Origin of the sequence: Nocardia neocaledoniensis, from assembly GCF_003182135.1 — a bacterium.
In the GTDB taxonomy this organism is placed as follows: Bacteria; Actinomycetota; Actinomycetes; order Mycobacteriales; family Mycobacteriaceae; genus Nocardia; species Nocardia neocaledoniensis.
In genome coordinates this window covers 55,497-111,592 of record NZ_QGTL01000004.1, presented here as the reverse complement: position 1 = coordinate 111,592, position 56,096 = coordinate 55,497, and the positions used below count along the sequence as shown (strand labels likewise).

General features: G+C 69.0%; 53 protein-coding genes and 1 tRNA gene (1 of these 54 only partly in view). 25 read left to right on the top strand and 29 right to left on the bottom strand.

All coding sequences use genetic code 11. The annotated features are described in order from the left end of the window. Positions 1-161 precede the first annotated feature (161 nt). A complete protein-coding gene (locus tag DFR69_RS12475) occupies positions 162-410 on the bottom strand; it encodes a type II toxin-antitoxin system Phd/YefM family antitoxin (RefSeq protein ID WP_110037693.1) in 249 nt (82 codons plus the stop codon). Positions 411-442: 32 nt separating this feature from the next. Beyond that, positions 443-1,024 carry a cysteine hydrolase family protein gene (locus DFR69_RS12470; protein WP_110037692.1) on the bottom strand — a complete coding sequence of 194 codons (582 nt, stop codon included), beginning with the start codon at positions 1,022-1,024 and terminating at the stop codon, positions 443-445. Between the two features lie 71 nt (positions 1,025-1,095). On the opposite strand from DFR69_RS12470, the gene DFR69_RS12465 reads away from it, so the two are divergent. Then, positions 1,096-2,085 (top strand): GlxA family transcriptional regulator, encoded by a 990-nt coding sequence (locus DFR69_RS12465; RefSeq protein WP_425271599.1) that lies wholly within the window; start codon positions 1,096-1,098, stop codon positions 2,083-2,085. A gap of 225 nt (positions 2,086-2,310) precedes the next feature. On the opposite strand, the gene DFR69_RS12460 is transcribed toward DFR69_RS12465, so the two are convergent. Together DFR69_RS12460 and DFR69_RS12455 are read right to left on the bottom strand one after the other, a co-directional pair. Continuing rightward, positions 2,311-3,024, bottom strand: a complete 714-nt coding sequence (locus DFR69_RS12460) for an MmyB family transcriptional regulator (protein ID WP_110037691.1) — start codon at positions 3,022-3,024, stop codon at positions 2,311-2,313. 170 nt (positions 3,025-3,194) lie between these two features. Beyond that, positions 3,195-5,030 (bottom strand): acyl-CoA dehydrogenase, encoded by a 1,836-nt coding sequence (locus tag DFR69_RS12455; protein ID WP_110037690.1) that lies wholly within the window; start codon positions 5,028-5,030, stop codon positions 3,195-3,197. Between the two features lie 201 nt (positions 5,031-5,231). Between DFR69_RS12455 and DFR69_RS12450 the strand changes: the two genes are divergently transcribed. Together DFR69_RS12450 and DFR69_RS12445 are read left to right on the top strand one after the other, a co-directional pair. Beyond that, complete coding sequence (locus DFR69_RS12450; RefSeq protein ID WP_110037689.1) at positions 5,232-5,825, top strand: alpha/beta hydrolase family protein; 594 nt, start codon at positions 5,232-5,234, stop codon at positions 5,823-5,825. Between the two features lie 35 nt (positions 5,826-5,860). Further along, positions 5,861-6,325 (top strand): flavodoxin family protein, encoded by a 465-nt coding sequence (locus DFR69_RS12445; RefSeq protein WP_110037688.1) that lies wholly within the window; start codon positions 5,861-5,863, stop codon positions 6,323-6,325. Here DFR69_RS12445 and DFR69_RS12440 read toward each other — a convergent pair. From DFR69_RS12440 to DFR69_RS12430, 3 genes are all read right to left on the bottom strand, one after another. Next, positions 6,305-6,994, bottom strand: a complete 690-nt coding sequence (locus DFR69_RS12440) for a class I SAM-dependent methyltransferase (RefSeq protein ID WP_110037687.1) — start codon at positions 6,992-6,994, stop codon at positions 6,305-6,307. The two genes, DFR69_RS12445 and DFR69_RS12440, sit on opposite strands and share 21 nt — an antisense overlap. A 23-nt stretch (positions 6,995-7,017) precedes the next feature. Then, the gene (locus DFR69_RS12435; protein WP_110037686.1) at positions 7,018-8,124 is read right to left on the bottom strand and encodes a DUF4185 domain-containing protein; all 1,107 of its coding nucleotides are present in this window, start codon (positions 8,122-8,124) and stop codon (positions 7,018-7,020) included. 167 nt (positions 8,125-8,291) lie between these two features. Then, entirely contained in the window at positions 8,292-9,041 is a 750-nt protein-coding gene (locus tag DFR69_RS12430) for a crotonase/enoyl-CoA hydratase family protein (protein ID WP_244198224.1), read from the bottom strand. A 126-nt stretch (positions 9,042-9,167) separates the two neighbouring features. Between DFR69_RS12430 and DFR69_RS12425 the strand changes: the two genes are divergently transcribed. From DFR69_RS12425 to DFR69_RS12405, 5 genes are all read left to right on the top strand, one after another. Next, positions 9,168-9,485: a hypothetical protein gene (locus DFR69_RS12425; RefSeq protein WP_110037685.1), complete on the top strand. Its 318-nt coding sequence runs from the start codon at positions 9,168-9,170 to the stop codon at positions 9,483-9,485. A gap of 92 nt (positions 9,486-9,577) precedes the next feature. Then, positions 9,578-10,693: a dimethylsulfone monooxygenase SfnG gene (gene sfnG / locus DFR69_RS12420; protein WP_110037684.1), complete on the top strand. Its 1,116-nt coding sequence runs from the start codon at positions 9,578-9,580 to the stop codon at positions 10,691-10,693. Beyond that, a complete protein-coding gene (locus DFR69_RS12415) occupies positions 10,693-12,090 on the top strand; it encodes an acyl-CoA dehydrogenase family protein (RefSeq protein ID WP_110037683.1) in 1,398 nt (465 codons plus the stop codon). The genes sfnG and DFR69_RS12415 overlap by 1 nt, the downstream gene beginning before the upstream one ends. Positions 12,091-12,106: 16 nt before the next feature. Continuing rightward, on the top strand, positions 12,107-12,622 hold the full coding sequence (locus DFR69_RS12410; protein WP_110037682.1) for an NADPH-dependent FMN reductase: 516 nt from the start codon (positions 12,107-12,109) through the stop codon (positions 12,620-12,622). Beyond that, complete coding sequence (locus tag DFR69_RS12405) at positions 12,615-13,112, top strand: flavin reductase family protein (RefSeq protein WP_110037681.1); 498 nt, start codon at positions 12,615-12,617, stop codon at positions 13,110-13,112. The genes DFR69_RS12410 and DFR69_RS12405 overlap by 8 nt, the downstream gene beginning before the upstream one ends. Before the next feature lie 5 nt (positions 13,113-13,117). On the opposite strand, the gene DFR69_RS12400 is transcribed toward DFR69_RS12405, so the two are convergent. Next, positions 13,118-13,570: a hypothetical protein gene (locus DFR69_RS12400; RefSeq protein ID WP_110037680.1), complete on the bottom strand. Its 453-nt coding sequence runs from the start codon at positions 13,568-13,570 to the stop codon at positions 13,118-13,120. 63 nt (positions 13,571-13,633) lie between these two features. Here DFR69_RS12400 and DFR69_RS12395 point away from each other — a divergent pair, with 63 nt between their 5' ends. Then, positions 13,634-13,837, top strand: coding sequence for a hypothetical protein (locus tag DFR69_RS12395; protein WP_146229261.1), 204 nt, complete (start codon positions 13,634-13,636; stop codon positions 13,835-13,837). Positions 13,838-13,850: 13 nt separating this feature from the next. Here the strand turns inward: DFR69_RS12395 and DFR69_RS12390 are convergent, their stop codons facing one another. The 3 genes from DFR69_RS12390 to DFR69_RS12380 form a co-directional block, all read right to left on the bottom strand. Next, positions 13,851-14,879 (bottom strand): hypothetical protein, encoded by a 1,029-nt coding sequence (locus DFR69_RS12390; protein ID WP_110037678.1) that lies wholly within the window; start codon positions 14,877-14,879, stop codon positions 13,851-13,853. Between the two features lie 150 nt (positions 14,880-15,029). Next, on the bottom strand, positions 15,030-15,581 hold the full coding sequence (locus DFR69_RS12385) for a TetR/AcrR family transcriptional regulator (protein ID WP_110038246.1): 552 nt from the start codon (positions 15,579-15,581) through the stop codon (positions 15,030-15,032). Between the two features lie 56 nt (positions 15,582-15,637). Continuing rightward, on the bottom strand, positions 15,638-16,156 hold the full coding sequence (locus tag DFR69_RS12380) for a hypothetical protein (protein ID WP_110037677.1): 519 nt from the start codon (positions 16,154-16,156) through the stop codon (positions 15,638-15,640). Between the two features lie 71 nt (positions 16,157-16,227). Between DFR69_RS12380 and DFR69_RS12375 the strand changes: the two genes are divergently transcribed. Further along, on the top strand, positions 16,228-16,620 hold the full coding sequence (locus tag DFR69_RS12375; protein WP_110037676.1) for a PPOX class F420-dependent oxidoreductase: 393 nt from the start codon (positions 16,228-16,230) through the stop codon (positions 16,618-16,620). 409 nt (positions 16,621-17,029) lie between these two features. Here the strand turns inward: DFR69_RS12375 and DFR69_RS12370 are convergent, their stop codons facing one another. Then, entirely contained in the window at positions 17,030-17,458 is a 429-nt protein-coding gene (locus tag DFR69_RS12370; RefSeq protein ID WP_110037675.1) for an SPRY domain-containing protein, read from the bottom strand. A gap of 50 nt (positions 17,459-17,508) precedes the next feature. Between DFR69_RS12370 and DFR69_RS12365 the strand changes: the two genes are divergently transcribed. Continuing rightward, entirely contained in the window at positions 17,509-18,552 is a 1,044-nt protein-coding gene (locus DFR69_RS12365) for an ADP-ribosylglycohydrolase family protein (protein WP_222596488.1), read from the top strand. A 503-nt stretch (positions 18,553-19,055) separates the two neighbouring features. Here DFR69_RS12365 and DFR69_RS12360 read toward each other — a convergent pair. The 4 genes from DFR69_RS12360 to DFR69_RS12345 form a co-directional block, all read right to left on the bottom strand. Then, positions 19,056-19,619: a hypothetical protein gene (locus DFR69_RS12360; protein WP_110037674.1), complete on the bottom strand. Its 564-nt coding sequence runs from the start codon at positions 19,617-19,619 to the stop codon at positions 19,056-19,058. 969 nt (positions 19,620-20,588) lie between these two features. Then, positions 20,589-20,659, bottom strand: a tRNA-Gly gene (locus tag DFR69_RS12355). Positions 20,660-20,731: 72 nt separating this feature from the next. Next, a complete protein-coding gene (locus tag DFR69_RS12350; RefSeq protein ID WP_110037673.1) occupies positions 20,732-21,085 on the bottom strand; it encodes a DoxX family protein in 354 nt (117 codons plus the stop codon). An 18-nt stretch (positions 21,086-21,103) separates the two neighbouring features. After that, positions 21,104-21,454: a DoxX family protein gene (locus DFR69_RS12345; protein WP_110037672.1), complete on the bottom strand. Its 351-nt coding sequence runs from the start codon at positions 21,452-21,454 to the stop codon at positions 21,104-21,106. A 54-nt stretch (positions 21,455-21,508) separates the two neighbouring features. On the opposite strand from DFR69_RS12345, the gene DFR69_RS12340 reads away from it, so the two are divergent. The 3 genes from DFR69_RS12340 to dcd all read left to right on the top strand — a co-directional run bounded on the left by DFR69_RS12340 (position 21,509) and on the right by dcd (position 23,594). Further along, positions 21,509-22,186 (top strand): helix-turn-helix domain-containing protein, encoded by a 678-nt coding sequence (locus DFR69_RS12340; RefSeq protein WP_244198223.1) that lies wholly within the window; start codon positions 21,509-21,511, stop codon positions 22,184-22,186. Between the two features lie 185 nt (positions 22,187-22,371). Next, the gene (locus DFR69_RS12335) at positions 22,372-22,824 is read left to right on the top strand and encodes a hypothetical protein (protein WP_110037670.1); all 453 of its coding nucleotides are present in this window, start codon (positions 22,372-22,374) and stop codon (positions 22,822-22,824) included. Between the two features lie 170 nt (positions 22,825-22,994). Further along, a complete protein-coding gene (dcd, locus tag DFR69_RS12330) occupies positions 22,995-23,594 on the top strand; it encodes a dCTP deaminase (protein ID WP_110037669.1) in 600 nt (199 codons plus the stop codon). Here the strand turns inward: dcd and DFR69_RS12325 are convergent. Then, positions 23,507-24,019: a hypothetical protein gene (locus tag DFR69_RS12325; protein WP_244198222.1), complete on the bottom strand. Its 513-nt coding sequence runs from the start codon at positions 24,017-24,019 to the stop codon at positions 23,507-23,509. The two genes, dcd and DFR69_RS12325, sit on opposite strands and share 88 nt — an antisense overlap. Before the next feature lie 204 nt (positions 24,020-24,223). On the opposite strand from DFR69_RS12325, the gene DFR69_RS12320 reads away from it, so the two are divergent. From DFR69_RS12320 to DFR69_RS12310, 3 genes are all read left to right on the top strand, one after another. Next, positions 24,224-25,483 (top strand): helix-turn-helix domain-containing protein, encoded by a 1,260-nt coding sequence (locus DFR69_RS12320; protein WP_110037668.1) that lies wholly within the window; start codon positions 24,224-24,226, stop codon positions 25,481-25,483. Positions 25,484-25,525: 42 nt separating this feature from the next. Then, a complete protein-coding gene (locus DFR69_RS12315) occupies positions 25,526-26,773 on the top strand; it encodes a pyridoxal phosphate-dependent aminotransferase (RefSeq protein ID WP_110037667.1) in 1,248 nt (415 codons plus the stop codon). Between the two features lie 276 nt (positions 26,774-27,049). Then, the gene (locus DFR69_RS12310) at positions 27,050-28,324 is read left to right on the top strand and encodes a YibE/F family protein (RefSeq protein WP_110037666.1); all 1,275 of its coding nucleotides are present in this window, start codon (positions 27,050-27,052) and stop codon (positions 28,322-28,324) included. 1 nt (position 28,325) lies between these two features. Here the strand turns inward: DFR69_RS12310 and DFR69_RS12305 are convergent, their stop codons facing one another. After that, positions 28,326-29,684 (bottom strand): DUF7159 family protein, encoded by a 1,359-nt coding sequence (locus tag DFR69_RS12305; RefSeq protein ID WP_244198221.1) that lies wholly within the window; start codon positions 29,682-29,684, stop codon positions 28,326-28,328. Between the two features lie 88 nt (positions 29,685-29,772). Beyond that, complete coding sequence (locus tag DFR69_RS12300; protein ID WP_110037664.1) at positions 29,773-31,095, bottom strand: UDP-glucose dehydrogenase family protein; 1,323 nt, start codon at positions 31,093-31,095, stop codon at positions 29,773-29,775. Between the two features lie 265 nt (positions 31,096-31,360). Here DFR69_RS12300 and DFR69_RS12295 point away from each other — a divergent pair, with 265 nt between their 5' ends. Further along, complete coding sequence (locus DFR69_RS12295) at positions 31,361-31,885, top strand: YdcF family protein (RefSeq protein WP_110037663.1); 525 nt, start codon at positions 31,361-31,363, stop codon at positions 31,883-31,885. Positions 31,886-31,898: 13 nt separating this feature from the next. Here the strand turns inward: DFR69_RS12295 and DFR69_RS12290 are convergent, their stop codons facing one another. The 3 genes from DFR69_RS12290 to DFR69_RS12280 form a co-directional block, all read right to left on the bottom strand. Then, a complete protein-coding gene (locus tag DFR69_RS12290) occupies positions 31,899-32,297 on the bottom strand; it encodes a PIN domain nuclease (RefSeq protein ID WP_110038243.1) in 399 nt (132 codons plus the stop codon). A gap of 11 nt (positions 32,298-32,308) precedes the next feature. Beyond that, complete coding sequence (locus tag DFR69_RS12285) at positions 32,309-32,509, bottom strand: type II toxin-antitoxin system VapB family antitoxin (protein ID WP_110037662.1); 201 nt, start codon at positions 32,507-32,509, stop codon at positions 32,309-32,311. A gap of 130 nt (positions 32,510-32,639) precedes the next feature. After that, positions 32,640-35,900: a (Fe-S)-binding protein gene (locus DFR69_RS12280; RefSeq protein ID WP_110037661.1), complete on the bottom strand. Its 3,261-nt coding sequence runs from the start codon at positions 35,898-35,900 to the stop codon at positions 32,640-32,642. Positions 35,901-36,405: 505 nt separating this feature from the next. Between DFR69_RS12280 and DFR69_RS12275 the strand changes: the two genes are divergently transcribed. Continuing rightward, complete coding sequence (locus tag DFR69_RS12275; protein WP_110037660.1) at positions 36,406-37,101, top strand: DUF8020 domain-containing protein; 696 nt, start codon at positions 36,406-36,408, stop codon at positions 37,099-37,101. 51 nt (positions 37,102-37,152) lie between these two features. On the opposite strand, the gene DFR69_RS12270 is transcribed toward DFR69_RS12275, so the two are convergent. From DFR69_RS12270 to DFR69_RS35535, 6 genes are all read right to left on the bottom strand, one after another. Beyond that, complete coding sequence (locus tag DFR69_RS12270; protein ID WP_110038242.1) at positions 37,153-37,989, bottom strand: NRDE family protein; 837 nt, start codon at positions 37,987-37,989, stop codon at positions 37,153-37,155. Positions 37,990-38,077: 88 nt separating this feature from the next. After that, positions 38,078-39,340, bottom strand: coding sequence for a S1 family peptidase (locus DFR69_RS12265; protein WP_244198220.1), 1,263 nt, complete (start codon positions 39,338-39,340; stop codon positions 38,078-38,080). Positions 39,341-39,484: 144 nt separating this feature from the next. Then, complete coding sequence (locus tag DFR69_RS12260) at positions 39,485-40,846, bottom strand: S1 family peptidase (RefSeq protein WP_110037658.1); 1,362 nt, start codon at positions 40,844-40,846, stop codon at positions 39,485-39,487. Between the two features lie 117 nt (positions 40,847-40,963). Further along, the gene (locus DFR69_RS12255) at positions 40,964-42,067 is read right to left on the bottom strand and encodes a hypothetical protein (RefSeq protein ID WP_110037657.1); all 1,104 of its coding nucleotides are present in this window, start codon (positions 42,065-42,067) and stop codon (positions 40,964-40,966) included. Positions 42,068-42,110: 43 nt separating this feature from the next. Further along, on the bottom strand, positions 42,111-44,582 hold the full coding sequence (locus tag DFR69_RS35540; protein WP_110037656.1) for a LuxR C-terminal-related transcriptional regulator: 2,472 nt from the start codon (positions 44,580-44,582) through the stop codon (positions 42,111-42,113). Then, positions 44,575-46,365 carry an Hsp70 family protein gene (locus DFR69_RS35535; protein ID WP_110037655.1) on the bottom strand — a complete coding sequence of 597 codons (1,791 nt, stop codon included), beginning with the start codon at positions 46,363-46,365 and terminating at the stop codon, positions 44,575-44,577. Before DFR69_RS35535 ends, DFR69_RS35540 begins: the two co-directional genes overlap by 8 nt. 279 nt (positions 46,366-46,644) lie before the next feature. On the opposite strand from DFR69_RS35535, the gene DFR69_RS34430 reads away from it, so the two are divergent. From DFR69_RS34430 to DFR69_RS12215, 5 genes are all read left to right on the top strand, one after another. After that, on the top strand, positions 46,645-49,293 hold the full coding sequence (locus DFR69_RS34430; protein ID WP_167456251.1) for an IniB N-terminal domain-containing protein: 2,649 nt from the start codon (positions 46,645-46,647) through the stop codon (positions 49,291-49,293). Positions 49,294-49,310: 17 nt separating this feature from the next. Beyond that, entirely contained in the window at positions 49,311-51,152 is a 1,842-nt protein-coding gene (locus DFR69_RS12230) for a dynamin family protein (RefSeq protein ID WP_110037653.1), read from the top strand. Between the two features lie 50 nt (positions 51,153-51,202). Next, positions 51,203-52,702 (top strand): dynamin family protein, encoded by a 1,500-nt coding sequence (locus DFR69_RS12225; RefSeq protein WP_167456270.1) that lies wholly within the window; start codon positions 51,203-51,205, stop codon positions 52,700-52,702. 161 nt (positions 52,703-52,863) lie between these two features. Next, positions 52,864-53,169: a helix-turn-helix domain-containing protein gene (locus tag DFR69_RS12220; protein WP_110037651.1), complete on the top strand. Its 306-nt coding sequence runs from the start codon at positions 52,864-52,866 to the stop codon at positions 53,167-53,169. Further along, positions 53,162-54,460, top strand: coding sequence for a type II toxin-antitoxin system HipA family toxin (locus DFR69_RS12215; RefSeq protein ID WP_110037650.1), 1,299 nt, complete (start codon positions 53,162-53,164; stop codon positions 54,458-54,460). The genes DFR69_RS12220 and DFR69_RS12215 overlap by 8 nt, the downstream gene beginning before the upstream one ends. Here the strand turns inward: DFR69_RS12215 and DFR69_RS34425 are convergent. Continuing rightward, the gene (locus DFR69_RS34425) at positions 54,451-54,624 is read right to left on the bottom strand and encodes a hypothetical protein (RefSeq protein ID WP_167456250.1); all 174 of its coding nucleotides are present in this window, start codon (positions 54,622-54,624) and stop codon (positions 54,451-54,453) included. The genes DFR69_RS12215 and DFR69_RS34425 overlap by 10 nt on opposite strands. Positions 54,625-54,791: 167 nt before the next feature. Between DFR69_RS34425 and dnaK the strand changes: the two genes are divergently transcribed. After that, positions 54,792-56,096, top strand: the 5' portion of a protein-coding gene (dnaK, locus tag DFR69_RS12210) for a molecular chaperone DnaK (protein WP_110037649.1). The gene runs 543 nt beyond the window's last position; only the first 1,305 of its 1,848 coding nucleotides appear in the window; the start codon lies at positions 54,792-54,794; its stop codon lies beyond the right edge, outside the window.

Here is a 56,096-nt window from a genome sequence, read left to right as displayed (position 1 = left end):
AGCCGGGCCGAATGCGCGTGCGCCGTCGCCGCGATGATCAGATCCATTGTGCGAGCCCACGGTTGGCGCCCGACCTGCACAACCGCCGCAGCAGCATGCCGTAACTGGCTGCCACGGCTTCGTCGACAGGAAGGGCATCGAATCGACGCTGGACTCTGTCATCATCGGTCGGCCCATGGGTCGCGGATCTGCTGGTCGATCTGGTCGCGACCGAATTCCCAGTCCGGATCGGCGGCGCCCGCCCAGAGGTCTGCGACTTCGTCGTAACGCCGCCAACTCGTCGGCGCAGCCGGAACGAGCCGGACGCTTGGTCGACCCGCGACTGTGATGGTCACGTCTTCGCCGCGCTCGGCTCTCCGGACGAGTTCGGATGCCCTCTGTCGGAGTTCGCGAAGGCCGAATGTCGCCATACTTCGAGGGTAGGACCTGCGCTAATGGGTGGTCATGAGTTCAGGCTCGCTGCGGTCGGCACGACGACGGCGTAGAGGTCGGTGAGGGTAGCCAAGGCGCTGGCGTGGAGTTGGTCGGCGGGGACGTTGCCGAGGGGGCGGGTGGCGCAGGCGTCGGCTACGACGGTGGGTTTGTTGCCGCGGAGGAAGGCGCCTTCGGTGGTGAAGGTGACGCACATGTGGGTCATGAAGCCGGCGATGACGACGTTGTCGTTGCCCGCGGCGTCGACGAGGTCGCCGAGGTCGGTGCCGACGAAAGCGTTGGGGGCGGTTTTGACGACGATCTTCTCGTCGGCGGTGGGGGCCACCTTGGGATGGATCTGGCCGATGTCGGTTCGGATGTCGTAGGGGGTGCCCTCGCCGCCGTCGTTGATGACGTGGATGACCGTCGCGCCGGCGGCCCTGGCCTTGCCGAGGAGCTCGGCGGCGGCATCGAGGGCGGGGGACCAGCCGGTCAGTTCCATGACGCCCTGCGTGTAGGTGTTCTGGTAGTCGACCAGGATCAGGGTGGAAGCGGAGAGGGTGGCGGGGGTTTCGTCGAAGCCGTTGAGCTCGCGGAGGGTCGTCGAAGTCATGGTTCCACGCTATGGACCGGCGGGTATGTCGGCAATGTCATGTAACCTGCAGATTCGGACATGGCGGAGGAGTGGTGACGGTGGTCGATCGGCTGGTGGTGATCGTGCTGTTCGATCAGGTCGATCTGCTCGATGTGACCGGGCCGCCGGAGGTCTTCTCGCTACTGCGGCGGGAGATGGACGAGCCGACCGGGTACCAGGTGGTGCTGGCCGCTGACACCGTGGAGCCGGTCACCACGTCGGCCGGAGTTCGGGTGCTGCCGGATGTGACCTTCGGGGAATTGGCGGGTCGGCGGATCGATACGGTCGTCGTCCCCGGGGCGGTCACGACCGATGGTGATCGCCGGGTGCGCGCGGTGGTCGATCCCGCCGTGGTCGAAGCGGTGACGGTGCTCGCGGAGGGGGCGCGGCGGGTGGCGTCGGTCTGTGTGGGCGCGCATATCCTCGCTGCCGCGGGGCTGCTCGACGGGAAGCGGGCGACCACGCACTGGTCGACGGCCAAGCAGCTCGCGGCCGAGCACCCGGCGGTCGAGGTGGATGCCGATCCGATCTATATCCGCGACGAAAACGTTTGGACCGGAGCGGGTCTCACCGCGTGCCTCGATCTGACGCTGGCGCTGGTCGCCGACGATTTCGGTGACGAACTGGCGTTGCGGGTGGCGCGCCAGTTGGTGATGTATCTCAAAAGACCCAGTGGCCAAAGCCAATTCAGTGTGTCGCTGGAACCGGTGTCGACCACGCGGCGCATCGACGAGCTGCGGCACTACATCACGCGCAATATCGCGAATCCACTGACGGTGACCGAGCTGGCCGAGCAGGCCCATGTCAGCGAACGTCAGCTCACCAGGGTGTTCCGCACCGAGCTGGGGATGACGCCCGCGGCCTATATCGAGTCGGCGCGGGTCGAGGTCGCGCGGCATCGGCTGGAGGTCAGCGACGAGACCTTGCAGCGGATCGCGGTAGCGTGCGGGTTCAACACCGTCGACACCCTGACCCGCGCTTTTCGGCGCACCCTCGACACCACGCCGAACGAATATCGGAAGCGCTTCCGTATCAGCTGAACTCAGCGACCGGGCTACCAGGGCGAAGAGGCGTCACATCGTGTTTGCCGCACGTTAATCCGAATGGTGTGTTCCGTAATTCCTCCGTGATAGGAACTGTGGGCCCCCAAACAAGGAGATAGAGAATGTTCGAGTCCCTGACGTACCTGCTGAGCATGCTGGCCACCGGTTCGGCCGCTGCCTGAACCTGTCGGGTGCCCGCCGTCGACGCGGCGGGCACCCGGTTCAGCGGGACGGGATCAGCCGGTAGAGCCACCAGGGTCGGGTGGGGAAGGCCGGATCGTAGATACGCAGCAGCATGCGGCGCTCGATGCCGGTGCTGCGTTCGCGCACGCGCAGATGCCTACGCGCGACATCCTGGGCGTGAACTTCACTGGTCCACACCGGATCCCAGTCGGGCGATGCGCCACAGGACTCGGTGATCTCGGTGACCCGTTGCGAGGGGGCAAGGGGCGAGAGCATGCGGAAGGCGTGCACCAGCAGTTGCGCCTCGGTGGTCCAGTCGAGGAAGACCTTCTTGGCCGCCGGATCGAGGAACATCCATTCGAGCATGTTCACGCCGGCGCCGAGACCCGGAAACATGCGCTGGTAGTCGGAGTTCGCGGCGAGGATGTCCATGGTGGGGAAGCGCTGGAAGCAGGCCGGATGGGTGAGGCTGGCCAGGTCGGTGAGGTCGTCGGCCGAGGGTGTCGGCGCGGGTGAGCCGGTGTCGATCGCTGGCAGCCCGAGCACCAGGATGTGCTTGCGATACCAGAGCGGTACGTCCAGCGAATCGAAAAGTCGTTGCAGCATAGGCTGATTCGGTATCAGCGCACCCGACTCGATCTGCCCGATCAGTAGCGGCGCCATCTGCGCGCGCACGGCGAGCTCGGAGCGCGCCAGTCCGGCCGCCATCCGACGCTCACGCAGATACACACTGAGCGCGGTACTCTCACCCATCCCTACCCCCGAGGTCTCGACCCCGACTGCGGTTGACCTTCAGAATACGCGGCCGAACGATCACCCCGCGATGAATGCGGGTCTCACCAGGCGGCAGGTAACCGAAACGACGAACGGTCCGGAGCTCGAAAGCTCCGGACCGTCCGGGGTCTAGATGAGGCCGTCTGAGATCAGAAGGCGGCTTCGTCCAGCTCCATGATGTCGTTGTCCAGGTTGGCGAGAATCGCGCGGGTGGCGGTCAGCTCGGGCAGGACGTTGCGGGCGAAGAACTGGGCCGAGGCGACCTTGCCGGTGTAGAAGGCGACGTCGGAGCCGGTGGCGCCGTTGTCCAGGGCCGCGAGGGCGACCTCGGCCTGCTGCAGCAGCTGCCAGCCGATGAACAGGTCACCGACGGCCATCAGGAAGCGGACCGAACCCAGGCCGACCTTGTACAGCTCGGTCGGCTGCTCCTGGGCGCCCATCAGGTGGCCGGTCAGGGTGGCGGCCATGGTCTGGACGTCCTCGAGCGCGGTGGCGAGCAGCTTGCGCTCGCCCTTGATGCGCTCGTTGGCGGAGTCGGCGTCGATGAACTTCTGGATCTGGCCGGCCACGTGGGCCAAGGCCACACCGCGGTCGCGGGCGATCTTGCGGAAGAAGAAGTCCTGCGCCTGGATGGCGGTGGTGCCCTCGTACAGCGAGTCGATCTTCGCGTCGCGGATGTACTGCTCGATCGGGTAGTCCTGCAGGAAGCCGGAGCCACCGAAGGTCTGCAGCGAATCGGTCAGGTACTGGTAGGCGCGCTCGGAGCCGACACCCTTGACGATCGGGAGCAGCAGGTCGTTCACGCGGAACGCGACGTCCTTGTCGGCACCCGAGACCGCCGCGGCGATCTCTTCGTTCTGGTGGGCGGCGGTGTAGAGGTAGATCGCGCGCAGGCCCTCGGCGTAGGCCTTCTGCATGGCCAGCGAGCGACGCACGTCCGGGTGGTGGGTGATGGTGACGCGCGGCGCGGTCTTGTCGGTCATCTGGGTCAGGTCGGCGCCCTGGACGCGGGTCTTGGCGTACTCCAGCGCGTTCAGGTAACCGGTCGACAGGGTCGCGATGGCCTTGGTGCCGACCATCATGCGGGCGTTCTCGATGACGTCGAACATCTGCGCGATGCCGTTGTGCACCTCACCGACCAGCCAGCCCTTGGCGGGGATGCCGTGGCCGCCGAAGGTGACCTCACAGGTGGCCGAGGCCTTGATGCCCATCTTGTGCTCGACGTTGGTGACGAACACGCCGTTGCGGTCACCCAGGGTGTCGGTCTCGAAGTCGAAGTGGGTCTTCGGCACGTAGAACAGCGACAGGCCCTTGGTGCCCGGTCCCGCGCCCTCGGGGCGGGCCAGCACCAGGTGCATGATGTTCTCGAACATGTCGTCGGAGTCACCCGAGGTGATGAAGCGCTTCACACCCTCGATGTGCCAGGAGCCGTCCTCCTGCTTGATCGCCTTGGTGCGACCGGCGCCGACGTCGGAGCCCGCGTCGGGCTCGGTCAGCACCATGGTGGCGCCCCAGTTGCGGTCGGCGATCTTCTGCGCCCACTTCTTCTGCTCGTCGGTGCCGTTGTTGTAGAACACCTGGGCGAAGCCGGCGCCCGCGGCGTACATCTGGATCGGCGGGTTGGCGCCGAGCACCATCTCGGCCAGGGCCCAGCCGACGACGGACGGGGCACCGAGGCCGCCGAGCTCCTCGCGCAGCGGAACCTTGACCCACTCGCCGTCCTCGAGCGCCTTGTAGGACTTCTTGAAGGACTCGGGGATGGTGACGGTGTGGGTGTTCGGGTCGAACACGGGCGGGTTGCGGTCCGCGTCGGCGAACGACTCGGCCAGCGGGCCCTCGGCCAGGCGGCGGACCTCGGACAGCATCTCCTTGACGGTGTCGGCGTCCAGGTCGCCGAAGGCGCCGGAATCCAGGACACTGCCGATGCCGAGGACCTCGAAGAGGTTGAACTCGAGGTCGCGAACGTTTGCCTTGTAGTGGCCCATGTGAGTACTCACTCTCCGTTGAGTTCTGGTGCGGTCGGTTGTGCGCCGTTCCCGCCCGTCGTGACGTCCACCGGGTAGCCTTTCCGGTTTTCCGCATGCTACTCGCGGGTAACTTACGGACCATATTACCGGTGGGTAAGCGACTCGGCAAAGGGGTCGCGAGCAATGTGACCGGAAAAACACGCGAGGCTACGGTGGGGTATGCGCATCGAGACGAGTGCCGGACCCGCTGAGGTGGAGCTCGACGAGGTCGGGACCCCGGCCTTCCTGCTCGTGATCACGCACGGTGCCGGTGGTGGTGTCGACGCGAAAGACATTCTGGTGGTGCGTGATTCGGCGCTCGAGGCGGGTGGTTCGGTGGCCCGTGTCGTGCAGCCCTATCGGGTCGCCGGGCGGCGCGCGCCGGGGTCGGCGGACAAGCAGGACGAGGCCTGGATCGAGATCGTCGCGGCGCTGCGCGACCGTTTCGGAGACCTGCCGATCGTCCAGGGGGGTCGCAGCAACGGGGCCAGGGTGGCGTGCCGGACGGCCGTGGCAGTCGGCGCGCGCGGGGTGATCGCGCTGTCGTTCCCGCTGCATCCGCCGGGGAAACCGGAGAAGAGCAGGCGCGATGAGCTGCTGGCGCCGGGCGACATCGAGGTCGTGGTGATCAACGGCGGCAGCGACCCGTTCGGCGTGCCCGATGCCGCCGACGCGGCCGAGGTGAAGGTCATCCCGAAGCAGGCCCACTCCTTCCGCACCGGATTCGACGTGATCACCGCGACTGTCGCCCCCTGGTTCGCCCGCTGGCGATAGGCTGCGACGGACACCGAGACAGGTAGGGGGCCTTCGTGAAGGCGATCATCGTGTGTACGTCCAGCTCGCACGGCAACACCAGGAAGGTCGCCGACGCGATCGGTGACGTCCTCGGGGCGAAGGTGGTGGATCCGGGGGAGATCAGCCCGGTCGAACTCGCCGAGTACGACCTCGTCGGCTTCGGGTCCGGCGTGTACTTCATGGCGCTCGACAAGCGGCTGCGTGCCTTCGTCGACGCGGTGCCGGAGGGACAGGGCTGCGAGGCCTTCGTCTTCGCGACCAGCGGCATGTCGGAGCCGTCGTTCCGGCCCTACCTGCGCAATCTCGGCGACCAGCTCACCGGCAAGGGCTACGAACTGGTCGGCGGTTTCGCCTGCCGCGGTCTCGACACGATGGGCCCGCTCGCACTCATCGGCGGGCTGAACAAGGGCCGCCCGAATGCCGAGGACCTGACCTCGGCGCGCGGCTTCGCCGAGCAGCTACGCGCTCGGTTCGACTGACTCGGCCACGGCGCGCTCGGCCACGACCAGCGCGTCGATCGCGTCGGGTCCCTCGGTCGGGCGCAGCACCATGTCGGCCACGCGGACGGTGAGATGTGCGCCCGCCGCGCCCAATTCGGCGCGGATGTCCTCGGGCGTGAACAGGATCGACGGATCCTGCGGGCCGCCGTAGCCGTCGGTGATGTTGCGGGTGTCGTGGCCGAGTACCAGCAGCATTCCGCCCGGGGAGACCATCGCGGCGAGTTCGCGCAGCAGGGCGCCGCGCTGCTCGGCGGGCAGGTGCACGAACACCATCAGGATCAGCTCGTAGGGGCCCGTGATGCCGGCGGCGGCCAGGTCGGTGATGTCGGCGCAGCGCCAGTCGACCCGGGAGCGGACCGAGCGGGACAGCCGCGCCGCGACCGTGCGGCCCTTGTCGATGCCCACCTGGGAGAAGTCGACGGCGTCGACCTGCCAGCCGTGCGTGGCCAGCCACAGCGCGTGCCTGCCCTCGCCGCAGGCCAGGTCGAGTGCGCGTGGCAGCGGCGGCGGGGTGCCGCCGGGCTCGTCGGCGACCAGCGGAACCCGGCGATCCAGCCCGTACACGTACTCGACCACCGTGCTGTTGGGCGGTGCGCCCCAGACCAACTCGCTCTGCGCGTACCGGGCATCCCACTCCGCCGCATCCATGGGATGCAGTCTATGGGGCGCCGCTACAGGCGGGTGCGCATCAGGACGACGTTGTACTGGCTGTGGATCGTCGTCATGAAGTACAGATCGCGACCGGTCTGGTACGGGAAGATCGACGGCGCGTAGGCGGTCGGCAGCTCCCGGGCGTCGATCAGCACCTCGGGCGCGCTCCACGGACCCTCCGGCGAGGAGGCGCGGCGCATGACGACCGAGTTGAACGGGTCGGTGGTCAGCGAGATGAACTGCCCGAGGTACTCGTTGTACATCACCGACAGCTCGCCGACGCCGCCCATGATCGGGGCCGCCGCGTTCACGTCGTTGAGCTTCCAGCCGCTGCCGTCCCAGTACTCGTAGGCGCCCAGGTTCTCGATCTCGTGCTCGGGCACGCGGGCGACGAAGGCGGCGTTGTCGCGGCCCGCGCGGGTGCCGTACTCGTAGACGAAGCCGCCGTCCTTCAGGAAGGCGTTCATCTGGAAGTTGCTGTTGCCGCCCTCGTCGGGGCGGCGGGTGTGGCCGAGATCGGCCCAGGTCTCGCCGTTGTCGGCGGAGGCGGCCAGGCCCGAGTAACTGGTGGTCCACTCGCCCGGCGCGTCCCAGGTCTTCACCGACATCAACGACATGTACTGCACGCCGTTGGCGGAGATGCCCGCCGTCGGGATGCGGCTGATCTCCAGGAACGGGATCTTCGGGCTGGGGATGAGATCGCGCGCCTGGCCGATCACATCGCGCACCACGCTGTCGAAGAAGATGCCGCCGGACGGGTCCTTGGTGTGGCTGCGGACCAGGATGTTGGACCTCCACGCCCAGGTGCTGCCCGCCAGCAGATTCGGGAAACCGATGCCGGCGGTGTCGCCGAAGGCCGTCAGCATCTCGCCGCGGCCGTTGTCCCACATGATGCCGAGGTCGGTGCCGAGGACGTTGTAGTTCTGGGTGTTGTTCGGGCTGGCCATGCCCGTCACCTGGAAGACGGCCTGCGTGCGGCCGTGCAGCGCGGGCAACCCGTGGGTGCCGTTGAGCACCGGAATCGGATTGATCGCGTTGGGATTCGCCGCGGCGGGCAGCGCTCCGCTCACCAGCATGGCCGTGGCACCGGCGAGGGCGGCCAGCAGGATGGAACCGGTCTTCTTCACGGTCGTGGGAGCCTCCGGGTCGCGCCGAAAGAGAACGCGCCCAGGGGTGCCTGTGTCGCGTACCACATTTCAGCTGGTGAGCGAATCCCAGCGATGCTAACAGGCTATCGATGCGAAATGTGGTACCTCGTTTTGTGAGTCGACACCACGATGCTCGGAGTTGTCTGTCAGCCGCGACCGCCCAGGGCCTTACGCAGCAGCAACGGAATCTGCGCGGCGCGCTCAGCGGCGAAGGTGGCGCGGGAACGGCGATGCCAGGAGGAGTCGAACAGGCGCTTGGCGGCGGCCACCGCGCGCGGATCGCGGGCGGTGACGCGGTCGGCCATGGCCTCCGCAGCGGCCAGCGGGTCCTCGGCGACGGCGGTGACGAGGCCGATCTTCTCGGCGTACGCGGCGTCGACGGGGTCGGCGGTCATGGTGAGCAGCAGGGCCTGATCGATGCCGATGAGCTGCGACAACGTCGCCGCGCCCGACATGTCCGGAATCAGCCCGTGCGCGCCCTCCATCACCGAGAACTCCGCCGTCGGCTCGGCGATGCGGAAGTCGGCGGCCAGGGCGAGCTGGAGTCCGCCGCCGTAGCAGCGGCCGTGCACGGCGGCGATCACCGGGACGTCGAGACGGCGCCAGGCCCAGCAGGCTTCTTGGAAGGTGTTTGTGCCGCGCCACGGTCGCGGCAGGAATTCGCGCACGATAGCCAAGGGGTCGCGGGTGGCCGCGGCGATGTCGAGGCCGCTGCTGAAACTCGGCCCGTTTCCGCTCAGGATGACGACGCGGGTGCCCCTGTGCGCGGCCACTTCTCGGGCTGCCGCGACCAGATCGCGCAGCATTTCCAGGCTCAATCCGTTGTGTTTGCCCGGCCGATTCAATGTGACATATGCGCGATCGCTCTCGAAGCGCACCGTGATGTTGTCTCCCATATCCGTATCTTACTCGCGAGTCAGTTAATGGACGCGTGGTTCGGTCTGGCCACATGCATGGTTCGTGCGGCATGATCCAGCACGGCTGTGCGTCGGCCGATGCGCAGCGATCGAGAGGACTAGCGAGTGCGGATCTGTCTGATCGCCGCGGCACTGATCGCCGCGCCGATGTTGTCGGCGTGCGGTGGTGGCGACGAAGCGCCGGCGGTTACCCAGGCTGAACTGTCGAAGTCGTTGCAGGACAAGGGTTTGAAGAACGCCGAACTAGCCGACTGCGCGGCGCAGGTGTTCCTCGACTCCGGAATGTCGCAGGACGGACTGCGGGTGATGGTGTCCAACGGACAGTCCGGCGACCCGGCGAAACTTCTGGGCGAGGACGACGCCGCCAAGGTGAGCGCGGCCCAGTCCAAGATCGCCGCGGATTGCGTGCGCCTGGGTAGCTGACGCTCCCGCCGTATCGATCGCGCCGATTCAAACTCTCGTCGGGCTCCGGCGACGGTGTTGCACTGGGAACACCGTCGCCGAGAGGAGCCACCATGACCACGGAGAGAATCGCCGATCAGGTCTCGTTCGCGTACTGGGTCCCCAATGTCAGCGGTGGACTCGTGACCAGCGAGATCGAGCAGCGCACGAGCTGGGACTTCGAATACAACCGCAAGCTCGCGCAGACCGCCGAGCGCAACGGGTTCGAGTACGCGCTGTCCCAGGTGCGCTACACCGCGTCCTACGGCGCGGAGTACCAGCACGAATCGACCTCGTTCAGCCTGGCGCTGCTCGGGGCGACCGAGCGGCTCAAGGTGATCGCTGCCGTGCATCCGGGGCTGTGGCACCCGGCGGTGCTGGCGAAGTTCGGTGCCACGGCCGACCATCTGTCCGGCGGCCGGTTCGCGATCAATGTGGTGTCGGGTTGGTTCGCGGGCGAGTTCCAGGCCCTCGGTGAGCCGTGGCTCGAGCACGACGAGCGCTACCGGCGCAGCGCCGAATTCCTCGAGGTGATCCGCAAGATCTGGACCGAAGACGCCGTGAACTACGGCGGCGACTTCTACCGCATCCGCGACTTCACGCTCAAGCCCAAGCCGCTCAACACTCCCGAACGGCCGAATCCCGAACTCTTCCAGGGTGGTAACTCCACCGCCGCGCGCCGCAACGGCGGCCGCTACGCCGACTGGTACTTCTCCAACGGCAAGGACTTCGACGGCGTCACCGAGCAACTCGACGACCTGCGTGAGGTGGCCAGGGCCAACGATCGCGAGGTGAAGTTCGGGCTCAACGGCTTCATCATCGCCCGCGACACCGAGAAGGAAGCCCGCGACACCCTGCGCGAAATCGTCGAGAAGGCGAACAAGCCTGCGGTGCAAGGGTTCCGCGACGCAGTGCAGCAGGCCGGCGCGTCCACCAGCGACCGCAAGGGGATGTGGGCCGACTCGACCTTCGAGGATCTGGTCCAGTACAACGACGGCTTCCGCACCGGTCTCATCGGCACGCCCGAACAGATCGCCGAGCGGATCGTGGCCTACCGCGCGCTCGGCGTCGACCTGATCCTGGCCGGGTTCCTGCACTTCCAGGAGGAGATCGAATACTTCGGCGCGAAGGTGCTGCCGCTCGTGCGTGAGCTGGAGGCCGCCGCGACGCCGGTCGCGGCGGGACGCTGATGACGGTGGTGACCGCCGAGCGGATCACCACGGCGGCCCAGGCTGTGGCGGTCGCTGCCGAGTTGGCGGCCGAATTCGCTTCCGGCGCGGCCGAACGCGATCGAGCTCGGCGGCTGCCGCACGAGGAACTCGATCTGCTCTCGGCCAGCGGGCTGCTCGCCATCACCGTGCCCTCCGCGTTCGGCGGGGCGGATCTTCGGCCGAGTGTGGTCGCCGAGGTGGTCAGGGTCCTGGCGACGGGTGATCCCAATATCGCGCAGGTGCCGCACAGTCACTTCGTGTACCTGAACCTGTTGCGGCTGGCCGGAACTCCCGCGCAGCAGCACGAGTATTTCGGGCGGGTGCTGGCGGGTGCGCGGATCGCGAACGCGCAGTCGGAGCGGGGTGGGGCGACTGTCGCGGACATCGCGACGGTGCTGCGGCCGGTGCGGCATCAGGTTGTCGACGGGCCACGGAGATTCGTCGTCGACGGGACCAAGTACTACTGCACCGGATCGCTGTTCGCCGACATTCTCGCCGTGCTGACGAGGCTGGATGATCCGCTCGCGGCGTCCGGTCTGGAGCCTGGGGAGTACGTGGCTTTCGTTCCCGCGCTGGCGTCCGGTGTCCGCATCATCGATGACTGGGATGCGTTGGGGCAGCGCACTACCGGGAGCGGGACCGTCGAATTCGATGGGGTCCAGGTCGATGCGCAGAACCTGGTCGCTCGGGCCGCCGCGGTGAACGCGCCGACCGGATATGGAGCGTTCGCGCAGTTGCTGCACGCCGCCATCGACGCGGGCATCGCGCGCGGTGCGTTGGAAGCGGCGGCCGAGTTCACGCGGACGCACAGCAGGCCGTGGTTCGAGGCGGAGGTCGCCAGGGCCGTTGATGATCCGCTGCTGGTCCAGCGGTTCGGTGAGTTGGCGGTATCGGTCGCGGCGGCCGAGGCTGCTTTGGTGGTCGCGGGGGCGGCGGTGGATGCGGCAGTCCGCGACTCGGCGCTGAGCGCGGCAGCTGTGGATTCGGCCGGTAGGGCCACGGGCGATCGCCAGGCGCCGTCGAGCGGCGGCGTGGGCTCGGAGGCCGAGGTGGGTGCCCGAACAGACGCTGGCAGGGGGCGTGCAGGTCCGGCGGGCGGCGAAGCCGCAGACCTCCGACCGGGCCGAAGCGAGGTGGGCCGGGCGTCGACCGCTGTCGCGACGGCCAAGATCCTCGCTGATCGCGCGGCCAACGAGGTGTCGGCGGCGATCTTCGAGGTCGGTGGGACGCGCAGTGCCGCGGCCGCGCATCGGCTCGACCACTTCTGGCGCAACGCGCGCACCCATACCCTGCACGATCCCGTCCGCTGGAAGTACCAGCACATCGGCCGGGCCGTGCTGCGGAACCAAGCGCCGCCCTCGCACGGCGTGATCTGAGAGTGAGGACCTGCCAGTGACTGTGACCGTTGTGGTCGGAAACCCGAAACCGGCCTCGCGCACCCTGGACGCGGCCGTGCGGGTCGCCCGCGCGCTGCGGCCCGACGCCGAGCCCGAGGTGATCGACCTCGTCACCCTCGGGCCCGGCCTGCTCGGCTGGGGAGATCCCGCCGTGGCCGCGGCCGCGAAAACCGTATCCACTTCGGAGTTGGTCGTTTTCGCGAGTCCGACCTTCAAGGCCACCTACACCGGGCTGCTCAAACTGTTCCTCGAAAAGTTCGACGGCGGCACGGGTCTGGCCGGCGTCGTCACCGTTCCGGTGATGCTCGGTGCGGGTCCGGCGCACGCCCTCGCACCCGACCTGCTGCTCAAGCCGGTCCTGGTGGAAATCGGTGGGACCGCGGCGCTGCCTGGTCTCTATCTCGCCGATCGAAGTTTCGCCGAAGACGGTGTCATCGAGGCGTACGCGCAACGCTGGGCGCCCGTCGTGGCAGCACTGACGAACCACGTCGTGGAGACGAATCATGCATGAGCTCTTGGACTTTCCCGCCGACGGCAACGGTCTACGCCGTGCCTTCGCCAATTTTCCTAGCGGCGTCGTCGCGGTCTGCGCCGAGATCGATGGCACGCCGCACGGCCTGGCGGTGAGCACCTTCGTGCCCGTCTCCCTCGACCCGCCGCTGGTCTCGTTCTGCGTGCAGAACTCGTCCTCGACCTGGCCGAAGCTGGCCGGCGCGGGGCACCTCGGGCTCAGCCTGCTCGGCACCGACCAGCAGGCCGCGGCCAAGGCTCTCGGGGCTCGCAACGGTGACCGTTTCCGCGAGACGGCCCTGCATCGGGGGACCGGTGAGGCAGTTTTCATCGACGGTGCGACGGCGTGGATCGAAGGTGTGCCCGAGACGCATGTTCCTGCGGGCGATCATCTGGTGGTGCTCGTCCGAGTTCACCGCATCGCGGCGCGGGAGGACATCGATCCACTTGTCTTCCACGCCAGCAAGTTCCGCACGCTGCACACCGGCTGATCGCGCTAGGCGGTCGGGTCGAGTTCGTCTATCGCGCGCGTCAGGCGGGCGGCCACCTCGCCGTCAGGGTGGACCGACAGCGCCTGGTTGACGATCAGCCAATCCTGGATGTCGTCACCGCTCACGTATTTCCGGAAACAGTTGTAGATCGCGTAATAGCCGAGTTCGACCGAATCGGGGAAGGTCAGATCATCGTCCTGCAGCGCGGCGATGGGCTCGAGATAGCGGCGGTCGACATCCGTGAGGTCCACGCCGGCTCGCGCCGCGCGCAGTGCGTCGGCGGGGAGTTCGACGTCGACGGTGTGCCCCATTCCGACGACCGAGTCGCGATAGCGCAGCGCGGCGGGATTTCCCTGGACGTAATCGTTCCAGGTCAGCAGGGCGTCTTCGCACAGTGCGAGATGAACCAGTCGTCGCCTGTCGGCGCCCAGCTGGAAGAAGGGGTGCGTCGAAGCCATGGGCGATTCTAGCCCCGGATTTCGGGGCAGCCGAAAACTTCTGCTCGACTCTACGATTCGGTCATGCTCAACCTGAATCGAACAATGCGCACCGGTGTCGCCGCTCTCGCCGTCGCCACGGGACTTCTCATCGCCGCGGGCCCGGCCACCGCGGAAACCGCTGGTGCCGGCAGCGGCACGCTTGGGACCGGGTCCGCCCAGGACCTCATCGAGGCCTTCGCCTGCGCTGTGGGGGCCATGTCCTGCCCCATCGTCATTCCGCAGTAGACGCGGTCGGGATTCAGAACCCAGCGCGCGCGAGAAACGTCTCGGCATCCTGCACGGTGACCAAGTAGCTCACCTGCAGCCACAATCCGGTTCGGCGGTCGAGATACTGCATGTAATTGCCGAGACCGGGCTGGCCAGAAGGATACGGGTCTTGATAGAACACCGCGAATCGCGTGCTGTCATCAAGGAACGCTTTACCCTCGTAGCGCATCGTGTCGGCATAGGACGCGCCGTTCACCTTCCCCACCTCGAAGATGCCTGCCATCCCCTCGTGGGCTGCCAAGCCCGCGACCAGAGGGCTGCCCTTTGCCAGGTAGCACGTGCGGGTGTGGAGAGCGCGGTGTTGATTGGCATACCCCGGTTCGCAACGCTGGGTCGCTGCTCGCAGAGTCTCGGGCATCGCGGCCATCAGAGCCTCGGTATGGCGGGCGTAGGCCGCCTCGGACGAAGCGGCCGCCGCCTGTGACGCGGACGGCTCCGAGGAGTCAGACCGGTCGTCGAGGATGACCACAACGCCAACTACCACCGCCGTGGCTACACACAGCCACGCGAGGACCGCGGTGATCACGACCAAACGCTTGTTGCGGGCGGCTCCGGAATCACCTGTTGGCGGAGCAGCTGTGGATTGCGTCGGTACGGAGGGCACTGGGACAGAAGGCGTTGGTACCAAGGGGGTTGGTACCGAGGGCGTCGTAATGGCCGCCGCGGCCCCGTGCTGTGTTCGTCGGCGATTCGAGCGCCGGAACCTGATTTCGACGAGCGCCCCGCCGAGCAGACTCACCCCGATCACCGTGAGCCCGATGACGAGCGTGTTCCCGCCACTGTCCTTGTTCGCCCGCTGCCGCTCGAGCTTCTCCTGATAGGTGTAGGAGTCGACGAGGGAACCACCACGAGTGATCTCGCACAGCTCCCCGACGGACATGACCTTCCCGTCACACGTCGGCACCGCATCAGGATCTGAAACCAGCCCGCCGATCCCGACAACAGTCGCCGCCCCGCCCACCAAGAACGCGATCCCCGCGATCCCCAGCAGCAGTTTCACTCCAGCAGAACGTGATCTCCCCACCCGTGTCATGGTACGGACCTCAAAGGCCATCGCGACTTCAGTCCGCGTTCAACCGCCTGCTCCACTGACGAACCTGAAGGCGGTCGTAGATCTGCGCCTTTCGAGAGCGAGGGCTTCGGGCGCGGCTCACAGGAGTCGACGCACGGCTTCGACGACGGCCCGGCGACGATCCTCGGCACTCTCGGTCGTGGCGGCCGGCGTATCAGCAGCGTTATCCGGGTCCCATGCGAGTGCGATGCTCAGGACGAGGGTGAGCAGTGCGGTGGGCGAGAAGGCCGCACCCATATTGTTCGCCTTCTGCACGGCAGCCAGCGCTTCCAGCTTGGCCGCGCGGGGGGAGGACAGAGCGGCTGACTCCTGACCGCCGCGCTCGAGTCGGTGCCAGGTGGCGAGCCGGGTGACCTCGGGATGCTGCCGACTGTAGTCGAAGAGTTGTCCCGCGTATTCGGGGAGGTCGTCGGGGGTGAACGGGACCGAATCGAGCCCATGGGTGACGTGGGCTTCGAAAACCGCGTCGAACAGTTGGTCCTTGCTGCAGAAGTAGACGTAGATCAGGTTCTTGTTGGCCGCCGCCGCCTTCGCGATGCGGTCCACCCGGGCTCCGGCGATGCCGTAGGCGGCGAACTCCTCGGTGGCTGCCTGGAGGATGCGTGCCTTGGTGGCGTCGGCGCGGGACATGCGGCCATCGTAGTTTCGGCGCTCCGGCGGCTTCGGGTTCGCGTCACGTCGCTCGGTCATCCGATTCCGAAGAAATCGAAGGCCATATCCGACGCGACCAGCAGCACGGTGCACCACAGGGCGATCCCAGTCATCAACCAGCGGATCAGCCGCCAGCGAGGGATACCCAGGGCGGCACCGAGCAGGGCCGACCCCCACGTGCCGAGCACTGCTGGGCCGAGTATCCCGAAGCCCGCCACGCCGAATCGCGCGAAGATCCGCTGCGCACGTCGACCCGCCGAGCCCGACAATCGGGAGTCCGCCGCAGGTACTCCCGTAGAAATCATGCCGGTGGGTTGAGCCGTAAGCGTCGTCGAAATGCTTTGTACCGGAGCCGGTTTCCGGTGGCGCCGCCAGGACTGCCAGTGCAGCCGGGCGCGTTCCATGCCGAAGACCGCCAAGGCCACGCTGCATCCCGCGCCCAGCAGCACCGCGGACAACGCGAGCGGACCGGGTAGCGCGAGCGACAAGCCGACGGGAACCGCGGGCGTCCCGAGCGCAAAGCCGGCGAGCAACGTCCAAACGAACCGCCCCATCGGATTCCTCCCAGCTGAGCGCATCAGATGAGCGCTACCCGAGTAGTTAACTAACTGGTTAGTATCTTGGCATGAAACAACCCAACGCGGTACTCGACGACATGGCGGCTGGTAAGTACCTGCTGCTCACCACTTTCCGCCGAGACGGCACCCCGGTCCCCACCCCGGTCTGGGCGATGCGAGACGGCCCCGCGTTGGTGATCTGCAGCGCGGCCGACGCCGGAAAGGTGAAGCGAATCCGCAACAGCGGCAACGTGACAATCGCCGCCAGCGACTGGCGCGGCAAACCCCACGGCGCCCCTTTCCGCGCCCACGCCGAACTGCTACCGCCCGAGGCGACCCCGTATGTCATCGACCTGATGAAGCGAAAGTACGGGCTGGCTGCCCGAATCGGCTTGGCGGGCAGCGCACTCCGCGGCGGACCCGGCCATATGGTGGGTATCAGGATTCGGTTGGACGAGTAGTCGGATCGCTGGGGCTCTCGCGCACTGCCTCCAGCCAGCCGGATATTCACGATCGCCCCGCCCAGCGACAGGAACCGCAACTGGAAAGGTCTCTCCAGTCCCCGAGTGGCAGGTGTGTGGCACAGCGCCTCTTGGGAGTGCTCCGGCCGACTCGGCAGAACGACGAAAGCCCCGGGTGACCGGGGCTTTCGTGCTGGAGCCGATGACGGGAATCGAACCCGCGCTGTCTGCTTGGGAAGCAGGCGAATAGGCGGAAAAAGCGGTCTGACCTGGGCTACCGGTTGCGCGTGAGGTACCCGGATTTACCCCCTTTGACCCTGGCTCAGGGCACGAATGGGGCACGGCCGGTAAGCGTCTCCAGGCGAGTTGCCAGCGCGGTCGAACGTCCGCTCATCCGATGAGCGAGTGCTCAAACCGCTTCGGAGGACCGAATACTGACGATCGCACCCGCTGCGCGCAGTGCAATCGCCAGAACCTCCATCTCTACCCTGGTTCCTTCGAGCCCCCTGCTGCAGAGTTCCTCTGCCATCGCGCGGGCTTCGGTGAGCGACAGCGCTCTGACCTTGCGAAGAGCCCGCATCACCACCACCGGTGTGGCGCTACCCGTAGCAAGCCCGAGAGCGGACGGGCCGTTCGCGTCCAAGATCGCCGTGCGCATGCCAGTAAGCGGCGTCAGATAGCCGCATTCGTTCCAACGGCACCCGCATTTGGGGCAGTCACCTTCAATATCCCATTGATGTGTACCAGCGGTGAGCACCTCGACGATCGTGACTTCGATCAGCGACCCGCATTCGATGCACTCGGTCATGTAGGGCGCGGATTCGAGCACGGTGTTCATCTGTCGAATCCTAGATTTGATGTTGCGAGGCATGCCGACAACGCACTCACATGCCGCATACCGCGCTGACAGTGCTGGCCAGAGACCGCAGTGGCGGGGTAGATCTGCTGCGGCTCAAGGACATCATGAAGGTGGTCTGCGTTGCGTTCGGGCAACGTCGGATTTGGTCCGGTGGTCGCAGCGACTGTCAGACTGGCTGTATGAACCCTGATGGACGGGCGCGGGCACTGTCCTCGTTGCGTGGTTTGGCGGTAGGGGACGCGTTCGGGGCATGTTTCGACGACGCGATCAATCATGGCGCGTTGCGGTCGCGAACCCTGTTGCCTGGGCCGTGGTTGTGGACCGACGATACGCAGATGGCGTGCTCGATCTTCGCTGTGCTCAGTGCCCACGGTCGAATCGATCAGGACGTGCTGGCCCGTTCCTTCGCTGAGCATTACGACATCTATCGCCGATACGGACCCGGGACGAGCCGGATCCTGCGGCTCATGCGCCAAAAGGGCTATCACTGGCGTGAACTCGCTCAACAGGCACGTGAGGGGCGGGGCTCCTGGGGCAACGGTGCCTCTATGCGGGTGGCGCCGCTGGGTGCGTGGTTCGCTGACGACCTGGACCGGGTCGTCGACGAGGCGGCAGCTTCGGCTGTGGTCACCCATGCCCACCCCGATGCTGTAGCCGGTGCGGTCGCGGTGGCTGTCGCTGCCGCCTTGTTCTCGGCGCAACCGCAGCTACGCCGTAGTCAGTTTCTCGGTACGGTGGCCGCCCGGACCCCGGCTGGCCCGGTCCGGGACCGGATCAGATATGCCCAGGGAATTCGTGATTCTGTCACTGCGGCTGTGGAATTGGGAGTCGGACACGACACCTCCGCGCTCGATACTGTCCCGTTCTGCCTCTGGGTCACGGCTCACCACGGCCATGATTTCGCCGACTCGTGCTGGACAGCCGCCTCGGCAGGTGGTGATAGTGACACCACGTGCGCGATCATCGGCGGAATTATCGGTGCCAGCCACGTCCGCGAGGTCGTGCCGCCCGAATGGTTCGCGAGCTGCGAGCTGCTCCCTGAATGGGCAACCGCGGCTATACCGTTCGCCTGAAAACGCGCTGTAATGCCGCATACCGCGCGGTCACGCACGTCCGCATCTGCCGACGGGAAATCTCAGTGCTTGGGAAGTAGGAGATTGTGCAGGAATAGCGGTCTGACCTGGGCAGGCCGTTGCTCGTGGGTACCTGGATTTACCCCTGATGACCCTGGTTCATGGCACGTCTGTGGCACGGCGGACGGGGGCGACTCCGAGGCACTCGCAGTGTTGATGATGAAAATCTTTTCTGGCGTTTGTGATGGTGAGATGGATCTGGCTTCGTGTGCCTGACCTGGGGATTCCGGGTTGCAACGTTGGTTGGACAGGGCACCGCTGGGCGGCGCTGCGTACTCACTGCGTACCGAAGCCGACTGTGGCCACGACGTGCCCGATACGTCCGCTCATGCCGCTGGGCGCGCGGTTGGCGAAGGTCCGCTTCTGCCGAATTGAGTGCGTCCCCGAAGATGCAGGGTCCGACCCGAGTTGGTGGCTGAGCCCGTGTGAGCCCGATAGCGGTCTTACGCGAATCCGAGCTCCTGAAGGTAGATGTACCAGGGGTCGGTCAACCACCATGGCTCGCGCCAAGTTTCGTGCGGACCGTGGATATACGGGTACAGCGGCCCCAAAGCGACAGTGCTGATGAACTCCGCGAAGCTGCCACATCGCAGAACGAAGCCACTGTCCAAACCGTGGCGGAAGTACAGGAAGTCGAAGATGAACACGGCGTCGGTATCGAGGTCGATCACGATAGATTGCTCGTCTGCCCGCCCGATGGTTAGCGTGTTGCCTGCATCAATGACTTCGCCTGCGGAGTCGATCAGACGTTGGGGCCGAAAGTTGTCGTGGGAGCTGAACCGCAGGTCACCGAACTGTGGATGAGCGGTGAGTGCGTAGAGCGCGCGAAGTCCGGCTGGTAGTTCTTCGGGTAGCTCGATGCCCTCGGGTAGCCACAATCGTGCGTCGTCGTAGTTCTCGGAGAACTCGTCGTCGTCTTCTTGTCTGCGTACGAGTTCCTGTTCGGCGTCTAGTCGCAGGAGCAGCTCGATTTTTGCACTCATCGTGTGCTGGTGGTCTGCCGTCACGTTCCTTCTTCCTCAACGCCGAGACCTGCGCCTCGCTCGGCGTTGATGCTAGATCCACACTCCGACATCGGAATTGCACCTGCACGAACATCCGCTTCACGGATGGCCCTGGTCTGGGTTGGCCTGCGCATGAAGGGGGCTGGCTACCCGCATGCCCCGTAGGGCCTGCCCTTCGTGCGCAGAGGCTCGCGGGTCGAGAGTGGCGATAGCCATCACGTAGTGACGCCGCAGGCGCCTTTGACGCGTGAGGGGCGCACGAACACAATGCAGGCCAATCCATACCAGGGCCACGCGGCCAACCGTCGCGATAACCACCGACCTCCCCGCGGCTTTCGTTCAGCAATTCACTCGCACCTGGTGAGAGGCCAGGTGATCGGGCTGGAAGGCCGAGTGTTCCGACTGACCGGATAGCACTCGGTGACCGGGCACGCATGTCCGGCAGGCTGGTCTATGAGGCAAGCGAGCCAAGCTCGTACGGCAGCACCGTATGAGAGTCGACGTGCTGGGAGCCGTCGATCGGACAGATGCCGGCCGAATCGTGCTCGGAAATTCCGTTCAGCAATTCGGGCCGGACCTCATCGCGTCCCGGTCACCAGCTCGGTTCGGTGCTGTCTGAGCTGTCAGGAGTGGGGCAGCCTGCTGATAGCGCGTGCACGCCGCCGACGTGCCGACGCGCCGGGCGGTGTGGTACGAGCAAGACCCGCTGCGCGTCGTCGCGCTGCGCCGGCCCGCGCGCGCGCCGCCGCAGGCGCCTTGACAGGGGCTCGTGGTGGCGCGCCCCAAGTCGCAGGCCGGTGTCCGTACGTTGACGGTCCCGGAGGCGATCAGGCGCGATGTCCTGGCGTACTTCCTGAAGCAGTTCCAGCGCCTGAGTGGCACGTGTGTGGCACGGGGGGCTCTTCGGGAGCGTTCCGGACAGATCGATAGAAACGACAAATCCCCCGGATGACCTGGGGGGTTTCACTTTTGAGCCGATGACGGGAATCGAACCCGCGCTGTCTGCTTGGGAAGCAGAAGTTCTACCATTGAACTACATCGGCGTGCGCTCTTGGAGCGCGTTCGCGACTCTATCAGACCGGGTGGTAAGCCGGTCAATTCTTTCTCGCGAGTGGTTAGGCGTAGCGGTAGAGGACTGTCGCGGTGCAGGTGGCGGCGGAGAGGGCCAGGAAGGCCAGGGGCTGGGAGAGGGCGTGGTCGCCTACGCGGAGGTGGGCGATGACGGCGCCGATGAAGTAGAGGATCAGGCCGGCGGAGGCGGCCACGCCGACGGGTGGGAGGACGAAGCCGGTGAGCAGGCCGAGGGCGGCGGCGCCCAGGCAGGTGGCGATGGGGAACATCCAGGAGTGGGGGACGCCCACCTTCGCGGCGGCCGCGACGGGGATGGGGTGGTGGGTGTAGCCCATCCAGGAACCGGCGGCCATGAGCAGGGCGGTGAGTGCGGTGAGGGCGATGTAGAGCGCGAGCATGGTGAGGCCTTTCGGGGATCAGGAACCGGTCGAGACGAGCACGGCCGCCCAGGTGACGTAGGCCGCGTTGACGCCGACGGCCGCGGCGGTCGCGCCGCGATCGGCACCCGCGCGGAACAGTCGGGCGACCCACAACACGAGGTAGGACGACAGCAGCGCCAAGGCCATCCAGATGCCGAATGTCCTGGTCATCGGTACTATCGTGGCCGCACCGATCGCGATCTCGACGACGCCGCTCGCCGCCACCAACAGATCCGGGCGCGGCAGGGCGGCGGGCACCAGCGACCGGTAATACGCGGGGGCGAGGAAGTGGGAGACGCCGATCGCGATGAGGAAGCCGCCGAGCGCGATCGCTGCGATAGCGTGCATGAGGTGAGCATGGCGCCGGAGCGGCTGTGGCGGCTTGAACGAAACGATCGCCGGGTGGTTTTCGCCAGCGGCGAGTCGGCCGCGCTGTTCGCCCGCACCGATGACGGGATGGTCGGAGCGCATCGGCATCCGGTGTGGAAACTCGTTCTGCCGCTGGGGAACCGGCCCGTCGAGATCCACGATGAGACGGGGTGGTTCGAGGCCCCCGCGCTCGTCGTGCCGCCACAGTGGTGGCACGCGTGCACGGTGCGCGGCGGGGTCGTGCGGATCTCACTGGATGTGCAGGTGCTGGCGATGCGGGCGGGCCCGGTCGCACTGTCGGCGCGCGACAGGCGACGCCTGCTCGACGCGCTCGGCATGGGCGACGACCTCGCCGGCGCCCCTGACCTCGCGGCGCTGCGCGCCGAGGCCGTGGCGCTGCTCGGCTCCCGCGTCGGCCTCGATCCTCGAGTCGTGCGGGCACTCGACCAGCTCGATGCCGCGGCCTCGGTGGCCGAGCTGGCGGGTGAGGTCGGGCTGTCCGCGCCGCGCCTGCGCAGTCTGGTGCGCACGGAACTCGGCGTTCCCCTGGCGCGGCTGCGGCGGTGGGAGCGGTTGCGGCGGGCGGTGATCGCACTGCCCGGCGGCTCGGTGGCCGACGCGGCGGCGGGCGCGGACTTCGCCGATCAGGCGCATCTGGCCAGGACCGCACGGGAGTTGGCCGGGCGCACGCCCTCCTCGCTGCTGATCTGAGCGCGATTCCGGTCTGTGCGGCGGTCGCGCGTTCTACAGTTCGTCGACGGGTTCCGCACAGGTTGGTCAGCGGTGTCGTGTGGACCCGGCCCGGCCGCGTTCGCGCGGCGCAACAGGTTCTCCGGCTCGGTATTTCGGCTCGGTGTCCGCGGGCCGTCGGGCCGGGACGACGAAAGGCTGACTGCATGAAGCGGATTCTGTTCGTTTCGCTGATCGCGACGGTGACGGCGCTCGGGGCCGCGTGCTCCGACGACTCCGGGTCCGACACGGGGACCACGAGCAAGACGACCACCACGACCCAGACCACCAGCGCGGAGCACCACGATCCGGGACATGGCGACGAGGGCCATCAGCACCAGACCTCACCCGCGCCGGGCCCGAACATGATGCCCAACCCGAACGGCGACGGCACCTGGGTGCCGTGCGAGGGGACCATCTGCACCAACCCGAACCACGGCGCGGGACCGGACGGCGACCAGACCACGCCGCCCCCGGTCACCAGCCCCGGGCCGCTGCCCGGCCCGAGCGAGATCGTGAACCCCACCACCCCGGCACCGCTGACCGGACCGAGCGACCTCGTGAACCCGACCGTTCCCGCGCCGTCCGGTCCGAGCGGCATCGTGCAGCCGACGCCGTAGCGCGCCGAGCGCGAATCTTGCGGTGTCGCCGACCGGCCCGGAGCGGCGGAGTCGGTCGCGCGCGGACCCGTGGGGCGATCGGTCGCATCCCCGCCACCGATCGCCCCTCGCCCGCCCTCGGAGGGGTGGGGCCGGTCTACCTGCGGCATCGCCCTGCTTACACTGGGCGCGTGCTGCTCTCCGATCGCGATATCCGGGCCGAGATCGCCGCTGGGCGTCTCGGTGTCGAACCGATGTTGGAGTCGATGGTGCAGCCGTCGAGCATCGACGTACGCCTCGACGGACTGTTCCGGGTGTTCGACAACAGCCGCTACACCCACATCGATCCGGCCCTGCAGCAGGACGACCTCACCAGCCTGGTCGAACCCAAACCGGGGGAGCCGTTCGTGCTGCACCCGGGCGAGTTCGTGCTCGGCTCCACGCTCGAGGTGTGCTCGCTGCCCGACGACCTGGCCGGCCGCCTCGAGGGCAAGTCGAGCCTGGGCCGGTTGGGCCTGCTCACGCACTCGACCGCGGGGTTCATCGACCCGGGGTTCAGCGGGCATATCACTCTGGAGTTGTCGAACGTCGCGAATCTGCCGATCACGCTGTGGCCGGGGATGAAGATCGGCCAGCTGTGCCTGATCCGGCTGAGCAGCCCGGCCGAGCACCCGTACGGCAGCGCCGCGGCCGGGTCGAAATATCAGGGGCAGCGCGGGCCGACGCCGTCGCGGTCGTACCTCAACTTCCCGCTGCCGCCTGCCTCGCTCAACGCCGTAGAGACCCGCTGACCGGTCACCGACAGCGCCAGGTGCAGCACCAGCGACAGGGGCGGTAAGACGTCCCTGGCGACGGGCGGACGCACCCAGTGGCACCCCTCCCTGCTCCAGCGGCCCAGGCTGGTCGGCAGCATGACCGCGCTGCCGACGCCGGGGACATCGATATCGAGCCCGGCCAGCTCGGTGGCCACCTCGGCCGGCGGTCTGGCATCGGGTTCGGCGAGCAGACTCCAGCGGATCTGCCTGGCCAGCACCGGACCCTCCCGGTGCTGCTCCCGTAGGGCCGCGAGCACCAGCTCGGCCCGCGTGGTCGGCAGATGCACCACACACAGCCGATCGGTGATCGGCAGCATCACGAAGCCACCGCGCTCGCGAACGGGTAGCCCGAATTCGCGCTGGTAGCAAGACACCCAGTCATCGACAGTCCTGGCTTCCACCTGTCCAGGATCTCCCTTTTCGCACGTCCGCGGCCACTGCCCCGCACCGCCCTTTCACTGCCTCAGGCAACCGATTCGGTCAAGATTGTGGTGTGTCTCACTGTGTCCCTCGTACTCTGGAGGAAGTTGTCCGTCGGATGAGGTGACGCTGTGGTCGGGGAGTGGACGGGAAGAGAAGCCAGAGCACTTCGTGATGCCAAACGAATGAGCATCCGGGAGTTCGCGGCTCATCTCGGCGTGCACGAACGACTGGTGTCCAAATGGGAGGCAGGCGGCGCGCGTGTGCGGCCGCGGCCGGTGAATCAAGCAGCGCTCGACACGTCGCTCGCGCGTTCCGACGACGTGGTCCGCGCACGTTTCACGACGCTGCTCGCGCCCGCGGGAGGTGACGTCGACCTGCTCGCTTTCGTCGACGCCGGGGCGAGCAAAGGCGCTGTGCCCGAGGTGATGTCGGAGAGGGAGTTGATCATGGCGGCTGCGCACGAGGCGAGCGAGCACGCGGCCGCCGCGGAGGGCACGAATGTCGGCGCGACCACGCTGGCCCAGCTCGACGCGGATGTCCGGCGGATCGCGAACGAGTACGTGCACGCCGCGCCGGCGCCGATGATGGTCGAGATGCTGCGGGTGCGGCGGCGGGTGTACCGACTACTCGACGGGCAGCAGAAACCGGGCGACACCAGTCACCTGTACCTGCTGGCCGGAACGCTGTCGGGCCTGATGGCCAACGCGAGCACCGACCTCGGCTATCTCGACGCCGCGGGCGAACAGATCAGAGCCGCATGGGCTTACGCGGAACTGAGCGGGCACAACGGCTTACGCGCGTGGACACGGGGCATGCACGCGCTGATCGAGAACTGGTCGGACCGGCCGCGCAACGCGGTCCAATTGGCGCGCAGCGGCCAGGAATTCGCCGGCGCGGGCATCGGCCGGGTGCGTCTGCTCAACATCGAGGCGCGGGTGTGGGCGCGGCTCGGCAGCGACACCGAGACCGATCGCTGCCTGCGCGCGGCCGAGACCGCGGCCGGTGACGTGCGCGACGAACTGCACGACGAGATCGGCGGCGTGTTCGGCTTCCCCGAACCCAAGGCGGCCTACTACGCGGGCGCCACCTGCATCCAGCTCGGCCGCGCCGAACAGGCGCTGGCCGCCACCGAGCGCGCCATCACCCTCTACAGCGGCGGCCCCGCCCGGCAACGCTCCTACGGCGCCGAATCGCTGGCCAGGGTCGACAACGCCGCCGCGCACCTCATCAACGGCAGCATCGACGGCGCCGCCGACGCCCTGCGGCCCGTCCTCGGTCTGCCCGAGGACCTGCGCATCGCCCAGCTCGGCGAGAGGCTGGTCGGCCTGCGCCGCCGCATCGCCGCGCCGACCTATCGCGACGCGGTGGAAGCGCGCGGCCTCGACGAGCGCATCGAGGAGTTCTGCGTCGCGACCGCCGCGCTCAGCAGCCGTCCCACCTAGGGCATCCCTAATTCGTTTGCGGCCGGATGGCACCATGGTCGGGTGAGTCCGAATCAGTCGCCGCATGTGCCTCCGCGCGTTCTCGAGCAGTCGAAGAAGCTGCAGAACGTGGTCTACGAGATCCGTGGGCCGGTACACGCACACGCGGCACGGCTGGAGGCCGAGGGGCATCGCATCCTCAAACTCAACATCGGCAACCCGGCCCCGTTCGGCTTCGAGGCCCCCGATGTGATCATGCGCGACATGATCGCCGCCCTGCCGTACGCGCAGGGGTACTCCGAGTCCAAGGGCATCCTGTCGGCGCGGCGCGCCATCGTCACCAGGTATGAGCTGGTGCCGGGCTTCCCCGAGCTCGACGTGGACGACGTCTACCTGGGCAACGGCGTGTCCGAGCTGATCACCGTCACCATGCAGGCGCTGCTCGACAACGGCGACGAGGTGCTGATCCCGGCCCCCGACTACCCGCTGTGGACCGCCATGACCAGCCTGGCCGGCGGCACCCCCGTGCACTACCTGTGCGACGAGGCGAACGGCTGGCAGCCCGATATCGCCGACATCGAAGCCAAGATCACCGACAAGACCAAGGCCCTGCTGGTGATCAACCCCAACAATCCGACGGGTGCGGTGTACTCGGCGGAGGTGTTGCAGCAGATCGTCGACTTGGCGCGCAAGCATCGGCTGCTGCTGCTGGCCGACGAGATCTACGACAAGATCCTCTACGACGACGCCAAGCACATCTCGCTGGCCTCGCTCGCGCCCGACCTGCTGTGCCTGACCTTCAACGGCCTGTCCAAGGCGTACCGGGTGGCCGGGTACCGCGCGGGCTGGCTCGCGATCACCGGCCCCAAGGACCACGCGGCGGGTTTTCTCGAGGGGATAGACCTGCTGGCCTCGTCCCGGTTGTGCCCGAACGTGCCCGCCCAGCACGCCATCCAGGTGGCGCTCGGCGGACACCAGAGCATCGAGGATCTGATCCTGCCCGGCGGGCGCCTGCTCGAGCAGCGGGACGTGGCCTGGGAGCGGCTCAACATGATCCCCGGCGTCTCGTGTGTGAAGCCGCGCGGCGCGCTGTACGCGTTCCCGCGCCTCGATCCGAACGTGCACGAGATCCACGACGACGCGAAGCTGGTGCTCGACCTGCTGCTGCAGGAGAAGATCCTGATGGTGCAGGGCACCGGGTTCAACTGGCCCGACACCGATCACCTGCGGATCGTGACCCTGCCGTGGGCGCGGGATCTCGCGGTGGCGATCGAGCGGTTCGGAAACTTCCTGGCCAGCTACCGTCAGTAGTGGGTTGAAACAGACCCCAGGTTTGGAATCTCGGACATTTTGAAGATGTACTAGTGCAAAAGTCCGAGTTTTGTGTACAGTAGTCCTCGGCGCTTCGGCGCCCGGCCCGGTTGTCTACCCCCCCTGGACAACCGAGAGCCCTAGGTACGAGCGCCTACCCCCCTGGGCGCCGGCCACCAGGCGGCGGAGACATCCCCCTGCTCTCCGCCGCCTGTACCTCGGGAGCGTGATCGCCTCGAGTCGTTCTTGAAAACGATATCGCTTAGTGTTTTGGCCGTGAGCGATCATCATCACCACCACCACGACCACTCGGGTCCGATTGCCATCGGGGCCACCGCCGCGAAGGTCGTCGTCGGACTGCTCAGCGTCATCGGGGCGGTGGTGCTGATCGCGACGGTGCTGCTCTGGCCGGGCGCGCAGCAGGTCGAGATCCCCCTGCCGATGCAGACCGCCACCGGCGGCGCCGTGCAGACCGAGGCGGGCACTGTCGTCCTGCAGGATGTCGGGCCGTGTGGAAGCAGCTCGCTCGGCCGGGTCTTCACCGATCAGCCCGCGGCGCCGCGCAACGCCGCCTACACCTGTCAGCGCAGCGTCATCCGGATCGATTCGGGCCCGGACAAGGGGTCGAAAACCCTGTTCGAGATCGCGCCGGGGCCGGGTCAGCCGGATCTGCGGGCCGGTGACGAGATCCGGATCGTGCGCGCCGCCGATCCCAGCGGCAGCACCATGTACGCGTTCGAGGACTACTCGCGCGGGCTGCCGCTGCTGGTGATCGTGCTCGCGTTCGTGGTGGTGATCTGCGTGGTCGCGCGGTGGCGCGGGTTCAGGGCGCTGCTCGGGCTGCTGTTCGCGTTCGCCGTCGTCGTCATGTTCCTGCTGCCCGCGCTGCTCGACGGCAAGCCCGCGATCCCCGTCGCACTGGTGTCGGGCGCGCTGATCCTCTACGTGGTGCTCTATCTCGCGCACGGACTGAATCTGCGGACGAGTTCCGCGCTGCTCGGGACACTCGCGTCGATGCTGGTGGCGGCCTTCCTGTCCTGGCTGACGCTGGAGGTCACCAACCTCACCGGGCTGTCCGAGGAACAGAACACCAATGTGGCGACCTATCTCGAGCACGTGAGCATCACCGGACTGCTGCTGGCCGGATTCATCATCGGCTCGCTCGGTGTGCTCAACGACGTGACCATCACCCAGGCCTCGGCGGCCTTCGAGCTCGCGGCGCTCGACGAGGGCGCGTCCCGGCGCGAGATCTTCACCGCCACCATGCGCGTCGGCCGCGACCACATCGCCAGCACCGTCTACACGCTGGTGCTCGCCTACGCCGGCGGCGCGCTGCCGCTGCTGCTGATCTTCAGTGTCGCCGGGCGCTCCATCACCGACGTGCTCACCGGTGACGCGGTCGCCATCGAGATCGCCCGGTCCGCCGTGGGCGGTATCGCGCTGGCCCTCTCGGTGCCGCTCACCACCGCCATCGCCGTGCTGCTCGCCCGGCCGTTCGGCGCCGACAAGCCCGCGGAGGCGCCGCGCCGGGCCAGGCACGCCAGGAACTGAGCTAGCCGCCCGGCGGCGGGAAGCCGGGCAACACCACTGGCGGCAACGTCGGGACCACGATCGGGGGCAGGCCCGGCACCACGGTGAAGGTGTTCGGGCCCTGCGGTGCGGGCGTCTCGGTCGTCGGCCCGGCATTCTGCTGCGTGGGCGGGGGCGCCGCGACCGTGGCGTGGATCGCGTCGGTGGTCGGGGGCGCCGCCGAGGACGGACCGGCCAGGGTCGGCCGCGGTGCCGACGACTCGGGGACCGCCTGCGAACCGTCGCTGGAATTGCCGCGCTCGAGTACCTCGGGGCCGTAGCCGAGGCCGAGGCCGATCGCGGAGACCACCACCAGCGCGCTGACGGTCAGGACGGCGCCATTGAGTTCGCGGCGGTTGTGGCCCGCCCTGCTGGTGAGGGCGCTCAGCGGACGACGGCGCGCGGGCGCCGTCAGCCAGGCGGGGGTGGCGTCGTCGGGCTCGCCCATCGGGACCGCAGCGGGTGCGGCCGGAGCCTGCTGGACCTGCGCGGGGCGGGCCAGCAGTGCGGCGCCGCGGGCCAGGGCCGTCTCCGGCTCCGGCGGCACCAGCACCGGCACGCCGATCGTGCGTTCCAGTACGCGCGCGATCAGCGGGATCCGGGCGCCGCCGCCGATCACCAGGACCGCCTGCACCGGCTGCTGCGCGCGGATGACGACATCGCGCGTCATCCGCGCCGACGACTCGATCGCCAGCATCATCAGCGCTTCGAAGTTCTCCTGCGTGAGCAGCACCAGGCCCTGCTCACTCGGCAGCGCCACCGCGTTGCTGCTGGACAGCTGCTCCTTGGCAGCGCGGCACAGCGCGTCGAGCTCGGCCAGGCCCACCGGGTCGGCCGGGTGCGCGATCCGGCCGGAGGCGATCTGCTGTTCCCTGATCAGCGAATCGAGGTAGTCGCCGCTGATGTCGCTGGTGCGCTCGCACTGATAGACGTCGCTGGTGCGGGCGTTCACCACGCTCACCGTGAGCCCCGAACTGCCGAGGTCGTAGACGGCCAGCGCCGAGACCTCGCGCATATCGGTGGTCGCGTGCGCGAAGTGCACCGCGGCGACGGCTTCGGGAACCAGCTGATAGTTGGTGAGCTGACGGCGAGCCATCGCCGCCCGGATCGCCCTGGCCTGCGCGTCGCTGCGGAAGGTGACCGTGGTGGCCGTGATCTCGGGCGCGGCGGCCAGCGCGACGGCGATCGCGTCGGCCGCCGACTCCTCGGCCTGGTGCTCGGGCAACGAAATGGTCTGCAGGTCGAAGGAATACGGCGGGACGAACCCGTGTGGGCCGCTGTGGAGCGGGCGCGCGAGACGCACCGTCCCGGCCCCCACCGATACTCCCAGTACCGAACTCATCAGCTACCCATCTCGATCCCTACTGCACGACATGCGGAGCCTGCACACTCGGAACAATGTCCCGGCAGCCCCCGCTTGGATCGCCACTCTACGGGGTGCCGAGTCCGGCGTACACCCACCCGGCTGCGCGCCAGCTTGCGCTGTCCAAACAATTGCGGCCGTCGATGATCGAGCGGGACCGCACCACGGGGTCGAGGTCGGCCGGAGTCAGCGCGGTGAATTCGTTCCACTCGGTGAGGACCAGGACCACGTCGGCGCGATCGCAGGCCTCGGCCACCGAGGTCGCGTAGTTCAGGGTGGGGAACACGCGGCGCGAATTCTCCACGGCCTTGGGGTCGTACACGGTGACGACGGCGCCGTGCAGCTGGATCATCCCCGCCACGTTCAGCGCCGGGGAATCGCGCACGTCGTCGGATTCCGGCTTGAACGCGGCGCCGAGGACGGCCACGTTGGCGCCCAGCAGCGAGCCGCCGCAGGCGCGGGCGGCCATGTCGACCACCTTGGTGCGGCGGCGCATGTTGATGTTGTCGACCTCGCGCAGGAACGCCACCGCGTGGTCGGCGCCCAGCTCGCCGGAGCGGGCCATGAACGCGCGGATGTCCTTGGGCAGGCAACCGCCGCCGAAACCCAGTCCGGCGTTGAGGAATCGGCGGCCGATCCGGGCGTCGTAGCCGAGCGCGTCGGCCAGCATCGTCACATCGGCGCCGGTCGCCTCGCACACCTCGGAGACGGCGTTGATGAACGAGATCTTCGTCGCCAGAAAGGCGTTCGCCGAGACCTTCACCAGTTCGGCGGTGGCCAGGTCGGTGAGCAGGAACGGGATCTCGGCGGCGATCAGATCGGCGTAGACCTCGCGGATCTGCTGCTCCACCCAGCCGGCCCGCTCGCGCGCAGCGTCGAGGCCGAGGACCAGGCGGTCCGGGCGCAGGGTGTCCTGCACGGCGAAGCCCTCGCGGAGGAATTCCGGATTCCAGGCGACCTCGACGTCGACGTTCGCCGCCGCGCGGGCCCGCTCGCCCAGCGCCGCGGCGGTGCCCACCGGCACCGTCGACTTGCCGACGATCATCGCCGGGCGCTCCAGCATCGGCGCCAGCGTATCGATCACGGCGTGCACGTATTTCAGGTCCGCGCCGTACTCGCCCTTCTTCTGCGGTGTGCCGACACCGAGGAAGTGCATGTCGGCGTGGGCCGCGGCGTCCTCGTAGTCGGTGGTGAACCGCAGCCTGCCCGCGGCGAGGTTGCGTTGCAGCACCTCGTCCAGGCCGGGTTCGTAGAACGGCACCACCCCATCGGCCAGTTTGGCCACCTTGCCGGGATCGACATCGACCCCGACCACGTCATGCCCCAGCTCGGCCATACACGCTGCGTGCGTGGCCCCCAGGTACCCCGTTCCGAAGACTGTGCATCGCATGCTTCCGTTGGTAAGGCGCGCGCGTGGCTACGCCGCGTCAGCGAGGCAAGAGCGGGCGCAACATCTGGTGTACAGGGGGAGACGTCGAGCGTCCGCGCAGGTCGACGACAGTGTGGCCGGTCGGCGGGTAAGGGGGGTGACGCGCCGGACGGAGCTGCTCGCGGCTGCGGCCGTCGGCGTAGGTTGATCGGCATCCTCGTCGGGATCTCGGCGGCCTGAGATCCAGAAGACCGGCCTGTCCGACTGGCCAGAGAGGCGGGAGTGCGTGCGCCGAACCCTGCTCGTTCTCGGTGCGCTGCTGCTCACGGCCCTGATCGTGGCGGTCGCGCTGTGGCCGGTGTATGTGCGGCCGCGCACCGACGAACCGGTGCGCGCCGACGCGATCCTCGTCCTCGGGGGTGCCCACGACGGGCGTGAAGAACTCGGATTACAGCTGGCCGCGGCGGGCTACGCACCGCGCGTGCTGATCTCGAACCCCTACGAGCGCAGCCCGCTGGTCAACCGGATCTGCCACGGCGGGTACAGCTTCGAGGTCATCTGCTTCGACCCCAGCCCTCGCACCACCCTCGGCGAAGGCCGCGAACTGGCCCGCCTCGGCGCCGGCTGGACCCGCGTCATCGTGGTCACCTTCACCCCGCACATCTCCCGCTCCCGCTACATCCTCGGCAAGTGCTGGCCCGGCGAGCTCCTCTTCGTAGACCCGAAGCCCCACCTCTCCCCGGCCCGCTGGGCCTGGGACTACGCCTACCAATCCGCGGGCTACGTCAAAGCCTGGTTCCAGGATTGCTGAACGCGCTCACCGCTCATGTGGTCGGCAGCCGGTGATGCGGTTGGCCGGTGACCTCCGCGATCGTTTCGTAGTCGCTGTCGACGTGCATGACGGTCGCGCCGTGCACCTCGGCTGTCGCGGCGATGATCAGATCAGGGATCGGGAGCCGATGGGTACCGCGCTCGGCGAGCAGGCCTTGCACCGCGAGTGCCCTGTCCATCGCTTCCTCGGTGACAGGCAGCCAGACGAGTGCCCTCTGATGTCCGATCTTCGCGGTGTAGTCCGCGAGTGAGCGCGCCGAGTAGCCGATTTCGAGCGCGGTCAGGTGGCATGCGGCGACAAGGGCCCCGGGGGTACTGGTCACCGCGTGGAAATCAGCGGCCGCGGTCGGATCGCGCAGGACCCACTCGATCGCTGACTTGTCCGCCAGCATGAACATCGTTCTCAGCGCCAGGCCCCCTTCATCCCTTCTGGCGACAGGTCGGTGTCGGTATCGCGGAACTGCTGCAGCATCTTGGCGACAGCCCGCCGGTTCGCGACTTCACGCAGAGCCGCGTTGACCGTCGCGACCTTGGTTTTCGTGCCCAGCTCCTCCGCTGCGAGGGCGAGTGCGTCGTCGTCGATGTCGATCAAGGTACGGGACATCGCCCACCTCCGTATATCAAAAATCTACCCACAATGATATCAGCGATGTGTCCCGTCGGCGATGTGCTGGCCGTATACGCGAACGAGGCGCGGATCCGGGGATCCGCGCCTCGTTCGTGGTGTTCAGTTGTCAGTTCTTGCGGCCGGGGGCCTTCGCGCCGGACTTGAAGCCGAGGCCGCCGGGCTTGGCGGTCGGCGGGGCGACCGCGGGGGTGCCGTTGCCGTTGGCGGACTCGGCCTGGGGGGCCGGGTCCGCTTCGGCGGCGGGCTCCGCCGGGGTCTCGGGCTCAGGCGCCGGGGCTTCGGCGGGTGCCGGGGCCGCAGGGGGTGCCGCAGCCGCGGTGCCGGGGGCCTTCGGGCCGGGGCGCTTGAAGCCGGACTTCATGGCCAGGCCCTTGGCGGCGACCGTGGGCTTGGTTTCGGTGGGGGCCGAAACCGGCTCGGCGGGTGCTTCCGCTGCCGGAGCCGCGTCCGCTGCCGGAGCTTCCGCGGCCGGAGCCTCGGCGGCCTTCGGAGCGCCGGGGGCCTTGGCACCGGGGCGCTTGAAGCCGGACTTCATGGCCAGGCCCTTGGCGGCGACCGTCGGCTTGGACTCGGCAGGTGCCGAGTCGGCGGCCGGAGCGGCCTCGGCGGCAGGAGCTTCCGCGGCGGGAGCGGCCGGAGCCTTCGCGCCGGGCGCCTTCGCGCCACCCTTCATGCCGAGTCCGCCGCCGGGTGCCTTGGCGCCACCCTTCATACCCAGACCCTTGACTGGGGGAGCCGTGGTCTCGGCGGGGGTTTCGGCCGCGGTCGCCTCGGCCGCGGGCGCCTTCGCACCCGGAGCCTTCGCACCGCCCTTCATGCCGAGTCCGCCACCGGGGGCCTTGGCGCCGCCCTTCATGCCCAGGCCCTTGGCCGGAGCGGCCTCAGTCGGAGCGGTCTCAGCCGGAGCGGCTTCCGCGGCGGGGGCCTTCGCGCCCGGTGCCTTGGCCGCGCCCTTCATCCCCAGGCCACCACCGGGTGCCTTCGCGGCGCCCTTCATGCCCAGACCGCCACCGGGTGCCTTCGCCGCACCCTTCATGCCCAGGCCGCCACCGGTCGGCGCGGCCTTCGGTGCGGCCTCTTCGACCACCTCGGCCGCGACGGGCTCCGGTTCGGGTTCGGGTTCGGGTTCGGCCTTGGGTTCCTGGACCACGTGCAGGTTGGCCGAGAGTTCGGCGGCGTCGATGCGGGTGATCGAGTCCAGCATCAGCTGGGCGACGTCGACGACCTCGACGCCTTCGCCCTGGCCCTGTTCCTGGCGGGCGGTGACTCCGTCGGTGAGCATGACCCGGCAGAACGGGCAGCCGGTCGCGATCTTGGTCGGGTTGGTCGACAGGGCTTCGTCGACGCGGTCGACGTTGATGCGCTTGCCGAGTTGTTCTTCCATCCACATCCGGGCGCCACCGGCGCCACAGCACATCGACCGTTCGCCGTGGCGGGGCATCTCGACCAGGGTCGAGCCGGAGGCTTCCATCAGCTCACGTGGGGCGTTGTAGATCTTGTTGTGCCGGCCCAGGTAGCAGGGGTCGTGGTAGGTGATGTTCTGCGACACCGACGCGACCGGGACCAGCTTCTTCTGCCGCACCAGCCGGTTGAGCAGCTGGGTGTGGTGCACGACCTCGTAGGTGCCACCGACCTGCGGGTACTCGTTGTTGAGTGCGTTGAAGCAGTGCGCGCAGGTGACCACGATCTTCTTGCGGGACTGCTCGACACCTTCGAAGACGGAGTTGATGACTTCGATGTTCTGCATGGCCAGCTGCTGGAACAGGAACTCGTTACCCGCGCGGCGGGCGGAGTCACCGGTGCAGGTTTCCTCCGCGCCCAGGACCATGAACTTGGTGCCGGCGGTGGCCAGGAGTTCGGCGACGGCCTTGGTGGTCTTCTTGGCGCGGTCTTCGTAGGCGCCGGCGCAGCCGACCCAGAACAGGTATTCGTAGCCGTCGAAGCTGTCGGCGTCCTGGCCGAAGACCGGGATGTCGAAGTCGACTTCCTTGATCCAGTTCAGGCGGTCCTTGGAGTTCTGGCCCCAGGGGTTGCCCTTGTTCTCGAGGTTCTTGAACAGCCCGGCCAGCTCGGAGGGGAACTCCGACTCGATCAACACCTGGTAGCGGCGCATGTCGATGATGTGGTCGACGTGTTCGATGTCGACCGGGCACTGCTCGACGCAGGCGCCACAGGTGGTGCAGCTCCACAGGACTTCGGGGTCGATGACGCCGTGGACGTCCTCGGCACCGATGAGCGGACGCTCCGCCTCCGCGCGAGCGGCCTCGGAGATCTTGGCCAGCTTCGCCTCGTCGGGCTTACCGTCGGCGTCGACCAGACCGATCTCGTCGCCGCCGGGATCCTTGCGGCCACCGGCCAGCAGGTACGGAGCGGCGGCGTATCCGTGGTCGCGCAGCGACATGATCAGCAGCTTGGGCGAGAGCGGCTTGCCGGTGTTCCACGCGGGGCACTGCGACTGGCAGCGACCGCACTCGGTGCAGGTGGAGAAGTCCAGCCAGCCCTTCCAGGAGAAGTCCTCCATGCGGCCGACGCCGAGGTTGTCGACATCGGGGTCGACGTTCTCCATGTCCAGGACCTTGCCGTTGGACATCATCGGCTTGGCCGCGCCGAGGGCGACGCCACCGTCGGCCTCACGCTTGAAGTAGATGTTCGGGAACGCCGAGAACCGGTGCCAGGCCACGCCCCAGGTGATGTTGCGGCCGACCACGAACAGCCAGACCATGCCGGACATCAGCTTGACGAACGCGAAGATCGAGATCAGCGTGACGTTGGCCGGGATGATCTTGGCGATCTGCCCGGTGATCGGGTCGGTCCAGGTGGAGTGCCCGGTCAGCGACAGCACACCGGCCTTCACCAGCACCATGCCGATGCCCTCGGTGAGCACGACCCACTCGACGAAGTACGCCGGACCGAACTTCGAGCCGCTGAAGCGCGACAGGCGCGCGGGCAGGCGCGGGTGGTTCAGCTGGCGGATGATCATCAGCGTCGCGATGCCGACGACGGTGCCGACGCCGAGGATCTCGTCACCGAGGTGGAACCACCAGGTCTCGCCGATGAACGGCCACGACCAGGTGGGATCGAAGGTCTGCCCGTAGGCCATGAACCAGAACTGCGCACCGGCGAGGAAGCCGATCATGACCAGCCAGTGCGCCCAGCCGACGGTGCGGAACTTGTTCATCCGCGTGTGCGCGATGAACTCCACGATCATGGTCTTGAAGCGCGGGAAGAACGGTCGCCACCGATCCGGCGCGGACTGGCCGATCGTCACGGCCTTGCCGATCTTCCACGCGCCGCTGAGGAACGACGCCCAACACAACAGGCTGAGCAGTGCTCCAATCGTGCCCAACGTGATTGTCAGGGCATTCATGTCGCGACCTTTCTTTAGAGGCAACACGAGGGTCGTGGGCGAGCGGACTCACCCAGTTGGCTCGTATCGTAACCGGCGCTAAGTTACCGGCCAGTAACTACCGGTGTCCACCGTAGGATCGGCATTTGTGCTCTGACCTTGTTTACTGGGGCTTGACCTGGGATTTGCCTGTGAGCAATATCACATAAATGTTTGCTCGAAGGTTCCCATGTCTGCTGGTGAACACCGTAAACCGCGCGTGATCTGCGCCGAAGCTAAGGTCAGGCTTACTAGCTCGACCGAGATTGCTTCTGGCCACCCAGGTTTCGGTCCATTAGGCTCCAGCTGTTCTGTCTGCTGTGCCGGTCTTCACACTGCTCGGGGAGAAGTAAGGGACACCTCACGATGTGTTCCTACTTGACGGGTCTCGCATGTCGAGGATCGCACGCCGCACCACACCTGATGGATTGGAACCCGAATGAACTTCCGTAGGACCACTACGGCTGCCGCACTGGTTATCGGCGCGATGACCGTGTCGCTGGGGACTGCGCACGCTGAGCCTGTTCCCGCGGCTCAGGACATCAAGTACTCGGTGAAGCTGGTCGACAAGACCATCGTCGCCACCCTCCAGAACGGCACCTTCGCGATCGTCGAGCAGGACGGCGAGACCCCCGAGGCGCCGAAGACCAAGGTCGCCGAGATCAAGGACACCACGGGTGCGACCGTGGTCTCCCTGCCGATCGACTTCACCGTCAACGGCACCGACATCCCGACCAAGTCGGCGGTCACCAAGGACAACACCGTCCTCGAGCTGACCCCGGAGAAGCCCGAAGGCCTCCAGGTCGGCACCGAGCCGGTCGGCGTGAAGCCGGTCCTCAAGGCCGACCCGATCGCCTCGGCGCAGGAGAACCAGAAGGCGATCAACGACTTCTCCAGCAAGTTCAGCATCGGCACCGCCATCGGCACCTTCGTCGGCACCGCCATCGGCGCCGTGGTCGGCTGCGTCTTCGGCCTGCCGCTGTTCGGTGTCGGCTGCCTCGCCGGTCTGCCGCTCGGCGCCGCTGTCGGCGGCATCCTCGGCATGATCGCCATCGGCGGTCCGACCATGCTGGCCGCGGGCATCGAGCTGCTCAACGTCATGCAGGCGCCCGAGGGCACCACCGTGTGGGCCGAGAAGCCGAAGGCTGTCGCCTCGGCGCCGGCGGGCACCCCGGCCAACTGATCCACCTCGAAAGGCCCCGCTCCGCGCACGGAGCGGGGCCTTTCGCGTTCCTCAGGCCAGCTCGACGACGCCGGACAGCGATTCCGACCCGCCCACGGCCCCGTACCGGCCGAAGGTGCGCTCGGCCATGGTGAAGTGACCGTCCTCCCGAATCAGCAGCACCGTGCTCGCTCGCGTGCCGTGCAGGTCGTGCGCGACGAAACGCGCCGACACCGCCCGCTCGAACTCCAGCGGGATGCCGGTGCGCGGCAGGAGGTCGTCGGGCGCCTCGGTCCGGTCGGCCAGCAGCGCGAAATAGTCGTCGACGGAATCCGGTGTGTTCGCGACGATCTCGCGCAGCCCGGCCAGCCCGCTCGACACCTTCGGCCACGGTGTCACCGCGCCCGCACCGGTCACCTGGGGATCGCTGGGGACAGATCCCACCAGCGAGGCCAGGTGGGCGCCGTTCGAGAGTCCGTGCAGACCGGGTGACAGCTCGGTGGGCGCGGCCCCGCTGCGATTGGAATGCCACCACAGTGCGCGCAGGTCGCTGACCAGCAGGTTGTAACCGATGTAGTCGTCGGGCGCGGCGACGGTCCCGGCGAGATAGTCCCCGGGCGTCTTGGTTCCCCGCAGGTAGTCCATCAGCAGGGCGCCGCGGGAGCGCGGGTGAGTCGGGTTGTCCTGTGGATCACGGACATTGGTGACCGTGGCGAAACGCGGATCGTCGGTGCGCAGACCCAGCCAGGTACCGGGGACGGCGGCGCCGAGGTCGCGCCCGGCCAGCAGCATCTCTCCGGGCCAGCCGCGCAGCGACTCGGTCTCGCGGGTGTAGAACTCGTCCCGGTTGGCGGCGACGATCAGCCGGTACTCGGGGTGCGCCCGCCAGGCGAGCAGAACCAAACACATGCCGCCCAGCATGCCCTGCGCACGAAAAAGGCCGGTAGCGCAGGGCTACCGGCCTCTTCGTGGCTGCTCTATGCCTGGGGTACCGCGATCAGTTGGTGCGGACCGACAGTCCCGGGTTGTCCGACAGGACCACGCTCAGCGGCTGCGCGAACAGTTGCGGAACGTCGCCGGTGATGGCGCCGATGATGTTCGGGATCTCGCAGATCGGGTAGTCGGCGACCGACGAGGCGCTGGAGATGCCGAGGGCCTGGCGACCGGTCACGATCGCGCCGCCCGAATCGCCGGGCAGGGCGCAGATGTTGGCCGAGAAGCTCTGGGTGAGCTGACGGTCGCCGACCTGCACGGTCTGGTCGACACCGTTGATGATGCCGCAGCTGAAACCGGTGCGCGAACCCGACTTGCAGACCGGGGCGCCGACCACCGGGGTGGCCACGCCGTCGACCGCGATCGGGGCGTTGCCGGGCACGCGGACCAGGTTGTTCTCGAAGCGGGCGCGCGCGTTGTCGTTGACCCGGATGATCGAGTAGTCCTGCTCGCCGAGCACCGACTTCTGGAAGGTGCCGAGCTGGGCGCCCGCGCGGTCGCCGTTGAGCTCGTAGATCGCGGCCGCGTTGCCGGTACCGGCCGAACCGAGATCCGGGTTGCAGTGACCGGCCGAGATGTTGATGACGTTGCCCGAGCGGTCGGTGCCGTTGAAGCCGAGCGAGCAGCGCAGCGAGCTGCGGCCCATGACCGAGGCGTATCCGTCGCCACCGGCCAGCGCGCCGTTGCCGTCACCGGCGACGGGGGTGGCGGTCAGGTCGACGCGCTCGCCCGCGACGGGCGGCGCGGTGACGACCACGCGGGACGGGTCGATGAAGCTGGGCAGCGGCAGGCCGGCCTGCTCCACCCGCACGGCGATCGCGTTGTTCACCGGGTCGATGACGACACCGCGCACGAGCGCGGAGACCTCGGCGGGCGCGGAATCGAGCCAGTTCTCGAACGCGGTCTTCTCACCGCGCAGCGCGGATTCGCTCTTGGCGACGTTGCGGACCGCGAAACCGGCCGACTCGGCGGCGGTGGTGGCCTCGTCGGCGCCGGGGCCCTGCGCGAGCGCGACGACCGCGTTGCCCGCGTCGTCGAGCCAGGCGCCGGCGAAGGACTGCGGGAACTGGCGCTGCGCGGTGGTGGCGAACGCGGCGACCTGCTGCGCCACCTCGGCGCGGCGCAGGTACTCCTCGGGCGAGATCTTCAGATCGCGGGTGACGGCCTCGACCAGCTGGGCGGGCAGATCAACCGCGGGTGCCGGCTGCGCGTCGGCGACCGCCATCGTAGGGCCGAACAGCAGAATCGCCGCGGACGCGGCGATCACGGACTTCCGAGCTCTTCTCGAGCTTCGCGCGGACGGGGTGCGACCCATACGTGGCAGGAGCATGATCGAACTATATGGGCTCGGACCGGTTATGCCTACTCGTACCGGTCACGAGATTTCGCCCACTCGGCCGTGTCCCGCGCCTCAGCCGGCGTTCGGCTTGGTGCGCACCGCGATTCCACTGCCGAGGCCCCCACCGGAGCTCGCCTCGATGTCGGCCAGGATCGGCCGGATCGGGACGCCGAGGGAGGCGGTGCCGCCGAACGGCGCCAGCTGGGTGTTGGCCTCGGTGCAGTTGGGCGCCTCGGCGGCGTTGGAACCGCTGGTGATGCCGAGCGCCAGCGTGCCGGTGACGATCGCGCCGCCGCTGTCGCCGCCGAGGGTGCAGGCGGTGCTGGCGAAGCCTCGGATGGTCTTGCTGACGCCCTCCGCGGTGAACAGCTGGGTCTCCACCCGCTCCGCCGAGACGAAACCACAGGTGAACGTGGACGATTGACCGGTCTTGCACACCGGGGCACCGGTGACCGGCTCCGCGGTGCCGGTGATGGCCAGCGTCGTGCCGTTGGCGCCACGCACCCGTGGCTGGTCCATGCCCGCGTTCACGGCGCGCTCGTTCAGCTTGATCACCGAGTAGTCCAGCGAGGCCGGACCGCCGAGCACGGCCTTGGCGAAGGACCCGACCTCGGGGCTGTTCGGGATGTCGCGCACGTTCGGCACGTACACCGGCGCGGTGCCGCCGTTGTCGATGTTCGGATTGCAGTGGCCCGCCGAGATGTTGAGCGCGTTGCCCGCGGCGTCGGTGCTGTTGAAGCCGAACGAGCACACGTCGACGCCGCGCAGGGTGGTGTCGTGCAGGTCCTTGGTGGCGGTGATGTAGGTGTCGCCGCCCATCGGCTTGTACTCGACCGGACCGCCGCCGCCGGGGGACAGCACCACCTTGATGGTGGCGATCAGGGTGGGCAGGTTCAGCAGGTGGCCGGTGCCGGTGTTGGCGATGTTGAGCACGAGCTGGCTGTTGAGCGCGTCGATGGCGACCGAGCTGATCGGCTCGGAGATCTCGCGCGGCAGGCTCGCGATCCACTGACTCAGCTGCACCAGCGCGCCTTCCAGGCCGCTGGCCGAGATCGGCGCGACGTGGGTCTGGTACCCGGCGGCCGCGGCGATCTTGCCCGCCTCGGCGTCGGTGACGGCGACGACGGCCTTGCCCTCCGGCGTCATCCACGCGCCGGCGAAGGTGTCGGGGTTCGCGGCGCGGAATTCGGTGACGTAGTCGCGCAGCTGCTGGGCGCGGGCAGCACGGTCGAGATATTCGCTCGGGGTCATGCCGAGGTCGCGCGAGATCGCGGTCGCGAGTTCCGCGGGGAGTGCGTCCGCCGAAAGCTGGGTGGGCGCAGCGGGTTCCGCCGAGGCGATGCCGGAGCCGAGCAGGGGAGCCAGAAGAACAGTCGCGGCGAAACCGGCGGAGGCAGCCTTGACTGCGGCGCGACGCGCCACCAACTTGCGCATGAAATCCCTTCGTCGGCACGAGTGATCGAGACCACCACCGGCGGCAGTGATGTCGGTCAGCGCATCACTCTAGGGCACAGTCGGGCAGCGGGCGCGGTTACCGTACCCCGCACCCGATCAGTTGTAGCCCGGAATGCGCATGGGGGAGGGCAGCGAGCCCGGCGGGACCGTCTGGAACGGCAGCAGCGGACGGGTCGTGCTGCGACCCGGCGTGGTCGGCGTCGGCGTCGGTGACGGTTCCGGCGTGGTCGTCGGTGGCGGTTCGGTGCTGGTCGTCGGCTCGGGTTCCGGTGTCGTGGTGACGACCGGCGGCGGCGTCGTGGTCTCGACGGCCGGCGGCGCAGGCACGAACGGCGACGGAGTCGGTGTCGGCGTCAGCGTTTCCGGGCGCGCGTCCGAGATCGGCGGCGGCGCCGTCGGCTCGTCGCCGCGCAGCGCGAGCGAGACTCCCACACCGCCGAGCAGCAGCCCGACCAGTGCCGCGGCCGCGATCAGCAGCGGGGTGCGGCTGCGTTCCGGCTTCGATGGGTCGGCGGGCGACACCACCGGAATCGCCGACGTGGGGGTGGGGATCGCTTTCGTCGGCTGCGCGGTCACCGGCATCGCCGCCGAATACGCCTGCGCGGTCACCGCGGGACGGGCCAGTGCCGGGATCACATCGGTGGCGACGAGGGAGTTCTCGGTGACGAGCGGATCGGGCGGCGTCGCGCCCGCCGGCGTCGCCAGCACCGCGACCAGCGCGGCCTCGGCGGCGGCCGTGGCGTACGCGCCGCCGGGCTCGACGCCGTCCTCGGGCTGGGGCAGCTCGTCCTCGCCGAGCAGCGCCACCGACTTCAGGCCGAGATAGTCCAGTGCCTCGCGGACGCCGCGCACGATCTCGGGCGTCCACACCGCCGGATGCGTGGCGTAGAACTCGGCCGGGCCGCTGAGATGCTCGGTGGTGAGATCGATCAGGCAGAACATGGCCGTGGCCAGCAGGTCCTCGGCGCGGTAGGCCTCGCCGCCGTCGACATCGACCCCGGACGGGTCACCGACGGCGCGCACGAAACCGGAGATCGAGTGCGCGTGCCCGGTCGGCGCTGGGCCGCCCAGTGCGGCGTCGCCGTCGTCGGACATGTGCAGCACCGCGTCGCGCGCGATGAGCCGCACCGCGCCGTCCTCGGTGACCACGGCGGCGATGCACTCGTCATCGGCCATCCGCAGGCCGACCCCAGTGGCCATCCGATTTACCTCGCTTCGGCGTCGACGTCAGGTTCGCGCCGAGCTACACCAGCAGCGAACCGTGTCCCATGGCGCGAAGCATTGACAATAATTCCGAGCGGGACCGCGCGCCTATGCGACGGCGGATCCGCGCGACGTGATGCTCCACGGTCTTGGCGGAAATGTACAGCCGAGCGCCGATCTCCCGGTAGGTCAGCCCGAGCAGGACCAGCTCGGCGACCTCGCGTTCGCGCTCGCTGAGGGTGGTGGTGTCGACGGCGCGCGGGGCGGGGTCCTCCCGGGTGGGCGACACCGGCGCGGCCGCGGGGCGTGGCTCGACGGGCTGGGCGCGGGCGCGCACCGAGCGGGCCAGCTTGAGCAGCACGGTCGCGGTCGCGGAATCGTCGACCGCGAGCGCGGCCTCGCTGGCGAGGCGGGCGGCGTCCCAGGTGAGGCCGAGTTCCGCGAGCGCCGACACTGCCGCCTGCACGTCGGCCGCGACCACCTGGCCACGCAGCACGAGCACCCAGGTGCGGCCCGCGTCGGCCAGTGCGGCGGCCTGCTGGTCGCCCGCTTCCGCGGCGGTCTTCAGCGCGTGGGCGTGCGGCAGGAGTTCGCGCGGTGACTCCTCGGCCAGCGCGGCCTGCACGCCGTACCAGTGGAAGGCGTTGGTCCACGCGGGCGCGCGACCCAGCTTGCGCAGCAGCGCGCGCGCCGCGTCGACCAGCGGCTGGATGCGGCGCACCTCGCCGAGTCGGATGCCTGCCAGCCAGAGTTCGCCGATCGGCAGCAGGCTCAGCAGGTCGGCGTCGAGCTCGTCGAACAGGGGGCAGGCGTCCTGCCAGGCGTGCGCCAGGGCCGCGTGGTCACCGCCGCGGCGGGCGAGGCCGACGGCGAGGGCGTGCGCGAGCAACTGGTCGCGGGCGTCGAGGGCGGCGATGTCGAGCTCGGCGAGCAGGCTGGCGGCGCGCCGCTCGTCGCCACCGAGCAGCGCGGTCCAGGCGCGCAGGACCGCGAGCTGACGGCCGGTCTCCGCGGACCGGCGCAGCGCGTCCTCGGCGCGGCGGGGATCGCCGGTGCCGAGGCACAGCAGCGTGGCGACCGAGACCGGGGCGCAGGGCAGGAAGCGGCCGTCGCCGGCATTGCCCGCTTGGATCAGGGCGGAGATCGCCGCGGCCGTGCCGGAGCCGTGCGGGTCGAGGGAGTCGCGCAGGGCGCCTGCGACGAGTCGCGCGCCCGCGTCGGCTTCGGTCGGCGGCCACTGCCGCGCGGTCTCGGACATGTCGGCGGCGCCGGTGAGGTCGCCGGTGAGCAGCAGGACCATCGCCGCCGACGCCCAGTCGGCGCCGACCCGGCCGGGGCCGAGCCAGTCGTAGAGTCCGGCCGCCCTGTTCGCCAGGCCGCGTCTGGTGAGCACGCCGGCGCAGATGCGCACGGCGGCGACGAGTTCGGTGGGCTCGATCCCGTCCGCGGTCAGCAGGGGCTCGGCGAGGCGGACGGCGGTGTCGTTGTCGCCCGCGATGGCGGCGGCCTCGGCCCAGCGCACCGCGATCGACTCCACGGGCGCGCCGGCGGCCGCCGCGGCGGCGTAGTAGCGCGCCGCCGTCCCTGACTTGGGCGCGGTGTCGCAGAGGAAGTCGGCGAGGCGGGCGTCGACGACACCCGACTCGGCCAGGATCAGCGCGGTGCGGTCACGCAGCAGTCCGGCGTCGATCCGGGCGGTGAGCAGTCCGCGCTGCACGGCGACGTAGCGGCGCTCGCCGAGTAGCCGGCGCAGCGGTTCCACGGCGGGAGCCAGGAGCAGGTCGGCGTCGGTGACCAGCGCGCCCGCCCTGGCGCGATCGATCAGCGTGTGCGCTGTGTCGGCGTCGATGCCGAGCACCTCGGTGAGTTCGGTTGCGTCCAAACCGGTTCCGGTGGCAGCGATCACCAGCGTCTCGAGCAGGTCGGGTTCGATCGTGTCGAGCTGGGCGCGCGCCCATGTCGTCACGGCGTGCTCGACGGCGTTCGTGCAGGCGTCCAGGGTTGTCGTGCGCGCCGCGCGCAACGCCGCGACGACACCGCCCGGAATGCCCGCGGTGAGCTGGTGGATGTGCAACGCGAGCGGCTGCGACACCGCCATGCCCAGTTCCCTGGCGAAGGTGGTGATGTCGCCGCTGCCCAGCGCCCGTAGCTCCACCGTGCGGCCGCGCCTGGCCACCGCGTCGGTCAGCGCGCGGAGCCGAGGATCATGTGGCCGCGGCTGGGTGGCCAGCACGACCGAGCGGCCGGATTCGATCGCGGCGCAGAGTGTTTCGAGTTCAGCGTCGCCGCAGCTGTGCACGTTGTCGGCGATGAGCACCGAGTCGGCGTCGCCCGTCGCGTCGGCGACCGTGCGACCCCGGCCGCGCAGATGGGCGCGAACGGCGTTGAGCAGCACTGTCTTCCCGGTTTCGGCGCGGCCGCGGATCAGCAGGACCGGTTGGCGGTCGGTCGCGTCGAGCTCACGAAAGACGGTGCGGGCGTTGGGGAAGGTGTCGAGAGCGATCTCAGCCACCGTTTCCTCCGAGGATCTGCCCCGGCAGCTGGGTTCCCGTCTCGAGGGTCTCGTCGACCACGCCGCCGAGGTCATCGATCAGGCCGCCGGGGTTGACCGGGAGCTGCGGCCGCGGCGCGGGAGAGGGCGAGGGAGCCGGGGCCGGAGCCGGCGCGGGAGCAGGGGCAGGCGCTGGTGCGGGCGCGGGTGCAGGCGCGGGGGCCGGGGCCTGTGGCGCGGGCTGTTGCGGTGCGGGGGCTTGGTTGCCGCCGGCAGGGGCTTGGCCGCCCGCGGGGGCTTGGGTTCCGCCGCTCGGCGCGCCGGCGGGGGCGGGCGAGCCCGGGTTCGCCGTGCCCGGTGCTCCTGCCTCGGTCGCCACCGGCTGTCCGTTCGTGGTGCCCGCCGGCTGCGAACCGGTCGGGGCACTGACTCCCGGCGTGCCGGGCTGTGCCGGATCGGCGACGCCCGAGCCGGTGGCGGCCGCGGGCGCGGCCCCCTGTCCGGTCGAGGCGCCCTCGACCGCGGGCACTGTGGTGCTCGTGGTCGGCCTGCTGGGCAGCGGCGAGGTGACGCCGCCGATGGCCAATGTTCCGGTGGCCAGCGCCGCCATCGCCACCGCCGCGGCGCCGACGAGCGCGGCGCGCTTCGCGGTGAACATCCGGGTGGGCGCCGGCTCCGACGGCGGCAGCGCGATCTCAGCGGCGGCCGCGGGCGGCGGCGCGACCACCACGGCGGGAATGGCCTCGGTGGGCACCGACACCGCGGCCACGTCGAGGGCGATCTCCGCCGCGCCGTGTGCCGCGGCGGTGGCCGGGTCGGCGCAGGCGGTGACCGCGAGTCCGAATTCGGTCGAGATCAGCTCGGCGACCAGCGGGATCGCGCCACCGCCGCCGGTGAGCAGGACCCGGCCGATGTCGCCGGTGCCGAGCCCGGCGCGGCGCACGGCGTCGCGGATCAGGTCCATGGAATCGAGCAGGGCGGGGCGCAGCAGGTCCTCGAGCTCGCCGCGGGTCAACCGCACCTGTTCGGTGCGGAGGTCGGGGTGGAGCATGCCCACCGGAACCACGGTCGCGGTGGACCGGGACAGTTCTTCCTTCGCCGACGCGCAGCGGGCGCGCAGCCGCGACAATTCCGCTTCGACGACCGGGTCGAACGGATCGATATCGATATCCTCGATCGCGTTTGCCAGGACATAGCGCATTGTCAGCAGATCGAATTCCGCACCGGCGACAGCGGTGCTGTGCAGCGCGGTCCCGAGCAGACCGGCCTGTTCGCCGGTGCGCAGCACGGTGACGGTGAGTCCGCTCGCGCCGAGGTCGTAGACGACCAGTGCGCCGTCGTCGAGCAGGCCGTTCTCCATCTCATAGCGGCGCAGCGCGGCCAGCGGCTCCGGGACCACGGTCACCTCCGGCAGCCCCACCCGCGTGAGCGCCGCCCGCATGGTCTCGACGGTCTGCTCCGGCCACCACGCCGGGTAGCAGGCGACGATGGTGGATTCGGTTGCGGTGCCGGACAGTTCGGTGACCAGCGCGTGAGTCGCGGCGGCGACGAGGTCGGCCGCGTCGTGCGTGGAACCGTCCGCTGCCAGCAGGTCTACCGGGTCGCCGACGCGGGACAGGTAGTCGTCGATGACGACCCCGTTGGTGTGGCGTGCGGTGTCGGCGAAGCGCACCGAGCCGTCGGCGTCGAGCAGCAGGGCGCTGCGATGGGTCGCGACGGTGGCATGGGCGCCGTCGGTCTCGGCGGCCGCGGCGACCGAATTCGCCGCGCCGACAGTGAGGCCGAGCGCCAGACGCTCTGTCATTGAACAACCCCGTTCGCAGTACTCCGATAAACCTTGTCGGAGACCACCGGGTGACCCGGCGTCCCACCCGATCTGTCGGTTGCCAGGGGGCCGCTGTTACCCGCCGTAGGGCAAGTACGGGGAAATTCCCCTAATCGGCATCGAGCCCCTAACGGGGTGCCCCCGGCGTGAACTAGGTATTTGCCCCGTTACCTGTAACGACCTGCGGACCTAGCGTGAAAGACATTCCAACGACAACGGATCGGGCGCCGAGCCCTTGATCTGGAGGAGCTGATCTCGATGACACCCAACGCGATTCTGGAGTTCATCCTCAATCTGCTGCGCGACAAGGACGCCGCCGCCACCTACTGCGCCAATCCGTGCGCCGCGCTGGCCGCCGCCGGGCTCGAGGTGACTCCGGAGGACATCTCCGCCTGCGCCCCCATGGTGGCGGAGTCCGCGCTGGTCACCGGCGGCTCCCAGCTGCAGTCGATCGTCGCGGCCGGTGCCGCCGCCGGCGCCGGCGCGACCCTCGCCGCCACGGCGACCACGGCCGCCGCCGTCACCGCCGCGACCGACGTGGAGGCCGACATCGACCTCGGCCTCGGCACCACCGCGTCCGCCGTAGCCGACGTCGCGGCCCAGGTGGGCGCCGCCGTCGACGGTGCCATCAACGCGGTGACCAACACGAACATCGACCTCGACGCCGACCTCTCCACCGGCCTCAGCACCGCGATCGGCCTCGGCGGCGACGTGGCCGCCGGGCTGGGTGGCGCTCTGAACGGCGCCGTTGGCATCGGTGGCGACCTGGCCGCCGGGCTCGGCGGCGCGCTCAACGGCGCGGTCGGCGTCGGTGGCGACTTGGCCGCGGGGCTCGGTGGTGCCTTGAACGGCGCGGTCGGCGTCGGTGGCGACTTGGCCGCGGGGCTCGGTGGTGCCTTGAACGGCGCTGTCGGTGTCGGTGGTGACCTGGCCGCTGGGCTGGGCGGTGCGCTGAACGGTGCGGTCGGTGCCGGTGGTGACCTGGCCGCGGGTCTGGACGGTGCGTTGAACGGCGCCGTCGGCGTCGGTGGCGACTTGGCAGCCGGCCTCGACGGTGCCCTGGATGGTGCCGCAGGTCTCGGTGCGGGCCTCGACGGCGCCCTGTCCGGCGTCGTCGGTGCGGGCGGCGACCTCGCTGCCGGCCTCGGCGGCGCACTGGATGGCGCCGCGGGTATCGGCGCAGGTCTCGATGGCGCCCTGTCCGGCGTCGTCGGTGCGGGCGGCGACCTGACGACCGGTCTCGAAGGCGCTCTCGAGGGTGCTGCGGGTATCGGCGCTGGTCTCGATGGCGCGCTCTCCGGTGCAGTGGGCGCGGGCGGTGACGTGGCCGCTGGTCTCGACGGTGCGCTGGATGGTGCGGCTGGTATCGGTGCCGGCCTCAACGGCGCGCTGTCCGGCGCTGTGGGTGCGGGCGGCGACCTGGCCGCCGGTCTCGATGGCGCGTTGGACGGCGCTGCGGGTATCGGCGCTGGTCTCGACGGTGCTCTGTCCGGCGCTGTGGGTGCCGGCGGCGACCTGGCCGCTGGTCTCGACGGTGCGCTGGACGGTGCAGCCGGCATCGGCGGCGGCATCGAAGGCGCCCTGGACGGCGCGATCGGCGCGGGCGCTGGCCTCGATGGCGCGCTGTCCGGCGCTGTGGACGCGACGGCCGGTCTCGATGGTGCGCTGTCGGGTGCTGCCGGTGCGGCGGGCGGAATCGCGGCTGGTCTCGGCGGTGCCGTGGATGGTGCGGTCGGTGCGGGGGCCGGGCTCGAAGGTGCTGTCGACGGGCTCGTCGGTGGAACTGCCGGGCTCACTTCGGAACTCGGCGGACAGCTCGGTGGCGGGCTCGAGGCCGGCGCGAACGGCGCGACCACGGTCGGTGCCGGGCTGGGCGCGGCGGCGAATGCCGGGGCGCAGGCGGCCGGCGGGCTCGGTGCCGCGGTGACCACGACGGCGATCACCGGTCTCGATGGTGCGGCCGGCGTGGGCGCCGAACTCGGCACCGGCCTGGAGACCGGGCTCGGCGGCGCGGCTTCCGCGGGCGCCGACCTCACCGGCGGCCTCGGTGGACTGTTCACCGGCGGCGGGTCGGCGGAGATCGGCACCGGCCTCGACACCGCGCTCTCCGGTGCGACCGGCATCGGACTCGAGACCGGCCTCGCTGGTGGTGCGCAGGCCGGTCTCGACACCGGCCTCGGCCTGGCAGGTTCGGTGGCAGGAAGTGCCAACGCCGGTCTGGGCGGTGCGGTGGAATCCGGTCTCGGCCTCGCCGGTTCGACGGCAGCGGGCGCGCAGGCGGGCCTCAGCGGCGCGGTCGACGCGGGCCTCGGCGCGACGACGGGTGCCCAAGCCGGCCTCGGCGGTGCGGTGGACGCGGGTCTCGGCGCCGCGTCGGGTGCCCAAGCCGGCCTGGGTGGCGCGGTGGAATCCGGTGTCGGCCTGGCTGGTTCGACGGTCGGCGGTGCGCAGGCGGGCCTCGGCGGTGCGGTGGACGCGGGCCTCGGCGCGACGGCGGGAGCCCAAGCCGGTCTCGGTGGCGCGGTGGAATCCGGTGTCGGCCTTGCCGGTTCGACGGCGGCCGACCTCGGCGGGTCCGCCGGCACCGGCCTCGAAACCGGCCTCGGCGGCGGCCTGTCCGGCGGTCTCACCGGCGACACCGGCTTCACCGGCGCCACCGGCCTCACCGGCGACGTGGCGGGCACGACCCAAACCACCACCGCCGCGACCGGCGACCTCACCGGTGGAGCGACGACGCAGGGCGCGGTCACCACGGCTGCCGACACCTGGTCCTCGGTCGACGTGTCGAGCGCGTTCGGCTCCGGCCTGCACGGCTCGAGCCTCAGCGGCGACAGCTCGCTGTTCGGTGAATCGAGTACCGTCACCGGCGCCGGTGCCGATACGCACACCGACGGACTGTTCGACTGAGCGAAACGGACACTGGGATGGGGACTCTCGCACCGAACGCGGTGCCGCTGGCGACGGTGTTGGCCGACACCGTCGCGGCGGCCCGCGCCGCGGGTCGCGCGGACCTGGTCGGCCGCCTGGTGCAGGTCACCGAGCGGGTGCGCGATCCACGTCATCGGATCGTCGTCACGGGCCAGCTCAATCAGGGCAAGAGCCGGTTCGTGAACGCGCTACTCGGGCTCGACGTGTGCCCGGTCGGCGACGACACCACCACAGTGCTCCCACTCCACCTGTCCTACGGCGAGCAGCAGCGCGCCCACCTGGTGCTCACCGCGCCCGGCGCCGAGGAGTCGCGGGTGGAGATCCCGTTCGACGAGATCGGCGCCATTGATCCGCGCAGCCCGCTGGCGCAGGGCAAGCAGATCGCCCGGATCGAGGCCGAGGTGCCGAATCAGCTACTGGCCGACGGCATCGTCCTGATCGACACCCCCGGCGTCGGCGGGCACGGCGGTACCGGCACCGCGACCATTCTCGGCATGGCCACGGCCGCCGACGCGGTGCTGGTGCTCTCCGACGCGTCCACCGAGCTCACCGAGCCCGAACTCACCTTCGTCCGGCAGGTCCGCGAACTGTGCCCCGCGGTCGCGGTCCTGCTCACCAAGACGGATCTGTATCCGCATTGGCAGCAGGTGTTCGAGGCGAACCGCGGCCACCTCGGCACGCTCGACGTCGCGGCGATCCCGGTCTCGGCCCTGCTGCGCGCCCACGCGCTGCGCCTGCAGGACGCCGAACTCGGCAGGGAGTCCGGCTTCGGTGTGCTGTTCACCTTCCTCCGCGACCGGGTCGTCGCCCGCGACCACGCAGCGACCCGCCAGGCCGTCTCTCGTGAATTGCATTCGGCGGCGGAACATCTCGCGCTCGCGCTGGGCAGCGAACTGGTCGCGTTGCGCGATCCGGCACTCGGCTCGGCCGCCATCACCGAACTGCAGACGGCGCGCACGGCCGCCGAGGAACTGCAGCGGCGCACCGCGAGCTGGCAGCAGACCCTCGCCGACGGCATCACCGACCTGGTCGGCGATGTCGACCACGACCTGCGCGAGCGCCTGCGCGGCATCGCCCGCACCGGCCAGGAGTGGATCGACGACCACGATCCCGGCCGCCACTGGGGCGCGATCGCCGAGTGGCTCTCCGACGCCGTCGACACCGCCCTCGGCGAGAACCTCCTGCTCACCCACCGCCGCACCGAACTGCTCGCCGAGCGGATCGCGGACCACTTCGCCGAGGTCGGCGCGGTGGAACTGCCGGAGGTGGGCGACGATCGCGCGGTGACGAGCACCGGTTCCCTGGCCGATCTGGAGCCGGACATCGGTTTCACCAGCAAGATCCTGGTGGGCATGCGCGGCTCCTACGGCGGCGTCCTGATGGTCGGCCTGGCCACCACTTTCGCCGGGCTCGCGATGCTGAACCCGATCTCGCTCGGCGCCGGGCTGATCGTGGGCGGCAAGGCCTATCGCGACGACAAGACCGCCCGGCTGGCCCGCCGCCGGATCGAAGCGAACGCGGAGGTCCGCCGCTTCCTCGACGACGTGGCGTTCCAGGCCGCCAAGGACACCAAGGATCGCCTGCACCGCATCCACCGCGCCCTGCGCGACCATTTCGCCGGCGTCGCCGATCGCAGTCTGCGCTCGATCGACGCGTCGTTGCGCGCGGCCCAGGACGCGGCGACGATGGCCGCGACGCAGCGCGCCGAGCGCACCGCCGTGCTGGAGCGTCAGCTGCACGCCGTCGCCGAGCTGCGCCGGTACGCCGATTCGATGCTGGTCGAGCCGGGGGACAAGCCGTCCGGACGGCACGCGGCCGCCGGTACGGTATCTGGGTGACCTACCGCTTCGACACCGCTCCATCCGGCCATCGGCCCGCACAGGGGATTCTGGCCGAGGCGCGGCAGCTGGTCCGCGCGGCGGCGCGAGCGTTCGATCGCCAGCCGTACGCGCGTGCCGCGCTCGCCGACTGCGAGCACCGTTTACGGGAACCGCTGCGAGTGGCGTTGGCCGGGTCGATCAAGGCGGGCAAGTCGACGCTGCTGAACGCGCTGGTCGGGCAGAGTGTCGCGCCGACCGACGCGACCGAGTGCACCCGGCTGGTCACCTGGTATCGCGACGGCGCGACGCCGTCGGTCACCGCGTTCTCCCCGGAGGGCGCCCGGGCCAATGTGGTGGTCCGGCGCGGCGGCGGTGCGCACGGTCTGGCTTTCGACCTGGACGGCCTGCGCTGGGACGGGCCGCGCGCGAGCGGCGTCGACCATCTCGAGGTGAGCTGGCCGTCGGCGGCCCTGGCCCAGACCACCATCATCGATACGCCGGGCACCTCGTCGCTGTCGCGCGAGGTCTCGCAGCGCACGATCGAACTGCTCACCCCGGGTGACGCCGCGTTCGATCAGCCCGCGCTGTCTTCGCCGGGGGCGGATGCCGTCGTCTATCTCCTGCGCCGCCTCGACGCCGCCGACGTGCATTTCCTCGAGCAGCTCGGCGCCGGCGGGGCGGACGGCGCCGGCCCGCTCGGCGTGGTCGGTGTCGTTTCCCGGGCCGACGAGATCGGCGCGGGCCGCATCGACGCCCTCCATTCGGCGCGTGACGTCGCCGCCCGCTTCGCGGGCGAGCTGGAGCGAACGGGCCTGTGCCAGGCGGTGATTCCGGTGGCCGGGCTGCTCGCGTTCGCCGCGGTGACCCTGCGTCAGCCCGAGTTCGCCGCCTTCCAGGCGCTGGCCGGGGTGCCCGCCGAGGACCTGGGCGTGGCGTTGCTGTCGGCGGATCGCTTCGCCCGCGCCGACATCCCGCTGCCGGTGGCGCCGGAGCTGCGCGCGCAGCTGGCCGATCGCTTCGGGCTGTTCGGCATTCGCATGGCCACCACACTGATCCGGCTCGGCGTGCGCGATTCGGCGACGCTGTCGGCGGAACTGGCCGCCCGCAGCGGCATCGACGAGCTGCGCTCGGTCCTCGACGTCCAATTCGGCCAGCGGGCAGACCAATTGAAGGCCCATTCGGCGCTCACCACCCTGTCCAGGGTGATCGCCGCCCACCCCGGCACCGAGGCCGACCAACTCCTCCCGCGGGTCCGCGCCCGCCTCGCCGACGTGCACGGTTTCGCCGAGCTGCGCCTGCTCGGCCGCCTGCGCACCGACGAACTACCTCTCCCGCCCGACGACCTCACCGAACTCCACCGCCTCCTCGGCGGCGCGGGCATCGCTCCCCACCTCCGCCTCGGCCTCCCCGCCGACGCGCCCGTGCCGACCATCCACGCCGCCGCCCTCGCCGCCGTCCGCAAGTGGCGAGCCCGCGCCACCCACCCCCTCGCCGACCAGTCCACCGCCACCGCCTGCCGCACCGCCGCCCGCAGCGCCGAAGGCATCATCGCCGAACTCGCCCCCTGACCAGCCCCGGCGGCACATGGAGGGAAGGGGCAACGATGTCTGGGTACCGTGTCAATGTGCCGATGGCATGGATTCATAACTTCATGCAGATCAGCAGGTCTATTCCATAGAGCGATGTTTCGAATCTAGAACATCAATGGCGGGTAATGGTATCGTGACATATGACCGATGCCAGGGTTCGTCGCCATCTGGTTCAGCTCGGCGCGATGCTACGAAAAGCGCGTATCGATGCCGGCTTGACCCAAGATCAAGTGGGCGAGCTTGCCGGTGTCACGCGCCAACTCGTCGGCCGGGTCGAAGCGGGGAGTCCGCGCGGGGAGATCGGCAGGATCGTCCAGATCGCCGACGCGCTGGGGTTGCGACTGGTCGCTGAGCCGATGCCGCGACGGCGTCCGCCGACCGCCGATCGGCACGCCGTCGACGAGGTCATCGCCCGCTTGCGAGGCGAGCCGGGATCCGATGACTGACCTCGTGGTCGTCCTCGACGGGGCGGTCGCCGGCGTGGTGACCAACGTGGCAGGCAAGCCGAACTTCACCTACCTCGACGACTACGCCGACGACATCAACGCCACCGCCCTGTCGTTGTCGATGCCCCTCGCGGCCGGTCGAGTCTTCGACCATCGCGTCACCGCACCGTGGCTGTTGAACCTGCTCCCGGACGACGCGGCCGTCCGCGATCTGCTCGCACGCGAGTTCGGTGCGTCGCCGAACAACTCGACGGCGTTGCTGGCGCACGTCGGTTTGGATTGCGCGGGCGCGGTACAGCTCGTCGAGCCGGAGCGGATCGACGACGCGCTCAACGGTTCCGGCTGGCTGGAAGATGCGAACGACGCCCAGCTCGGCGAACGCCTTCGACGGCTGCGTGACGCACCCGCGCAGTGGCTGGGGGCTGATGAGCGCTGGAGTCTGGCCGGCGCGCAGTCCAAGTTCACCGCCGTGCGTACCGACCACGGGTGGGCGTACGCGCGTGGAAGCGCGGCAAGTACGCACATCATCAAGCCGGGTATCGGGCGCTTCCCCGGGCAGGCGTTCAACGAGCACCTCTGTTTGCGCGCGCTGGCCGATGTCGGTGTCACGTCGGCGAGCTCCGAGTACGTCGAATTCGACGGCGCCGCAGCGATCGTCGTCGAGCGGTACGACCGGATCCGCACCGCGGACGGACGGGTGCTCCGCCTGCACCAGGAAGACATGTGCCAGGCGCTGTCGGTTCCTCCCGACCGCAAATACGCTTCCGATGGTGGCCCTTCCGCGACCGCGATCGCGGGTCTGCTGGCTCGCGAGGCGGCCCAGAGCGACGTGGACCGTTTCACCGACCTGGTCGTCGCGCAGTACCTTCTCGGCGCACCGGACGGGCACGCCAAGAATTACTCGGTGATTCTCGACGGCCTGGACGTGATTCTCGCTCCCGCCTACGACATCGCGAGTTCGCTGCCGTACGACCCGTCGCGCGGCTCCGGGCTCGCGCGTATCGCGATGCCGATCGCGGGGCGGTCGAAGTTCGGCGAGGTCACCTTGCGTCACATCGAGAAGTTCGCGGGAGCGGCGGGAACGGATCCGGACCGGCTGGTGGCGCGGACCCGCGAGATGGCGGCCGCGCTCCCCGACGCACTGGCTCGGGTGGATCCGGACGCCACCGACGACGCCATGGTCGCGTTGCGCGCGAATCTCGTCGACGCGGTGGCCGAACACTGCGCCACGCTCCGCGACCCCACCCCGACCGCGCCCCCTGCGCGCGGCCGGAGTGGTGATCAACCGTAGCGGACCGTCACCGCGTTTGCGATACGGAAGGTTCCGTAACTGTGACGCGTCACGATGTGGCATCGAACGGCGCGGTTGAGCCGAGTCGTAGCAAGAATGTCGGCGGGGTGGGAAATTTTTTCGGCGGTCGGGAATGAATCATCGCAGGTGCTGGTTGTGCTCATCGACAACCTTGAGCGTGACTCACTCAAGTTCCAGTTGACTCCCGACGGAACTCGAGGGCAGGATTGAGCTGACCACGCTCAGCGTTGCTGAGGCTGTGCTCCGCGTGATGTGCCTGGGGTTCGGCCTGAGAGCACTCACATACATACGTCAAACAGGAGGAATCACTATGGCTCGTGCGGTCGGAATCGACCTCGGGACCACGAACTCGGTCGTCAGCGTTCTCGAAGGCGGCGAGCCGGTCGTCGTCGCGAACTCGGAAGGCTCGCGCACCACCCCCTCGATCGTCGCGTTCGCGAAGAACGGCGAGGTTCTCGTCGGCCAGCCTGCGAAGAACCAGGCCGTCACCAACGTCGACCGCACCATCCGCTCGGTCAAGCGCCACATCGGCACCGACTGGAACGTCGAGATCGACGGCAAGAAGTACACCCCGCAGGAAATCTCGGCGCGCACGCTGATGAAGCTGAAGCGCGACGCCGAGGCCTACCTCGGTGAGGAGATCACCGACGCGGTCATCACCGTCCCCGCCTACTTCGAGGACGCCCAGCGTCAGGCCACCAAGGAAGCCGGCCAGATCGCCGGCCTGAACGTGCTGCGCATCGTCAACGAGCCCACCGCGGCCGCGCTGGCGTACGGCCTGGACAAGGGCGACAAGGAACAGACCATCCTGGTCTTCGACCTCGGTGGCGGCACCTTCGACGTCTCGCTGCTGGAGATCGGCGAGGGCGTCGTCGAGGTCCGCGCGACCTCCGGTGACAACCACCTCGGTGGCGACGACTGGGACGAGCGCATCGTCACCTGGCTCGTCGACAAGTTCAAGGCCAGCTCGGGTATCGACCTGACCAAGGACAAGATGGCCATGCAGCGTCTGCGCGAGGCCGCCGAGAAGGCGAAGATCGAGCTGTCCTCGAGCCAGAGCACCTCGATCAACCTGCCCTACATCACCGTCGACGCGGACAAGAACCCGCTGTTCCTCGACGAGCAGCTGACCCGCGCCGAGTTCCAGAAGATCACCTCCGATCTGCTGGACCGCACCCGCGCGCCGTTCCAGTCCGTCATCAAGGACGCCGGCATCAACGTGGCCGACATCGACCACGTCGTGCTCGTCGGTGGCTCCACCCGTATGCCCGCCGTCTCCGAGCTGGTCAAGGAACTGACCGGCGGCCGTGAGCCGAACAAGGGCGTGAACCCGGACGAGGTCGTCGCCGTCGGCGCCGCCCTGCAGGCCGGTGTGCTCAAGGGTGAGGTCAAGGACGTCCTGCTGCTCGATGTCACCCCGCTGTCGCTGGGTATCGAGACCAAGGGCGGCGTGATGACCAAGCTCATCGAGCGCAACACCACCATCCCGACCAAGCGCTCGGAGACCTTCACCACCGCCGACGACAACCAGCCGTCGGTGCAGATCCAGGTGTTCCAGGGTGAGCGCGAGATCGCCTCGCACAACAAGCTGCTCGGCTCCTTCGAGCTGACCGGC

What these genes read in the sequence shown, in the direction of transcription:
- DFR69_RS12475 (WP_110037693.1), bottom strand. Translation starts at nt 410, where the DNA reads ATGGCGACATTCGGCCTTCGCGAACTCCGACAGAGGGCATCCGAACTC.
- DFR69_RS12470 (WP_110037692.1), bottom strand. Translation starts at nt 1,024, where the DNA reads ATGACTTCGACGACCCTCCGCGAGCTCAACGGCTTCGACGAAACCCCC.
- DFR69_RS12460 (WP_110037691.1), bottom strand. Translation starts at nt 3,024, where the DNA reads ATGGGTGAGAGTACCGCGCTCAGTGTGTATCTGCGTGAGCGTCGGATG.
- DFR69_RS12455 (WP_110037690.1), bottom strand. Translation starts at nt 5,030, where the DNA reads ATGGGCCACTACAAGGCAAACGTTCGCGACCTCGAGTTCAACCTCTTC.
- DFR69_RS12450 (WP_110037689.1), top strand. Translation starts at nt 5,232, where the DNA reads ATGCGCATCGAGACGAGTGCCGGACCCGCTGAGGTGGAGCTCGACGAG.
- DFR69_RS12440 (WP_110037687.1), bottom strand. Translation starts at nt 6,994, where the DNA reads ATGGATGCGGCGGAGTGGGATGCCCGGTACGCGCAGAGCGAGTTGGTC.
- DFR69_RS12430 (WP_244198224.1), bottom strand. Translation starts at nt 9,041, where the DNA reads ATGGGAGACAACATCACGGTGCGCTTCGAGAGCGATCGCGCATATGTC.
- sfnG (WP_110037684.1), top strand. Translation starts at nt 9,578, where the DNA reads ATGACCACGGAGAGAATCGCCGATCAGGTCTCGTTCGCGTACTGGGTC.
- DFR69_RS12415 (WP_110037683.1), top strand. Translation starts at nt 10,693, where the DNA reads ATGACGGTGGTGACCGCCGAGCGGATCACCACGGCGGCCCAGGCTGTG.
- DFR69_RS12405 (WP_110037681.1), top strand. Translation starts at nt 12,615, where the DNA reads ATGCATGAGCTCTTGGACTTTCCCGCCGACGGCAACGGTCTACGCCGT.
- DFR69_RS12400 (WP_110037680.1), bottom strand. Translation starts at nt 13,570, where the DNA reads ATGGCTTCGACGCACCCCTTCTTCCAGCTGGGCGCCGACAGGCGACGA.
- DFR69_RS12395 (WP_146229261.1), top strand. Translation starts at nt 13,634, where the DNA reads ATGCTCAACCTGAATCGAACAATGCGCACCGGTGTCGCCGCTCTCGCC.
- DFR69_RS12385 (WP_110038246.1), bottom strand. Translation starts at nt 15,581, where the DNA reads ATGTCCCGCGCCGACGCCACCAAGGCACGCATCCTCCAGGCAGCCACC.
- DFR69_RS12380 (WP_110037677.1), bottom strand. Translation starts at nt 16,156, where the DNA reads ATGGGGCGGTTCGTTTGGACGTTGCTCGCCGGCTTTGCGCTCGGGACG.
- DFR69_RS12375 (WP_110037676.1), top strand. Translation starts at nt 16,228, where the DNA reads ATGAAACAACCCAACGCGGTACTCGACGACATGGCGGCTGGTAAGTAC.
- DFR69_RS12370 (WP_110037675.1), bottom strand. Translation starts at nt 17,458, where the DNA reads ATGAACACCGTGCTCGAATCCGCGCCCTACATGACCGAGTGCATCGAA.
- DFR69_RS12365 (WP_222596488.1), top strand. Translation starts at nt 17,509, where the DNA reads ATGCCGCATACCGCGCTGACAGTGCTGGCCAGAGACCGCAGTGGCGGG.
- DFR69_RS12350 (WP_110037673.1), bottom strand. Translation starts at nt 21,085, where the DNA reads ATGCTCGCGCTCTACATCGCCCTCACCGCACTCACCGCCCTGCTCATG.
- DFR69_RS12345 (WP_110037672.1), bottom strand. Translation starts at nt 21,454, where the DNA reads ATGCACGCTATCGCAGCGATCGCGCTCGGCGGCTTCCTCATCGCGATC.
- DFR69_RS12335 (WP_110037670.1), top strand. Translation starts at nt 22,372, where the DNA reads ATGAAGCGGATTCTGTTCGTTTCGCTGATCGCGACGGTGACGGCGCTC.
- DFR69_RS12320 (WP_110037668.1), top strand. Translation starts at nt 24,224, where the DNA reads ATGAGCATCCGGGAGTTCGCGGCTCATCTCGGCGTGCACGAACGACTG.
- DFR69_RS12305 (WP_244198221.1), bottom strand. Translation starts at nt 29,684, where the DNA reads ATGAGTTCGGTACTGGGAGTATCGGTGGGGGCCGGGACGGTGCGTCTC.
- DFR69_RS12300 (WP_110037664.1), bottom strand. Translation starts at nt 31,095, where the DNA reads ATGCGATGCACAGTCTTCGGAACGGGGTACCTGGGGGCCACGCACGCA.
- DFR69_RS12290 (WP_110038243.1), bottom strand. Translation starts at nt 32,297, where the DNA reads ATGCTGGCGGACAAGTCAGCGATCGAGTGGGTCCTGCGCGATCCGACC.
- DFR69_RS12285 (WP_110037662.1), bottom strand. Translation starts at nt 32,509, where the DNA reads ATGTCCCGTACCTTGATCGACATCGACGACGACGCACTCGCCCTCGCA.
- DFR69_RS12280 (WP_110037661.1), bottom strand. Translation starts at nt 35,900, where the DNA reads ATGAATGCCCTGACAATCACGTTGGGCACGATTGGAGCACTGCTCAGC.
- DFR69_RS12275 (WP_110037660.1), top strand. Translation starts at nt 36,406, where the DNA reads ATGACCGTGTCGCTGGGGACTGCGCACGCTGAGCCTGTTCCCGCGGCT.
- DFR69_RS12270 (WP_110038242.1), bottom strand. Translation starts at nt 37,989, where the DNA reads ATGTGTTTGGTTCTGCTCGCCTGGCGGGCGCACCCCGAGTACCGGCTG.
- DFR69_RS12260 (WP_110037658.1), bottom strand. Translation starts at nt 40,846, where the DNA reads ATGCGCAAGTTGGTGGCGCGTCGCGCCGCAGTCAAGGCTGCCTCCGCC.
- DFR69_RS12255 (WP_110037657.1), bottom strand. Translation starts at nt 42,067, where the DNA reads ATGGCCACTGGGGTCGGCCTGCGGATGGCCGATGACGAGTGCATCGCC.
- DFR69_RS35535 (WP_110037655.1), bottom strand. Translation starts at nt 46,365, where the DNA reads ATGACAGAGCGTCTGGCGCTCGGCCTCACTGTCGGCGCGGCGAATTCG.
- DFR69_RS34430 (WP_167456251.1), top strand. Translation starts at nt 46,645, where the DNA reads ATGACACCCAACGCGATTCTGGAGTTCATCCTCAATCTGCTGCGCGAC.
- DFR69_RS12230 (WP_110037653.1), top strand. Translation starts at nt 49,311, where the DNA reads ATGGGGACTCTCGCACCGAACGCGGTGCCGCTGGCGACGGTGTTGGCC.
- DFR69_RS12220 (WP_110037651.1), top strand. Translation starts at nt 52,864, where the DNA reads ATGACCGATGCCAGGGTTCGTCGCCATCTGGTTCAGCTCGGCGCGATG.
- DFR69_RS12215 (WP_110037650.1), top strand. Translation starts at nt 53,162, where the DNA reads ATGACTGACCTCGTGGTCGTCCTCGACGGGGCGGTCGCCGGCGTGGTG.
- DFR69_RS34425 (WP_167456250.1), bottom strand. Translation starts at nt 54,624, where the DNA reads ATGAGCACAACCAGCACCTGCGATGATTCATTCCCGACCGCCGAAAAA.